The organism is Streptomyces sp. NPDC051105 (assembly GCF_040682795.1).
In the GTDB taxonomy this organism is placed as follows: domain Bacteria; phylum Actinomycetota; class Actinomycetes; order Streptomycetales; family Streptomycetaceae; genus Streptomyces.
Genome location: NZ_JBFBBR010000011.1, coordinates 227254 through 283769, shown reverse-complemented (window position 1 = coordinate 283769; position 56516 = coordinate 227254). Strand labels below are relative to the sequence as shown.

The following is a 56516-nucleotide window of genomic DNA, read 5'->3' as shown; positions in this document are numbered from 1 at the left end:
GTGGACTTCCAGATACTCGCGGTCACCAGTGACGGCCGCGAGACCCTCACCTGGGAAACACCCGCGCACGTCAGCAAGGTGGTCTCCATACCCACCTGGGGACCGACGCCGGCCGGCCGCGCACCGCGCGGCCGGCGGCTGCGGGGCTTCCTCGACACCTACGAGATGTTCCTGCTGGCACTCCTGGATCCCGGCCTCGATCCCGGCCCTGGTTCCGGCTCCGAGGCCGGCCCCAGCACCCTGGACCGCTTCGCCGAAGGGCTGTACGGCCTCGCGGCACGGGCCCGGAACGGGGAACTGACGGCGGCGCTGCGCACCGAGGCAGCGATATGCACCCTGGCCGACGTCTGGAACCGCCCGCACCTACCCACCCACGCCGCCCGGCCGACCATGCACGACGTACTGACCGCGACCGACCTGCTGGAACACGCGTTGCGCCCGCTGGCGGCCGACCCACCCAGGCACGGCATCACCCACGCCGTCAGCGGCGGACTGGCGGCCCTCCCCGGACTGCTGGCCCGGCACCTGCACGGCACGCCCCTGCTGCTCACCGAACACGGCGTCTACCTGCGTGAGCGCTACCTCGGTTACGGCGCCGGCGGTTACCACTGGCCGGTGAAGGCACTGCTGCTCGGCTTCTTCCGGCTGCTGGCACAGGAGACCTACGCCCGCGCCGCGCTCATCACGCCGGGAAGCCACTACAACCGACGCTGGGAGCAACGGGGCGGCACCGCGCCCGACAAGATCCGTACCGTCTACAACGGTGTGGACCCCGGGGCCTTTCCTCCCGCCGGTCCGGAACCGGAGACCCCCACGCTGACCTGGGCGGGGCGGGTCGATCCCATCAAGGACCTGGAAACGCTGATCCGGGCCTTCGCCCTGGTCCACCGGGAGATGCCCCAGGTGCGGTTGCGGCTGTTCGGCGGCACACCCAGCGGCGGCCAGGCCTACCGGGAACGCTGCCAGACTCTCAGCCGGGACCTGGGCATCGCCGAAGCGGTGGCCTTCGAGGGCCGGGTGGAGGACATCCGCGACGCTTACGCGGCGGGCACCGTGGTCATGCTCTCCAGCATCAGCGAGGGCTTCCCCTTCACCCTCGTCGAGGCCATGTCGTGCGGCCGGGCCACCGTCTCCACCGACGTCGGTGGGGTCCGCGAGGCAGTGGGCGACGCCGGACTCGTCGTACCGCCGCGCGAACCGGAGGCGATGGCACGGGCAGCCCTGGAACTGCTGCGCGCACCCGCCCGCCGGGCCCGGATGGGCGAGGCCGCGCGACTGAGGGTGATCGAACAGTTCACACTCCGGCACACCATCGACTCCTTCCGGGAGATCTACGGCGCGCTGGCAGCGGGCGTGGACCGGACGCACCTTTCCGAGACCCGGACGCACCTTTCCGAGGCCCGGACGCGCCTGGCCGGGGACCCGGCGCCGCACGCCCGACGGGCCGGAGGTGCGTGGTGAACCGGCCGCGCGACGACCGAACCTTGCTGCTGCGCCTGCCGACCCCGCCGCAGCGACCGACCTGGGCCGACGACCCGCTCGACGGGCTCGCCGAACGGCTGGCGGACGTGTGCGGGGCCGCCGTTCACCCGGACGAGATCGCCGCGGTGCTGGAGTCCGACGGGCTGACGCACGAACAGATCACCACCCGCTACGGGCGACGGGACCTGTTCGCCGTCGCGGAGGAGCTGTACGCCCGGGTGCCGCGCCGATACCCGGACCCCGGACCGGGGCCCGACCCGTGGCGGACCAGCCCGTGGCAGTGCCTGCTGCGCGGGATGCTGTTCGGCCTGCCGGGGCTGGCCTACCTGCTGGGCGCAGGACTGCTGCCCGGCCGGGTCACCGGGCTCGCCGCCTCGGCACTCGTGGCCTGGGCCTGGAACCAGGCACTGGCCCACCGCGCCTACGTACGGCTCGCCGCGGGAGGCCGGCGGGCAGCCGCGCGGTGCCTGCTGTTCGGGGCCCCGGCCGGGGTGACGGCAGCGGCGGCGACCGCACTGACCGTCTCGGGGGCGGGCGCCGTCCCGGCCTTCGCGGCGGGAGAGGCGCTCTATCTGGCGGCGGCCACGGTACTGCTCGTGCTGGGACGCGAACAGCACCTGCTGATCGCGCTCGTACCGACGGCGGCCGGGGCGGCCTGCGTACCGCTGTGGCGCCCCGGCCCGGTGCCGGTCGCCGTGCTGCTGCTGGCCACCGTCGCGGCTTCGGTGCTGTCGGCGGTACGGGAGATCGTACGGTCGCTGCGCACCACGAGCTCCTCGGTACCGGGCACGGCCAAGCTCACCGCCTCCGTCCCGTACGGGCTGTTCGGCCTCGCAGGCGGGGCGCTGACGCTGATGGCCCCGGCGGCGGGCAGGCCGGCCGCCGTCGTGCTGACGCTGAGCATGGGCGTGGCCGAGTGGTTGCTCTACCGCTACCGGAGCCTGACACTCACCGCCCTGCGGCACAGCCGGACCCCTCGGGGCTTCCGGCTCCGGGCGGCCGGCGTGCTCGCCCTGTGCCTCACCGAGTACCTCGCGGTGCTCGCCGCCCCGGCACTGGTCACCGGGGTGCCGCCGCTGCCGCTGCTCGCCCTCGGCGCGGCGCTCTGGGTCGCCCTGCTGCTGCAGGCGGCCGGAATCGCCTGGCCGTCCGCCGTGGCCTGCCTCGCCGCCGCCGTGGCGGAGGCCGCCCTGTCGGGCGGGACCGGCCGGGGACCGGCTCTGCTCAGCCCGGCGACCGCCGAGTTGGCGGCCTGCGGCTGCGCGACGGCGGTGCTGCTGGCGGTCGCGTGCACCCGGATGGGCCGGACCACGGCCCACCGCTGACCAGATCCCGGCAACCCGTGACCCCGTGACCTCATGACGACCCGACGCCCTGGCCCCACCGATTCAGATCCAGATTCACCTTGACATTCAGAGGAGACAGATCCGTGACCTCGTCCGCTCCCACAACCGTCGCAGTAACCGGTGCCGAGGGATTCATCGGCTCGCACCTGGTGGAGGCGCTCGTCGCGTCAGGACACCGGGTGCGCGCCATGGCCCAGTACAACTCCTTCTCGTCGTACGGCTGGCTGGAGACCCTGCCGCAGGACGTGATGGACAGTGTGGAGGTCGTACTCGGCGACGTACGCGACGCCGGGTCCGTGCAGCACCTGCTCACCGGCACCGAGGCGGTCTACCACCTGGCCGCGCTGATCGCGATCCCGTACTCCTACCAGGCACCGCACAGCTACGTGGCCACCAATGTCACCGGGACGCTCAACGTGCTGGAAGCCGTACGCCGGCTCGGCATCCCCAGGATGGTGCACACCTCCACCAGCGAGACGTACGGCACCGCGCAGACCGTCCCCATCACCGAGGACCACCCGATCAACACCCAGTCCCCTTACTCCGCCTCCAAGGCGGGCGGCGACCGGCTGGCCGACGGCTACTACGCCAGCTTCGGCATCCCGGTGGCCACCCTGCGGCCGTTCAACACCTTCGGGCCGCGCCAGTCCATGCGGGCGGTGATCCCGACCGTCATCGGGCAGGTGGCGGCCGGAGAGCGGACCATCGCCCTGGGCGACCTGCGGCCCACCCGGGACTTCATGTTCGTCAAGGACACCGCCCAGGCGTTCCTCGCGCTGGGCACCGCTCCCGCCGAGGCGGTCGTCGGCAGGACGTTCAACGCCGGCACGGGCGGCGAGATCTCGGTCGGCGACCTGGTGACGCTGGTCGGCAAGCTCATGGGGGCCGAGCTCGAGGTCCGCGAGGACGCGCAGCGCATCCGGCCCGCCGCGTCCGAGGTGATGAGGCTGGTCTGCGACGCCTCCCGGCTGCGCGCCGCGACCGGCTGGGCACCGGCCCACAGCCTCCAGGAGGGGTTGGAGCAGACCGTCCGGTTCTTCTGCGACCCGGCGAACCTGGCCCGCTACAAGACCGCCATCTACAACGTCTGACGCCTCGTCAATCCTTGACGCCTCGTCAATTCCTGACGCGTCGTCAATCTCTGACGACTCGTCTCAGGCCATCGGCCACCGACCGACCGACAACGGAGTCCGCCATGCACGCAGTCATTCTGGCCGGAGGCAAGGGTGTCCGGCTGCGCCCGTACACCACCGCCCTGCCCAAGCCGCTCGTCCCCATCGGCGACCAGCACGCCATCCTGGAAATCGTGATGCGGCAGCTGGTCAACTCGGGATTCACCAGCTGCACCATCGCCATCGGCCACCTCGGCCACATCATCCGCGCCTACGTCGGCGACGGCTCCCAATGGGGTATGCGCGTCGACTACTCGACGGAGGACAGCCCGCTGGGCACCATGGGCCCGCTGCTGACCATGCTCGACCGGCTGCCGGAGCACTTCCTGGTCATGAACGGCGACATCCTCACCGACCTGGACTTCCGCGCCGTCCTGCGCGGTCACCAGGCCGGCGGCGCGCCGCTGACGATCGCCACGTACTGCCGCAAGGTCAGGATCGACTTCGGCGTCCTCACCACCGACAGCAAGCAGGTCGTCGGCTTCACCGAGAAGCCGACCCTGGACTACCGGGTGTCCATGGGCGTCTACGGGCTCTCCCGGTCCACCCTGGACGGCTACACCCCCGGCCTGCCGCTCGGCTTCGACGAACTCGTCCTCGACCTGCTCCGCGACGGCACCCCTCCGGCCGCCCACGAGTTCGACGGCTACTGGCTGGACATCGGCCGCCCGGACGACTACGACCGCGCGAACGCCGAGTTCACCACCCACCGCGACCTGCTGCTCAAGGGAGCGTGACCTGATGCGCGTCCTCGTCCTGGGCTCCACCGGGTTCCTGGGCCGGCACATCACGGAGCAGCTGCGCGCCCTCTGCGGCGTCCGGGTGCTCCGCGCCGGCCGCTCCCCGGGCGCCGACCTGCGGGTCGACCTCACCACCGCCACCGTCCCCGCTCTCGCCGCCGACCTGCGCGCGCTGGCCCCGGACGCCGTCGTCAACTGCGCCGGCGCCGTCGGAGGCGGCCCGCTTCTGCTGGCGGAGACCAACGCCCGGGGGCCCGCCGTGCTGTGCGAGGCCCTGACCGCGGCCGACCTCCCGGTACGCCTGGTCCACCTCGGATCCGCGGGGGAGTACGGCGCGAACGCCGGGCAGCCACTCGGCGAGGACTCCGCCACCTGCCCGCAGGGCGCGTACGGGGCCACCAAACTGGCGGGTTCGCTGACCGTCGCCGAGGCCGCACTGGACGCCGTCGTCCTACGGGTGTTCAACCCCCTCGGGCCGGGCTCGCCCGGCACCAGCCTGCCCGGCCGGCTCGCCGACGAACTGCTGCGCGCCGGGCCGGACGGCGCGGTGCGGGTCGGTGACCTGTCCGCGTACCGCGACTTCGTCGACGCACGGGACGTGGCCCGTGCCGCCGTCCTCGCCATCACCGCCCCCGGCCCGCTGCCCCGCATCCTCAACATCGCCGGCGGCAGCGCCACCCGGGTCCGCAAGGTCGCGGAAGGCCTGGCCCGGATCAGCGGATTCCACGGCCGGATCGAGGAGAACGGCACCGGTTCCCAGCGCTCGTCAGCCGTCTCCTGGCAGCAGGCGGACATCACGGCCGCCGCCGCGGCTCTGGGCTGGCACCCCGAACGCACCCTCGCCACCTCGCTCGCCGACCTGTGGACCACGCGCACCGGCACGCCTCCGACCCCGCCCCCGGCATGACCCACGGCCGGCTGCTTGTTCCGCTGTACGTCCATCCCGCTGTGGACCCGGCGGCGTGGCAGGCCCTGACGCGGGTCCCGTCGCGGCTGTACGGCGTCGTCCTCAACGTCGCCGACGGCCCCGGCCCGACCCGCGACCCGGCCTTCGCCGCCGCCGCCGGGGCTCTGCGTGCGGCGGGCATACGCGTCCTCGGGTACCTCGACACCGCCTATGGCACCCGTCCCCACCAGACGGTGCTCCACGAGCTGCGCCACCACATCAGCTGGTACGGAACCGACGGCGTCTTCCTCGATCAGGCCGGCGCCGAAGCCGGCCTGCTGCCGTACTACCGCGCGCTGGCCGACGAGGCCCGCGACCACGGCGCCGGCACCGTCACGCTCAACCCCGGAATCCACCCTGACCCCGGCTACGCCTCCGTCGCCGATCTGCTGGTCACCTTCGAAGGGGACTGGCAGACCTACCTCACCTCGGCCGCGCCCTCCTGGACCGCGGCGCACCCGCCGGCCCGCTTCTGTCATCTGATCCACGGCATCCCCGACGGCCTGTGCGACCTCGCCGCCCGCACCGCACGGACCCGCCGAGCGGGCGTCCACTGCGCGGTACCGGGCGCGGGCGCGAATCCCTGGGCCGCCCTGCCCCCCGCCGTGAGGAGGGGAACCACATGAGGTTCGCGACCCGCCCGCCACTTCTGCTGTCAGCAGTGTCCCTGTTGATCACGGCAGTGCTCACGGGGCTGCTCACCGGGTGCGCCACCGTCCCGGACCGCACCCTCGACCGGATCCCTGGCGAAGACACGTCGGCCGCACGCTGGCAACCGCGCCCCGGCACGGCCTGGCAGTGGCAGCTCAGCGGCCGCGTCGACACCCGCGTAGCCGTCCCCGTCTACGACATCGACGGTTTCGAGAACAGCGCCGCCGTCGTGCGACGCCTCCACAGGAGCGGCCGTAAAGTCATCTGCTACATCAACGCCGGCGCCTGGGAGTCCTTCCGCCCCGACCGCAAGGCCTTCCCCGCCTCCGTCCTCGGCCGCTCCGACGGCTGGAGCGGCGAGCGCTGGCTCGACATCCGCCGCCGCTCGCTGCTGCGCCCCCTCCTGGCCGCACGTCTCGACATGTGCCGCGCGAAAGGCTTCGACGCCGTCGAGCCCGACCTCGTGGACGCCTACACCAACGACACCGGCTTCCCGCTGACCGCCGCCGACCAGCTCGCCTACAACCGCATGATCGCGGACCTCGTCCACGAACGGGGCATGGCGGTCGGCCTCAAGAACGACCTGGAACAGATCCCCGACCTGGTCCGTGACTTCGATTTCGCGGTCAACGAGCAATGCGCGGAGTTTCACGAATGCCCGTCGCTGAGTCCCTTCATCAAGGCGGACAAGGCCGTCTTCCACGTGGAGTACAGCGTGCCCAAGCGCACGTTCTGCCCGATCGCCAGGCGTCTCGGCCTCGACTCCATGCGCAAACAGCTCGCCCTGGGCCGCTGGCGCAGCCCCTGCTGAACCCCGCCGAAGTACCGGTTCACCCGCGCGGAGAAGGCGTCCGCGCGGAGAAGGCGTCCGAGGGAGGGTGTCCCGGTCCGCCACGCGCTCAGCCGTTTCCGGCCGCTGACCAAGGGGCACCGCTCCTCGCTGGTGCCGACCCTCTGCGTGCTTGTCGTGGTCGGGATCGGCGTCTGGGAGATCTCCCGGGACCGGATGACGGATGACCACCGGCCAACTGCTGGCCCGCGCCGCCTTCCTGGGCTCCCTGCACCCGCCCCGCCGATCCGCTCCCTCGGCCGGCTCGGCGAACCTCTCGGGCTCCCACGAACCGTCGCGCCCGGAATCCGGCCGCGTTCGGCCGCCGTTCGGCCAAGACGGATAACCAAAAGGCCTCTGACCCGCGTTTCCGCAAGCCAGAGGCCTTTCATGCAAGGGTGAGTGACGGGACTCGAACCCGCGACATCCTGGACCACAACCAGGTGCTCTACCAGCTGAGCTACACCCACCACGACCGGCAGTCGTTCTGTGGTTTCTCCGACCGGCCGAGAAAAAGTGTACAGGGTCCGAAGGGGTGCTCGCGCACGGCTTTCCGGGCGCCCCTTCGGGGACCTCCGGAACGCCTATTCCGCAGGCAGGACGTGCTTGGCCGCGATCGTCCTCGCGGTGTCCGAGTCGGGGCCGGGCTGCGGTACGAAGATGGCCTCGCGGTAGTAGCGCAGTTCGGCGATCGACTCGCGGATGTCGGCGAGGGCGCGGTGGTTGCCGTTCTTCTCCGGGCTGTTGAAGTACGCCCGCGGATACCAGCGCCGGGCCAGCTCCTTGACGCTGGACACGTCGACGATCCGGTAGTGGAGGTATCCCTCCAGGCCCGGCATGTCCCGGGACAGGAAGCCTCGGTCGGTGCCGACGGAGTTGCCGCACAGCGGGGCCTTGCCGGGTTCCTTCACGTGCTCCCGTACATAGGCCAGGACCTGCTCCTCGGCCTCGGCGAGTGTCGTGCCGCCGGCCAGCTCGTCGAGCAGGCCGGACGAGGTGTGCATCTGCCGCACCACCTCCGGCATCGTCTCCAGTGCCTTGGCCGGCGGACGGATGACGATGTCCACGCCCTCGCCGAGCACGTTCAGCTCGGAGTCGGTGACCAGTGCGGCCACCTCGATGAGCGCGTCGTCGGACAGCGAGAGGCCGGTCATCTCGCAGTCGATCCACACCATGCGATCGTTCATGCGACCACCCTAAAGCTGACGTCGGCGTTTGGGTGCCCCCGGTACGGCACAGACGTCTCCGGAGGCCGCCGCCCCCGGCCCCCACGTCATCGGCCTCCGGCCTCGCCCTCAAACGCCGGGCGGGCTGAGGGGGTGGGGGAGCGTGGTTGTCCCTCAGGCGCCGGACGGGCTGAGGGTTTCGCCTGAACCGCCGGGCGGGCTGCGTGGGTGGCTGAGCGAGGGCGGCCTGAAGCGCCGGGCGGGGTGCGTGGGGCGGCCTGAAGCGCCGGCCGGGCTGCGTGGGCGGCCTGAAGCGCCGGGCTGGGTGCACGGCAGCCTGGTGCTCTTGTTTTCTGCCTCGCCCCTTGTCCTACCGAGTCGGGTGGTGGGTGGGCGAGGGGCTTGGGCCCGCCCACCCGAGGGTGTCGGGTGGGCGGGTGGAGGCTCAGCTGCCCGTGCGGGGCCCCGGGAGGCTGGGCGACAGGCCTACCGCCGCTGACCTGCGGGTCTGCATCGGCAGTACGCCCTCGGGGTACGGCACCGACAGCGCGGCCGCCGGTGCCAGCTGCGCCGGTTCCGGCGCGTCGGCACGCTCGGACTGCGGCCGCCTCGCCCGGTACGCCGCCCGGTACGCCGCCGGCGAGGAACCCAGCTGCCGGCGGAAGTGGCCGCGCAGGGCGACGGGGGAGCGGAAGCCGCAGCGGCCCGCCACCTCGTCCACCGAGTAGTCCGACGTCTCCAGCAGACGCTGCGCCTGGAGGACCCGTTGCGTGATCAGCCACTGCAGCGGGGCGCTACCGGTCAGCGAGCGGAAGCGCCGGTCGAAGGTCCGGCGGCTCATGTAGGCGCGCGCCGCGAGCGTCTCCACGTCGAACTGCTCGTGGAGGTGCTCCAGCGCCCAGGCGACGACCTCGGCGAGCGGGTCGGCGCCGATCTCCTCTGGTAAAGATCGATCGAGGTAGCGCTCCTGACCGCCCGAGCGGCGCGGCGGGACCACCAGGCGCCGGGCGAGCGCACCGGCCGCCTCGTTGCCGTGGTCCGTCCGCACGATGTGGAGACAGAGGTCGATTCCGGCCGCCGTACCGGCGGACGTCAGGACGTCGCCGTCGTCCACGAAGAGTTCGCGTGGGTCGACGTGCACCGACGGATAGCGCTTGGCCAGCGTCGGCGCGTACATCCAGTGGGTGGTGGCCGGGCGGCCGTCCAGCAGTCCGGCGGCGGCCAGCACGAACGCGCCGGTGCACAGCCCGACTATGCGGGCCCCTTCTTCATGGGCGCGGCGCAGCGCGTCCAGCGCTTCTTCGGGCGGTGGCGCGGTGATCGAACGCCAGGCCGGTACGACGACCGTGCCGGCGCGTGAGATCGCCTCCAGCCCATGCGGCGCGGTGAGTTCCAGGCCCCCTGTGGTCCGCAGCGGGCCTTCCTCGCCACCGCACACCAGCAGTCGGTAGCGCGGCACTCCGGCGTCCTGGCGGTCTATCCCGAACACCGAAAGCGGTATGGAACTCTCGAAGATGGGACCGCCGCTGAACAGCAGCACCGCGACGATCTCCTTGCGGCGTCGCCCGGAGAGTTTCCGGGCCGCGGCTTCCGGCGCGGCAGTGGAGTCGTGGCTCATCCTGCTAAGCCCCCCTCGGTGGTCGCGGCTCCTCGGTTGTGTCGCTCCTGCACGTTTCCCCTCGGTCCTGCACGAGTCCCCCGCCGTAAGACGTCAAGATCGAATCTACTGGTTTCCGCGGTGTCGCGTTGACCAGTTCGACACGCCGTAGATTGTCGACATGACAACTTGGCGTGAAGCATTCGATCACGAAGCGTTGCACTCGGGGGCCGTGCAGGGAAGTACGCCTCGTGGCAGTGGCCAAACCGCGTAGGGTGCGAAGGGTTCCCCGGACCCTTTCCGTGCAGGTGGAACGGGGGTTGGGGGGTGGTCGGGGCGCCACTTGCACAGGGTCGGGAAGTTGGCTGAAAAGAAGCGTTCCCGTGCGCGGAAACCGGTCAGTCGACCGGTGTAGTGCCCCTAGTGTGACGTCCGCCTCCCCGGACCGCTCCGCGGGGGGCCCGGTGCGGCGCCCGGTGCGGCGCCCGATGTGGTGCCGGATGTGGTGCCCGGTGCGGCGCTCCGCGGTGTGTGCCGTGGGGTGCGCCGTGCGATGGTCCGCGCGGTGCCGTCCCGCGCTCCGAGCGGCGCAGCAGGTACCGGCAGGCGGCGGTGACGGCGGCGAGGCCGAGGGCGGTGCCGGCGGTGCCGGCCAGTGAGGTGCCGTACCAGAGCAGCACCACGGGGACGAGGACACAGGAGAACGCGGCCCAGCGGACGACGTCACCCGCGCTGTCCTGGGCGGAGTGCGGGTCGGGTTTCGGGCGCGGTCCGGACATGTGCGTATCTCCCTGGTCTCCCTGGTGGTGTCGTGCTCCTGCCGGCCCCCTGGGGGTGCTGCCGCCGGGTTCAACGCCTGTTCGAGCGGTCGGTCACTGCGCGTGGACCCTGCCCTTGTCCGAATCCTGTGCAAACCGCCTGTACGGGGCAGCAACCATTGCGTTACGGGCGCGGCTCGTGCATGCTCCCTGGAACCCCTAACCGACTCCGGGGACGGTCCCCTACGGAGAGTGCGCGGGATCTGGGCTGAGGAGGCGTGCCGCCGTACCCTTGAGGGTATGGGGTTGGGAAGATGTTTCCCGGACACAGCTCCGCCGCACACTGTCGTCCCTCCCACAAAGGATCACAACGCCGAGACAGCCATGGCCGGTCACGAATTCTTCGATCCAGCGGACCGCAAGCGGCCGGTCGCCGACCCCACGGCGGCCGATGCGCTGGCGGCGGAAGAGCCACGCCCTTCCTGCGATCCCGCCTTCCAGCACGGAGTGGTCGTCGGCTTCGACGGCTCCACCTCCAGTGAGCGCGCGCTCGCCTATGCGATCGGGATGGCACATCGCTCCCGCGCAGGGCTGATCATCGTCCACGTCGCCAACCGACTGCCGACCACCGTGTGGGCCGGCTGCGAGCCACCCGTCTTCGTCGACGTACCGGACCACCGCACCGAGGTGCTCGGTCTCGAACTCGCCTGTGCCGAGTATCTGGCGGAGGTGCCCTGGATCCTCGTCGAACGCGGCGGTGACATCTGCCACGAACTCGAAGAGGTGGGGCGGGAGTACGAGGCCGACGCGATCGTCGTGGGGTCCACCCAGGGCATCGTCGGGCGGATCTTCGGCTCCGTCGCGGGCAGACTCGCCAAGCGGGCCAAGCGGCCCGTCGTTGTCATTCCGTAACTCCACGTTCTCCCAGGTGAGATGCGCCGTGGGTACGGTCCGGCTCCCTTTGTGCCGTGCGTAAATCTACTCGTGCGTAGAGGTGTTTGTGCCCTTGTGAAGGGCATATACCGGTCACCGCGCACAACTGCACAAAGCATGAAGGGAGCCCGCCGTGGACAATGACGTCTCTGCGGGAAGTGGAACCACTACCGTGGCCGGCCGACTCGCCCTGGGGATCACCCTGTTGGCGTTCGGCCTCGGCACCACCGGCGTGATCGACGACGTCACCACATCCGACGCCGTGTCAGTCGCCCACTACGTGGGCGGAGTCGCCCTCTTCCTCGTCGGCCTGCTGGCCTTCCGTGACCGTGACACCGGGAACGGCACGGGCTATGTGGCCCTCGGTGCCCTCTGGTTCACCTGGGCCGTCTCGTCCGGCGGCAACGCCTCGGCCAACGCGGCCGGGCTCTTCCTGCTCCTCTTCGCCCTCGTGGCACTGTCGTTGACCCTCGCCGGCGGCGACCCGCTCGGACAGGCCATGCACGCGCTGCTGTTCCTGTCGATGCTGCTCCTCGCTGTCGCGAACTTCGCCGACAGCTCCTCGCTGGTCAAGGTGGGCGGCTGGGTCGCCGCGGCGGCGGGGGCGGTGGCCTGGTACGCCGCGACGGCCGCGCTCGCGCACTGGCCGACGGCACTTCCGAGGCGGGCTGCCGGTCGGGGGGTGACGGCCCACGGCTGATATGGCAGCCGACGCCGGGGGGTTGGGCGTCCCCGGCGATCCAATGAGCGGACCCCTTCGTGGCCTGACGGCACACGTGGGGGTCCGTTCGGTTGTCCGGCCAGTGCGGCCCGGTGGGGGCTGGTCGCGCAGTTCCCCGCGCCCCCAAAAGAAGGGGGGCTGCAGCAAGCGCCCCTTTAGGGGCGCGGGGAACTGCGCGACCAGCCCCCACGCGCCCGCACAGTCAAACGGTCCTACTCCACCGTCACCGACTTCGCCAGGTTCCGCGGCTTGTCGATGTCGCGGCCCAGCGCCTTCGCCGTGTGGTACGCGAGGAGTTGGAGGGGGATGCCCATCAGGATGGGGTCGAGTTCGTCCTCGTTCTTGGGGACGACGATCGTGCGGTCCGCCTTCTCCTGGTGCTGGTGGGCCACCGCCAGGATCTTGCCGCTGCGGGCCTTGATCTCCTCCAGGGCAGCGCGGTTCTTCTCCAGCAGGTCGTCGTCGGGGACGATCGCCACCGTGGGCAGCGCCGGCTCGATCAGGGCCAGCGGGCCGTGCTTCAGCTCGGACGCCGGGTAGGCCTCCGCGTGGATGTAGGAGACCTCCTTGAGCTTCAGGGAGGCCTCACGGGCCACCGGGTAGCCCCGGACGCGGCCGATGAAGAGCATCGAGCGGGCGTCGGCGTACTCCTTGGCCAGCTTCTCGATCTCCGCCTCCTGCTCGAGGATCTCGGCGATCTGGGCGGGCAGCCTGCGCAGGCCGTCGATGACCCGCTTGCCGTCCCGCACCGAGAGGTCGCGGGTGCGGCCCAGGTGCAGCGCGAGCAGGGCGAAGGCGACCGTCGTGTTGGTGAAGCACTTGGTCGAGACCACGCAGACCTCGGGGCCCGCGTGCACGTACATGCCGCCGTCCGCCTCGCGGGCGATCGCCGAGCCGACCACGTTCACCACGCCCAGCACCCGCGCGCCCTTGCGCTTCAGCTCCTGGACGGCGGCGAGCACGTCGTACGTCTCACCGGACTGGGAGACCGCGATGTAGAGGGTGTCGGGGTCGACCACCGGGTTGCGGTAGCGGAACTCGGAGGCGGGCTCGGCGTCCGCCGGGATCCGGGCCAGCTCCTCGATCATCTGGGCGCCGATCATGCCCGCGTGGTAGGAGGTGCCGCAGCCGAGGATCTTCACCCGGCGCACGGCGCGCGCGTCCCGGGCGTCCAGGTTGAGGCCGCCGAGGTGCACGGTGGAGAAGCGGTCGTCGATCCGGCCGCGCAGCACACGGTCGACCGCGTCGGGCTGCTCGAAGATCTCCTTGTGCATGTAGGTGTCGTGGCCGCCCATGTCGTACGACTCGGCCTCCCACTCCACGGTGGTCGGCTCGGCCGTCGTCCGGGTGCCCTCGGTGGTGTATGTCCGGAAGTCGTCGGCCTTGAGGGTGGCCATCTCGCCGTCGTCCAGAGTCACTATCTGGCGGGTGTGGGTGACCAGGGCCGCGATGTCGGAGGCGACGAACATCTCCTTGTCGCCGATGCCGAGGACGACCGGGGAACCGTTGCGGGCCACCACGATGCGCTCGGGGAAGTCGGCGTGCATCACCGCGATGCCGTAGGTGCCCTCGATCAGGCGCAGCGCCTGGCGGACCCGCTCCTCCAGGGTCTCCGCCTGGGAGCGGGCGATCAGGTGGACGAGGACCTCGGTGTCGGTCTCGGAGAGGAACTCGACGCCGTCCGCCTCCAGCTTGCGGCGCAGGTCGCCGGCGTTGTCGATGATGCCGTTGTGGACGACGGCGACCTTCTGGTCGGCCGACATGTGCGGGTGGGCGTTCACGTCGGAGGGGGCGCCGTGGGTGGCCCAGCGGGTGTGGGCGATACCGGTGGTGCCCTTGAAGCGCGCCGGGACCTTGGCCTCCAGGTCCCGGACCCGGCCCTTGGCCTTGACCATCTTCAGGCCGGCCGCCTTCGGGGAGGTGACGACGATGCCCGCCGAGTCGTAGCCGCGGTATTCCAGCCGCTGCAGCCCCTCCAGGAGCAGGGGAGCGACATCACGCTTACCGATGTATCCGACAATTCCGCACATATATAGGTGTTCCGTATTCCTCAGCCGTAGACCATGCGGCGCAGCTGCCGGAGGGTGAGCTCCGGCGGGGCGACCGCCCTGTACTTCAGATCCGCCTCGATCCGTTCGAAGATCTCCGCGTTCACCAGGCCTTCTGTCTGCAGTTCGCGGTGGCGGCGCCGGACGTAATCCCCGGCCGTCTCGTCGAAGTAGGCGAGCACGTCCTGTATCACCCGCAGCGCCTCGCCCCGGCTCAGAGGCGTGGACCGCGTCAGATGATCAACAAGTTCGTCGTGCACCCGTAGATCCTGGAGTACGGCACCGTGGTTTAGCAAGAATCCTGCCCGATTCCGGGCAACGGCCTGTTGAATCTCTTATGGGGTTCTGTTCGCAGCCTGTCCATCCTGTGTCTTGCGCCACGTCGCTTCTGCAGACGAGTTTCAGACGCCATGGACATTCCTCGTATGGGCGTACCCGATGAGCTCGCCGAGCGCATGAGCATGGCCGAGCAGCACGAGTACCTCCGCGCCAGATTCTCCCGGCGCTCGATGATCAGAGGCGGCGCCGTGACTGTCGGCGCCGTCACGGGCGGCTCGTTCGTGCTGGGCGGTACCGCGCAGGCGGCCGTCCCCACCCAGTCCTCCGCCCCCGCCACCCAGTACGTCGACGGTGCCTTCGTGGCGCCCTTCGGTCGTCACCTCGCCTACGGCAACGACGCCGGCACGGAGATGACGATCTCCTGGCAGGTCCCGGTCGCGGTGAAGAAGCCCTTCGTCCGCATCGGCACCCACGCCTCGCACCTGTCGGTGAAGATCGACGCCGAGATACGCACCCTGTACACCCCGGCCGGCATCGGCGCCAGCGGCGACCACACCCAGTACTACGTGCACGCCAAGCTGGCCAACCTCAAGCCGGGCCGCACCTACTTCTACGGCGTCGGCCACGACGGCTTCGACCCGGCCTCGCCGAAGTTCGCCGGCACCATCGGCACCTTCACCACCGCGCCCGCGCACAAGGAGCCGTTCACCTTCACGGCCTTCGGCGACCAGGGCGTCAGCTACCACGGCCTGGCCAACGACAGCCTCATCCTCGGCCAGAACCCCAGCTTCCACCTGCACGCCGGCGACATCGCGTACGCCGACCCGGCCGGCGCGGGCAAGACCGCCGACACCGGCTTCGACTCGCGTGTGTGGGACCAGTTCCTGGCCCAGACCGAGTCGGTCGCCAAGTCGGTGCCGTGGATGGTCTCCTACGGCAACCACGACATGGAGGCCTGGTACTCGCCGAACGGCTACGGCGGCGAGGAGGCCCGCTTCACCCTGCCCGACAACGGGCCGGACAAGAAGAACCTGCCGGGCGTCTACTCCTTCGTCCACGGCAACACGGCGATCATCTCGCTCGACCCGAACGACGTCTCCTTCGAGATCCCGGCCAACCTCGGCATCTCGGGCGGCACGCAGACCAAGTGGTTCGAGGCGCAGCTCAAGAAGTTCCGCGCCTCGAAGGACATCGACTTCATCGTCGTGTTCTTCCACCACTGCGCCTACTGCACCTCCACGGCGCACGCCTCGGAGGGGGGCGTGCGACAGGAGTGGGTGCCGCTGTTCGAGAAGTACACGGTGGACCTGGTCATCAACGGCCACAACCACCAGTACGAGCGCACCGACGTCATCAAGGGCGACAAGGTCGTCAAGAAGCTCCCGATCGGCGAGACGGCCTACTCCGAGACCGAGGGTGTCGTCTACGTCACGGCGGGCGCCGCGGGCCGCAGCCTGTACGCGTTCACCGCCCCGGACTCCTACGAGGGCCACCTGAACGAGGTCGACTCCGTCGCCTCCTTCATCAACACCAAGGACGGCAAGGTCAACGAGACCGTCACCTGGTCCCGGGTGCGCTACCTCAACTACTCGTTCCTGCGTGTGGACGTCGAACCGGCGCCGCGCGGCCAGTACGCCAAGCTGAAGGTGTCGGGCATCGCCGAGACCGGCGACCGCATCGACCACTTCACGGTGGCCCGCAAGGCCAAGTAACACCCGCCAGGAAAGGGGCGGGTGGTCCTCGGTCCGTATGAGGATCACCCGCCCCTCTCCTGCTGAGTCCCCACTACATCCTCTTCAGCACCACCTGTTTGGCCATCGCGAACTCCTCGTCCGTGAGCACGCCCTCACGACGCAGCTCGCCCAGTTCGCGCAGCCGCCGCAGCAGCGCGTCATGATCGGCCTCGGGCTCCCTGGCCGCCCGGGACGGCTCGGGCGGGGCCACCGACGGATGCGGCAACCGCGCCTGCACCGCCGCCGCGACCAGCGCCATCAGCGGATCCCGCTTGAACCCCCACAGCTCCACCGCGTGGGGGTCGTACCTGGCCCGACCCTTGGCCGGAGCGCCGCGCACCCGGAACCGCAGATGGCCGTTCTCCAGTCCGGCGGAGGGCTGCCACTCCACGGCCAGGATGTCCGCCAGGGCCAACGTCCGGGGACCGGCGGCCGCCTTCGCGTCCTCCGCCTTCCAGTTCCACTCCAGCCGCACCCGCTCGCCGTCGAAGCCGGCCGTGCCGTCCCCGGCGCAGACCGACAGCGGCAGCCGCGGACCCGGCAGCAGATACCCGGTCACCGGCGTGCCCGGGACCCGCTCGAGCAGCAGCGCGTCGCGCACCTCGTCCGTGAAGTACTCGGCGACGCCGTACCGTTCCGGCTCCACGGCCAGCTGGTAGGGGTCGTGGATCTCGGCGAGACGGCCGCCGGTGGCGTGCAGCAGTGGGTCGGCGCCGTCCCGCAGCCGCAGCCTCAGCCGCCCCGACCTACGGCCCTGCTCGAACGAGATCCCCGCCAACGCGCCCAGTGGGACGACCAGTTCACCCAGCGTCCGGCGCAGCACACTGACGTTCCTGTCCCGCCCGGGAACCAGTCGCAGGGCGTCTCCGTCGAAGGCCCAGATACCGTCTTTCTGGATGATTTCCGCCATGCGGGGATTGTTCCACCGGAAGTACGGCCGGATGGTCTCGACCAATCCCGGTCTCTGGTGAATCCTCTCTGGTGACTCCTTCGCCCAGTCACAGTCGAGAAGGGAGCGCATGTGAGACGGCACCACAGCACGACTCCCGGAACCTCCCGCACCTCCTCCACACCCCGCATGGCCCGCGTCCTGGGGTCCCTGCTGCTGGTCGCGGCGACCGGCGCCTTCACGGTCGGCGCCACCCCGGCGACACCGCAGTCCGTCCCGGCCCCGCTCGACCGGGTCGTCCCGGCGCCCGCCTCGGTCAGGGCGGGCGGAGCGCCGTACCGCATCACCCGTGACACGGCCATCCGCGTCGACGGCTCCCGGGAGGTGCGCCGGGTCGCCGAGTACCTGGCGGACCTGCTCCGCCCGTCCACCGGCTACCGGCTGCCCCTGACCACGCACGGCACCTCGGGTATCCGGCTCCGACTGGGGGCCGGGCCGTTCGGCGCCGAGGGCTACCGCCTCGACAGCGGCCGCGACGGCGTCACCCTCACCGCCGCCGAGCCCGCCGGCCTCTTCCACGGCGTCCAGACCCTGCGCCAACTGCTCCCGGCGGCCGTCGAGAAGGACACCGTGCAGCCCGGCCCCTGGCTGGTCGCGGGCGGCACCGTCACCGACCGCCCGCGCTACGCCTACCGGGGCGCGATGCTCGACGTCTCCCGGCACTTCTTCACCGTGGCCCAGGTCAAGCGGTACATCGACGAGCTGGCCCTCTACAAGATCAACGAACTGCATCTGCACCTCAGCGACGACCAGGGCTGGCGGATCGCCGTCGACTCCTGGCCCCGCCTGGCGGCCTACGGCGGCTCCACCCAGGTCGGCGGCGGCCAGGGCGGCCACTACACCAAGGCCGACTACCAGGAGATCGTCCGCTACGCGGCGTCCCGCTATCTCGAAGTCGTCCCCGAGATCGACATGCCCGGCCACACCAACGCGGCCCTAGCTTCGTACGCCGACCTCAACTGCGACGGCACCGCACCGCCGCTGTACACCGGCACGGAGGTCGGCTTCAGCTCGCTGTGCGTGGCGAAGCAGGTGACCTACGACTTCGCGGCCGACGTCATCCGCGAGCTGGCCGCCCTCACCCCGGGCCGCTATCTCCACATCGGCGGCGACGAGGCGCACTCCACCGCCCACGAGGACTATGTGGCGTTCATGGACCGGGTGCAGCCGCTCGTCGCGGAGTACGGCAAGACGGTGATCGGCTGGCACCAGCTGACCGGCGCGCATCCGGCCGAGGGCGCGATCGCCCAGTACTGGGGGCTGGACGACACGAGCGCGGACGAGAAGACCCAGGTGGTCAAGGCTGCCCAGCACGGCACCGGGCTGATCCTCTCGCCCGCCGACCGGGTCTACCTCGACATGAAGTACGACGCGGACACCCCGCTCGGCCAGGACTGGGCCGGCCTGGTGGAGGTACGGCGGTCGTACGACTGGGACCCGGGCGACTACCTGGCCGGTGCCCCGAGTTCGGCCGTCCGGGGGGTCGAGGCACCGCTGTGGACCGAGACCATCGTGACCGGCGCCGACATCGACTACATGGCCTTCCCGCGGCTGCCGGGGGTGGCCGAGCTGGGCTGGTCGCCGCCGGCCACGCACGACTGGGACGCCTACAAGGTGCGGCTCGCCGCGCAGGCGCCCCGCTGGGACGCCCTGGGCATCGGCTACTACCGCTCGCCGCAGGTGCCCTGGCCTGCGAAGTGAGCTGAGCCGGAAAGACCGACGGGCTCCCCCGAGGACCGTACTCGGGGGAGCCCGTCCGCCTGGATCAGAACCCCGTGACGGGATTTTTCAGGGTTCCGACCAGCTGGAGGGCGCCCGACGGGTCCGCCAGGTCCACCATCTGCCTGTTGTCGCGCAGCTGGAGCCGGTTGAGGCAGGACAGCGCGAACTCGGGCGCGAACATGTCGTACTGGGCGAACCTGTCGGCGAGTTCGGGCGCCGACTCCTGGTACGCACGGGTGACCTCGGCGACCGTCCGCCAGAAGTCGTCCTCCGTCAGGACCCCTTCGGCCGCGAGGTTCGCGGCGAGGAAGCGGAAGAAGCAGTCGAAGACGTCCGTGAAGATGGAGAGCAGCTTCTTGTCCTCGGGGACCTCGACGCGCAGCCGCTCGACCGCCGGCGGCAGTACCGTGTCCGGGTCCATGACGGCGATCTCCTCGGCGATGTCCTTGTAGACCGCCCGCTGCACCACGCCGTCCTTCAGGACCAGGATGACGTTCTCGCCGTGCGGCATGAACACCAGGCCGTAGGCGTAGAAGCTGTGCAGGAGCGGGGTGAAGTAGGCCTTCAGATAGGCCCGCAGCCAGTCCTTCGGGGTCAGCCCGCTCCGCTCGATCAGCGCGGCGGCGAAGGACGCGCCCTCGTGGTCCACATGGACCAGGGAGGCCATCGTGGCGAGCGACTCGCCCTCCTGGAGGGACGGCACCGGGCTCTCCCGCCAGAGCGCGGCCAGCATCTTCCGGTACGGCGAGTAACGGTCGGTCGCCCGCTCGTACTCCAGGTGCCGGTAGCCGACGGCCGCCCGCTCCCGGATGATCGACAGGCCGGTGGACTTGAGCACCGGGTCGTTGTCGATGAGCTGGGCCAGCCAGTCGTTGATCGCCGGGGTGGCCTCCATGTAGGCGGCCGAAAGACCGCGCATGAAGCCCATGTTGAGGACCGACAGGGCGGTCTTGACGTAGTGCTTCTCGGGGTGGCTGCTGTTGAAGAAGGTCCGGATGGACTGCTGGGCCAGGTACTCGTCGTCGCCCTCGCCCAGGCACACCAGGTGCCCGCGCGCCACCTCGGCGGCGAAGGTGACGGTGAGCTTGTTCCACCACTGCCAGGGGTGGACCGGGATGAAGAGGTAGTCGGCGGGGTCCAGACCCTGGTCGCGCAGGACGCCGTGGAAGCGCTCCACGGTCTCGTTGCCCAGCTCGTCGCGTACGAAGGACTCGTACTCGATGCCGACGCCCGCGGTGAACGCGGCACGCGAGGTGTGGGCCGCCAGCCAGACCAGCCGGACCGGGGTCGCGGTCTCCGGGGCGTACGACAGGTAGTCGTGGATGCCGAAGCCGAGCCGGCCGTTGTTGGCGACGAAACAGGGGTGGCCCTCGGTCATCCCGGTCTCGATCGCCTGGAAGCCGGCCCGGGCCAGCTCGGCGGCCGGGATCTGCGGCTTGGTGAGCTTGTAGCAGGTGCCGGAGAGGGTGGAGGAGATCTCCTCCAGGTAGACCGGCAGGATCTCGTCGCTCAGCCCCAGCGAGTCCTTCAGCTCGATGAAGAAGTCCAGCGCGGCGAGCGGGAGTTCGGCGCCGTCGCGGACCCGGCCGATGGAGTCGGCGTCCACCTGCCAGTGGTCCAGGGCCCGGCGGACGGCGGTGAAGCGGTACCGGGTGAGTCCGTCGTCGCTGCGGACGACATACGACTGGCCGTCCCGCTCCGGGGTGATCAGGCGCTCGTGGGCGAACTCCGCGAGCGCCTTGCGTATCAGGAGCCGGTTGGCCTTCTCCCAGCGCTCGGGGGAGAGATGGGCGACCGCGTCTGCGAGGGTCATACGGACACCGCCTTCTCGAACCGCTCCCGGGTGCAGAAACTCAGCAACGCCTTCTTCTCCGGCTTCTGGATCTCGCCCACGGGCACGAACCCGACGGCCTCGTTCAGCGCGTGCACGGCCGTGTTGCGCACGTCCGGCTCGACGACGATCCGGCGGGCCGCCGGGTCCTCGAAGAGGTGCGCGACCACGGCCGTGATGACGGCCTTGGTGAACCCGTGCACGGGCGTGTCGGCCGCCGGGGTCAGGAAGTGCATCCCGACGTCCCCCGGCTCGGGCTCGTACAGCCCGACCAGCTCGCGGTGGGCTGGGTCGTACTTCTCCATGAGGAAGGCGGGCTCACCGTCCGCGCCGAGCCCCAGCAGCGCGTGGTGGTGCTCGTCGGCCGCGATCTCCAGGTACGCCCGCTCGACGTCCTCCAGTCTCGCGTCCTGCATCATCCAGTAGGCCGCCTTGGGGTGCGTCACCCAGCGGTGCAGCAGCTCGGCGTCCTTGAGGGGGTCGAGGGGCCGGAAGGCGAAGGTCAGGGTGGCGGTGGCGCTCATATGGCGAACTCCTGGAAGGCGATCGTCTTCTCCACCGGGTAGTACTCCGAGCCGAGCAGCTCGCGGATGATGTACGCGTTCCGGTAGGGGCCCATGCCGAGGTCGGGGCTGGTGATGCTGTGGGTGTGGACACCGGCGTTCTGCAGGAACACACCCCGGCCGGTGACGTCGACGGCGTAGTTGCGGGCCACGTCGAAGTTGCCGTGCGAGTCGTAGCGCAGCCGGTCCCGGACGGGCCTGAGGAATTCGGGCTCGGCGTACCTGTAGCCCGTGGCCAGGACCAGGCCCTGGGTCTCCAGCTCGTAGTCCTTGCCCTGCTCCTCCTGGCGGAGGGAGAGGGTGTAGGTGCCGTTGTCGTAGGCGGCCGCGTTCAGGCTGGAGTTGGTGAGCAGCCGGGTGGGGACCGGGCCGCCGAGGTTCTTCTGGTAGAGCAGGTCGAAGATCTCGTTGATCAGGTCGCCGTCGATGCCCTTGAAGAGGCCCTTCTGCTCGGCGGTCAGCCGGTAGCGGGTCGCCTCGGGCAGGGCGTGGTAGTAGTCGATGTACTCGGGGCTGGTCATCTCCAGCGTGAGCTTGGTGTATTCGAGGGGGAAGAAGCGCGGGGAGCGGGTCACCCAGTTCAGGCGGTAGCCGTGGACGTCGATCTCGCTGAGCAGGTCGTGGTAGATCTCGGCGGCGGACTGGCCGCTGCCGACCAGCGTGATCGACTCCTTGGACTGGAGTTCCTGCTTGTGCCTCAGGTAGCGCGAGTTGTGGATGAAGTCGCCGCCCAGGCCCTGGCAGGCCTCCGGGAGGTACGGCGGGGTGCCGGTGCCGAGGACCAGCCGGCGGGCGCGGTAGGTGTCACCGGCGGCCGTGGCGACGACGTACAGCTCGTCCTCGTCCTCGTACCGGACCTCCGTCACCGTGGTGTCGAAGCGGACGTTGGTCAGCTTGTTCGCGGCCCAGCGGCAGTAGTCGTCGTACTCCACCCGCAGCGGATAGAAGTTCTCGCGGATGTAGAACGAGTACAGCCGGCCCTTCTCCTTCAGGTAGTTGAGGAAGGAGTACGGCGAGGTGGGGTCGGCCAGGGTGACCAGGTCCGACATGAACGGGGTCTGCAGGTGGGCGCCGTCCAGGAACATGCCGGCGTGCCACTCGAAGCCGGGCTTCGAGTCCAGGAAGACGCCGTCCAGTTCGGCGATCGGCTCGGTCAGGCAGGCGAGGCCGAGGTTGAAGGGCCCGAGCCCGATCCCTACGAAGTCATGGGTCTTGGTCGGGTTGTCAGGACGCGCGGTCAAGGGACTCTCCCAGGTACTGCTCGGCGTGGCCGGCGATCAGATCGAGGACGGCGGCGATGTCGGCCGTCGTGGTCTCGGGGTTGAGCAGGGTGAACTTGAGGTAGTGGCGGCCGCCGACCTTGGTGCCCGCGACCACCGCGTCGCCGGAGGCGAACAGGGCCTTGCGGGCGTACAGGTTGGCGCGATCGATCTCGGCCGGGTCGGTGATCGCCGCCGGGAAGTGACGGAAGACGAGGGTGGACAGGGACGGCTGGACGACGACGTCGAAGCGGGGGTCGGCGGCGAGCAGCCGCCAGCCCTCCGCGGCCAGGTCGCAGACCTCGTCGAAGAGCTGACCGATACCATCGGCGCCCATGGTGCGCAGCGTCATCCACAGCTTGAGGGCGTCGAAGCGGCGGGTGGTCTGCAGGGACTTGTCGACCTGGTTGGGGATGCGCTCCTCGACCATCCGGCGCGGGTTGAGGTACTCTGCGTGGTAGGTGGCGTGGCGCAGGGTCGCGGCGTCCCGGACCAGCACGGCGGACGAACTCACCGGCTGGAAGAAGGACTTGTGGTAGTCGACGGTGACCGAGTCGGCGCGCTCGATCCCGGCGATCCGGTCCCGGTGCTTCAGGGAGGCGAGCAGACCGCAGCCGTAGGCCGCGTCCACGTGCATCCAGACGCCGTACTGCTCGCACAGTTCGGCGATCTCCGGCAGCGGGTCGATGGAGCCGAAGTCGGTGGTGCCGGCGGTGGCGACGACCGCCATGGGCACCAGGCCATCGCTCTTGCAGCGGTCCAGTTCGCGGGCGAGGGCGACGGTCTGCATCCGCTTGTCCTGGCCGACGGGGACGGAGACCACCGCGTCCTGGCCGAGGCCGAGCAGCTTCGCCGACTTCTGCACGCTGAAGTGGCTGACCTCGGAGGCGAAGATCCGCAGTCCGGACAGGGAGTCGGTCTTCGCCTCCTCCCGGGCCAGCAGCAGCGCCTGCAGGTTTGACTGGGTGCCGCCCGAGGTGAACACGCCGTCGGCGCCCTCACCGAGGCCGATACGGGCGGTCGTCCAGTCGATCAGTTTCCGCTCGATGAGGGTGCCGCCGGCCGACTGGTCCCAGGTGTCCAGGGAGGAGTTGACGGCGGTGAGCACCGCCTCGCCGAGCACCGCCGGGATGACCACCGGGCAGTTGAGATGGGCGAGGTAGCGGGGGTGGTGGAAGTAGACGGCGTCCCGGAGGTAGACGTCCTCCAGCTCGTCCAGGACCGCGGTGGTGTCGTGCAGCGGCCGGTCGAGGTCGATGCCGTCGATGAGAGGGGAGAGGACGTCGACGGTGACACCTGTGAACGGCCGATCGGTGGTGGCGAGTTTGGCAGCCACCCGCTCTACTCCTTCGGTCACGGAGCGGCGGTAGTGCTCCGCGGTGAGGTCATTGAGCAGGTGCGAGCGCATGTGGGGGTCCTCCGGGGACGATCCGTGCGGGGAGGGGAGCAGTCCCGCTTCACTTAGGTGAGCCTAACCTAACTAAAGCGACGGAAAACCTGGCATTCCTGTGGCGGCCGTCACTTCGGCCTCGTAACTACTCGCCGGATTCCCGGAGCTGCTCCTCCGTCAGGCCCTGCCGCCAGTAGCCGACGAAGGTGACCCGGCGCCGGTCCACCCCCCGCTCCCCGACGAAGTGCCGGCGCAGCTCCCTGACCCGTCCGGCCTCACCGGCGATCCAGACGTACGGGCGCTCCGCGGCGGGCAGTTGGGCGCCCCGGATCGCCGCCTCGGCGGTGCCGCCCACCATCCAGTCGATCTCCGCGTCGGCCGCGGTCGCCACGTCCTGGATGTCCCCGGCGTGCGGCACCTCCAGCCAGGCGCGGACCCGGGTGCCGGCGGGGAGCGATTCGAGGATGGCGGTCGCCGCGGGTACGGCGGTCTCGTCGCCCCAGATCAGCACCAGATCGGTGTCCTCGGGCGGACGGAAGCGGATCGCCCGGTTGTCGGCGACCGCCGGGCCGAGCAGGAACACCCGGTCCCCGGGGGTGGCCCGGGAAGCCCACCGGGAGGCGGGCCCGGCGGGGGATGGGGGTCCCCCCGCTCGAGCGGAGCCGAGAGTGGGGGAGGCCCCCGGTTCGACCCCGTGCAGCACGAAGTCGATGTCGATCTCGTCCGGGTTCCCGCGCAGCTCCCGGAGCGTGTACGACCGCATCACGGCCCGTACGTCGTCGGGGAGTTCACGCCACCCCTGCCACCAGCCCTCGCCCAGCTCGACGGGGACGGCGGGCTCGGTGCGGCCCTCCGCCGGGATGAACAGGGAGAGGGACTGGTCGCGTCCGTGGGAGTGGAAGTGCTCCAGATCGGCGCCGGCGAAGGTGACCCGGACCAGAGACGGACCGAGCCGCCTCGTCCGCGCGACCTGGAGGGAGAAGAAACGGAACGGGGCGGCTACGGCCGTCGTCATATGAGCTCCTGAGGTTCAGGAAGTTGTGTGGACGTACTCGGGAACGGAGGTCAGCTGACCTTCTTCGCCGTCTCCAGCGCCTTGGCGAGGTTGTCCACCATCGCGACGCACTTGTCGTAGGAGAAGATCGGCTCGGGGGAGCGGGCGATGACCTGGCCGGCCTTGACCGCGGGGAGCTTCTTCCAGGTGGCCTGGGTGATGTCGGCCGGCTGGATGGTCGCCGAGCGGTCGTCCATCATGATCACATCCGCCTTGTACTTGTCGACGTTCTCCCAGCTGAGCGACTCGTACCAGCCGCCGCTCGCCTTCAGCACGGACGCCGACGGCTCGACGAAGTTGACCCCGAGGGCCTTGAAGTACTCCAGGTCCACCGAGAGGTTGGTGCCGGAGACGTAGAACAGGTCCTGGGCGGCCGAGCCGGCCAGCACCTTGATGTCGGGGTGCGCCTTGGCGGCGGCGCGCAGCCGGGTGGACGCCGCCTCGAAGCGCTTCTTGGCGTCCGTGACCTTACTGGCCGTCATGTCCGCGCCGAGCGACTCGGCGAGGGCCCAGACGCGCTGGAGCGGGACGGTCAGCTGGCGGTCGTAGGCCGAGATGCCGACGCTCGGGGCGAGCTTGGCGATCTTGTCCTTGGACTCGTCCGGGACGTACCAGAGGGTGCCGGCGCCGTCGAACAAGGTGGTGATGAGGACCTCGGGGGCGAGGGCCGCGTACTTCTCGACGTTGAACTGGCCCCAGGTGTTGCCGAGGATGGTCACCTTGCTGATGTCCATGTCGCCGGCCTGGACGTCGGCCTTGCCGTCCTTGGTCTTCGTCGGGCCGAACACGCCCTTGACGTCGATGCCGTAGTCGTACAGCGCGGCGGCGACCCCGGTGAACGCGACGATGTTCGCCGGGACCTTGTCCAGCTTCACCGTGGTCCCGCGGTCGTCCTTGAACGTCCAGGGGCCGGACTTGGCGGCCGTCGTCTCCTTGCCGGAGGAACCACCGCTTTTCGCGTCGCCGTCCCCGCAGGCGGCGAGCACGGCACCGAGACCGAGGGCGCCACCGGCGGCGAGGACGCCGCGGCGAGTGAGGTGGGCTGCTCTGACGTTGGACATAGGTGTTGGCTGCTTTCGGACGTGCGGAAACACCGCCGGACAAGTCATGGATTAGGTTAGCCTAACCTCAGAACTTGTCCAGGGCTCCGCCCCTGACGCCTTCCGCGCGAAGCGGCCTCACGTCTTCCAACTCCCGCACGAATGCGTGTCCTTGCCGTTTTTGCGACCGCCCCTTGATGCGCGTTGGCCGGCGTGCTGACCTTATGCCGTGACCTACGGCTGGAGCAGACGCTCGCTCGTGTCCCTCTTCGTGGTCTCCGCGGGAGTTCCGGTGGTGCTCGTCCTCGGAGCCGTCACGGGCTGGACCCGTTCGGCGATCGGCACGCCGGCCTGGGCGTCGTGGACGATCGCGGCTCTGGCGATCTGCGTCGGTCTGCCGCTTGCCTGGGGTTCCACCCCGCTGGGTACCAGGAGCGCCACGCACCTCCTGCTCAACGCCTATCGCCGCGAGGGACTGGAGACAGCCGAACGGGAGTACCTGTCCAGGCTGGCCCCTCGCAGGGCCGGGCTCCAGCTGTTCAACCTCGGACTCGCCCTGGAGCGGGCAGGCGACCAGGACGGCGCCCACGCGGTCTACCGGCGCGCGGCGGACCTCGGATCCCTGCCGGCCATGGTGAATCTGGCGTACGGCCTGAGCCGACGCGGTGAGGAGGCCGAGGCTCAAGTCTGGTACCGCCGCGCGGTGGAGGCGGGGTACACGCCTGGGGGTGAGCCGGGGCAGGTGGACGGCGAGTAGGGGACGCCGCGTTGCCAGGGGTGTGCCGGGCGGCCGCCGATCCGCGTCTCCCACAGTCCCGGCCTGCGAGGCCTCTGCCAAGGCCGACGAAGCGTTGTCCACATCGGGTGCACTGCTGGTGACGGCGGTGTCGTCGAGCGAGATCAGTGCCCGAACGGAATACAAATGATCTCAGCTTCCCAAGCTGAGGGCCTCCGGCCGTAGTCACGGGCCGGCCGTCTCCGCTTACTCAGGGCGTTGATCGGTGAGGCGGTCGCAGGCCACGGCCGTCGGTGATCCGTTGTCGGCTACCGATCGCGTCCGCCGCCTACGGCCCGCCGTGGAAGAAGCCTGACTTCAGGTCCCCGATGGTGGTGTCGAGTGGATGCCCACTGACGATGAACGGTCCGCTCCAGGGCGCGCTGAGTGCGAAGAGCAACGCCAGGCTCAGCCCGACCACACTCGCAACACCGACGATCAGCAGTGACGTTCGCAGGCTGCTGCGGAATACCAGGGCGCCGGAGTTCACGATCAAGGCCACTCCGCTGACCACGAGCGTGACGACGTAGAGCGCGGGAACGTCGCGCGAGGCGGCCGCGACGCGGGCGCGACGACTGGTGGTGACACCGTCCAGGGAAACCACCAGCTCCGTGCCTGTCGTGGTTCCCACCTCGGGCCGGGCCGCCTCGGTGCGCACGCTCCGCTCCAGCCGTGCGATCGCGCGAGCGGTGGCCGGGTCGTCACCGGACGCCGCTGCCGTACCCTCCCACTCCTTGGCACGCGTGGTCTGCAAGTAGTCCAGCAGTGCCACATGGATCGGCTCCGACTGGACTCGCGGACTTGTCGCCGCCCATGCCAGACGGGAGGCCGCGGCCGCCTCGTCGCTCACCAACCCCTCGGCTGCGCGCAGGTAGCCGGCCTCGCTGGCCAGTGAGAGTGCCGCAAAGATCGCGAAGGCGGCGCCCAGTGTCGGCATCAGAGGCGTGGCGATCTGCGGCACCCGATCCCGTTCCGCGACCGGCACGAGCGCCCGGACGCCGACCCGTGCCCCGGCCGCGACCAGTAAGGCAAGCGAGAGCCCGGCCACAACCAGCACCACCGCCGGCAGCGAGGTCAACCAGTCCACCACATCACCTACAGCGCGTTCCCGCGAGCGTCCCATCGGCGGCGGTACACCGGCCCCGCGACCTGGAGCTCCTCGTCGATCACTTCTAATGAACGCTCCATGATCACAGGTCGAAGACCTGTGACGCTCGCGACGCCCGGCACGGCATCTCTTTTCGTTAACCAAACAGCCGAATACGGCCAATCCGATGGCGAGCAGCCCTTGAGCGCAGTTGAACGCCCCCGTACACACCCACGCCCAACCGACACAGTTGGAAAGCGCGCACCTGCGGTCGACTTGCAGCCCTGATTGGCGCGGGGGCGGCGCTGACGGCCCAAGTGCATCATCGCTCTCTGTACTCGATGATTACTCTGTGTATGGTCTTCTCATGGCCGCTCCCAGTGCCGTCCGCCGCCTCCTGCTCGCCACCGGCTTTCTGGTGCTTGTGCAGGCGGGGGTCGGTCTGGTCATCAATCTCTACGGACTCTTTCCGGTTCACCATCGGGGCTCCCGGGCGGGGGCCCATCGCATGAGGGCCTATGAGAGCTTCGCCTGGGCGGTCGGGCACGGCACCGTCGCCCTCGCCGTGCACACCGCGCTCGGCCTCACGCTCGTCCTGCTGTCGATCGTCGCGGCGGTGCGCGCCGTGCTGCTCCGTCAGCGCGCGGTCGCGTTCTGGACCGTGCTCGGGGCGCTCCTGGTCATCGGTGCCGCTGTGTTCGGGGGGAGCTTTCTCGCCCACGGCAAGACCCTCGACTCACTGCTGATGGCCCTGTTCGCGCTGAGCGCCGAGCTGTGCTTCCACCTCGCCGTCGACCTTCTGCCTTCAGGGCGGCACGGACCTGTGGCCACACTCCGTTAGGTGCGCCGCGTGATCAGCAGCGCCTCATGCCAGGGTGACGTGCATGCCGCTCTGCGGTCTCCGCGCCGCGATCATCCGGGCTCCAGCGGCACAGGGGAGGCGGGTCCGCGCGGGCGGCGTCCAGGTCGGGCGCGGCCAGCAGGGGGCTGTCGGTAAGGACGCCGGCGTTGTTGACCAGCAAGGTCGCGTCGGAGCACGTCTCGGCCGCCGCGGCTACCTGGGCGGGATCGGTGATGTCGAGGCGGACCGGTATCACGCCGGGCTCGCGGACTGACCGCGGGTCGCGGGCTCCACCGTAGACGCGGTGTGCGCCGCGTTGCAGGAGCAGCCGGGCCATCATCTGCCCAAGTCCCCGGTTCGCGCCGGTCACCAGTGCCGTCGCCCCCTGGATCTGCATGGTTTCCCCGTCTCGCCCGGCCGGTTCGTCGACAGATTCCCGATCATGTAGTGGACCATTTGAGATGAACGGCGGTCTCGTGGAACCCCAGGGCGCGATAGAAATCGGCCGCTCTGCGGGTCGGCACGGTCACCTCGACATCTTTCGCCTCCCGGGCCTTTGCCTGTGCGGCCCGGATCAGCGCGGAACCCGCACCGCGGCCCCGCTTTGGCTCGGCCACGGTGAGTTCGAGCAGTTCGAGGATCGTTCCGCCGGCGAACAGGGTGGGTATCCGCAGCGCAAGCAGGTACCCGACCACACACGAGTCCTGCTCGGCGACCAGGAACTCGGCGCTCCCGTCCGAGGCGGCCTCGATAATCCGGGGGAACGTGGCGTCGTCGAAGACCGCTCGGTCGGGCCGGTAGCTCGTCACGAACCCGCTCAGCAGACGGTAGATGTCGTCGGCGTCCGAGGGCGTGGCCTCGCGGATGGTCGTCATGTCGGTCCGTCCGTCGGGAGGTCGACGATCGACGCCGTAGCGGCCCCTGGGACGGCAGCCATGAGCTCCGCCGCCTCGATCTCGATGCTGCTGCCGGGCCGACCGCTGCCGCAGTGGACACGTCCCAGGCTGCTGACCGTCCAGTCGAACACCACCACCGCGGCCCGGTCCGCGGACACGGGGCACACCCCGCCCGGCTGCATCCCTGCCCGCGCCAGCCGCCCGGCATCGGCGGGAGACAGGTCGCCTCGGCGGATCCCGGTCGCGCGGGCGAGGGCGCCGTACCGCAGCCGCGCATGGCCGGGCAGCACCGCCAGCAGGAGACGGTCCTCGGGGGTGACGAATGCCAAGGTCTTGACAGTTCGCTCCAACGGAACGCCCAACATGGCACAGACCTCCACCGGACTGGTCACGTCAGGGTGCTCCTGCAGCCGGAAGGACACACCGAGCGAAGCGAGGATCTCCGGTGGACCGATGGGTGCGAGACCGTTCACCTCGCCGAGATTACCGTGCGCTGTACGGGAGTTGATCGCCCTTTTGCGGAGCAGAAGCCGGCCACGCCGCTCCACCGGGACCTACCCGCGGTTGACTCTCCATCAGGTGAGGGGGGTGAGCAAGCTGGCGAAGGACCGGATCGACCGCTGACCGCATCGTTCGCCATGGCGGAGCTGCGGCAGACCCTCGCCGACCGTGCCCATGTGCTGGGAGTCATGCATCCGCACACCCTGGCCAGCCGTGACAGCCTCGGTCTCGCCCTGGACGGGATGGGCGAACATGCGGAGGCGGTCCGCCTGCACCGGCAGACCGTTGACGACCGCATCCGTGTGCTGGGCCTCAAGCACCCCGATACCCTGACTAGCCGACGCAACCTCGCCGACGCGCTGGCCAGGATGGGCGAGCAAGAAGAGGCGGTACGCCTGCTGCGACAGACCCTCGCTGACCGCGTCCGTGTGCTGGGCCCTGAGCACCTCCGCCGCCACTGCTGGCCTGCTGGATATCGCCGCGCGGCTGATCGCCCTGCCCCTGGAAGCGCGATACCTCATCGGTCTCGCTAGGAGCTGGGGCAACTGTTCACAGGGGCCAGAACAGTCAGCAGCCCAACGCAGGTGGGTCCGTTGTTTGCCAGGTTGACCAGACCGTTCTGTGCAGACCCGAGGGCCCTCGCAGTGGCGGCCCACGCCCGACTCGGCACGGTGTCAACACTGGCGGTGACCGGCGCGGGCGCGAGGCTGTCAGCACTGGCGGGCACGGCGAGGAGACCGACGAGCGCGGCGGCTCCGAGGGACGCGGCGGCGAATCGACGCATGGAAATCTCCTTGTGGATGCGAGGGGTGCCCCAGCACCCCATGTCGTTACGCTGCCTCTAACGATCATCCGTTCAGCCGGTACCGGCCTACGCCCGCGGGTGACCAACTGAAGCACTCAATGGCCAACTGGGGCGCTCAGCCACAACAGCGCCGACCTTTGACCCTCAGTGACGAAAAACAGCGATGGGCTCGCCAACTATCGCCGACCAAACTCGCCAACCACGTTCGACCACACACGCGTCACCTGCGGGATTCCTCCGGCCATCCGCCAACTACCAGCAGCCGTCACAACGCCTGCGACTGAGCGCTTCAGTTGGCCTTACGTTCCTGAGACGGGATGGCCGAGCCCTTCGTACGGAGAACCGGACCTGGGTCGGCATCGACAGCGGCAAGACTCACCACCACCGCGTAGTGCTCAACGAGAGCGGTGAGAGGCGATCCAACTCCCGGACTTCTACTACCGAAGTGCGCCGAGGGGGAGGAATTGTCAAGACTTGTGGATGAGGAGTGGTTGCCTGCTGGCAGGCGAAGGGACTTGAGTCTCCAGTAGGGGGAGACACAAAGGTGGGGGCATGGACGGCGACACGCTCTACTCGATCGGCGAACTCGCTCGACGGACCGGTCTCACGGTCAAGACCATTCGGTTCTACTCCGATCGCGGAATCGTGGCGCCGACGGACCGCAGCCCGGCCGGCTACCGCCTCTACGGCATCGACGCCGCCGCACGCCTGGACCTCGTGCGGACCCTGCGCGAGCTGGGACTGGACCTTCCCACGATCCGCAAGGTCGTGGACCGCGAGCTCTCGCTTCCCGAGGTCGCTGCGGCGCACGGCGAAGCACTGGCAGCGCAGATCCGCGTCCTGCGCCTGCGGCGCGCGGTGCTGATGACGGTGGCCGAGCGCGGGTCCACACCTGAGGAGACGGAACTCATGCACCGGCTGGCCCAGCTTTCCGAGGACGAACGCCGACGTCTGATCGGCGACTTCCTCGACGCCGTCTTCGGCGGTTTTGACGCCGCCCCCGCATTCGCGGGGGTCATGCGCTCGATGACCCCCGAGTTGCCCGACAACTCGGAGGCAGAGCAGGTCCAGGCGTGGGTGGAGTTGGCCGAAATGTCCCTGGACCCGGGTTTCCGCGCCGTCATGCGGCGGATGGCCGAGGACCAGGCAGCCGAGCAAACCCGAAGCGACATGATGGGCCCGCGACGCGACCTTGCCGCAGTCGTCCGTGACCAGGTCGGCCCGGCCCTGGCCGCCGGCGTCGACCCGGCCTCGTCCCAGGCCGATCCGATCGTCGCGGCGTTCACGGCGCACTGCGCGCACCTCCTCGGCCGCCCCGACGACGTTGAGCTTCGCCGCCGGCTGGCGACTCGGCTGGAGAGCGTGAATGACCCCCGCAGGGAGCGGTACCTCCAACTGCTCGCAGCGGTCAACGGCTGGCAGGCCCCGGAGAGTCTGGCTCCAGTGCTCGATTGGTCCGTCCAGGCTCTGCGCGTCCGGACACAGCAATGACGGGGCGGTCGCAAGGCGGCATGGGGCGGACGCGGCCGGCGCCGGGTGAAAACGCCACCGCATATGATCGGTTGATGAGTGCCCCGGTCGTACTTCAGGTGGCCGCCTCGCCGGTCTCTCCCGCTCTCGTTCTTCGCCCCTGGCGCATGGAGGACGTTGCCGCATTGGTCGAGGTGAGCCGGGATCCCGCACTGCGCCAGTGGGCGAGCTCTGCCGTGGACAACGATGCCGACGGGGCACGCTGGGTGCAGGCTCAGCAGCAGGGCTGGGCAGCGGGGGACCGGTTCGGCTTCGCCGTCCTTGAGACACAACCCGGTTCAGTTCGCGAACAGTTGGTGGGCAACGTGGTCCTCAAGGAAGTCACCTCCGGCAAACCGGCGGCCGAAGTGGGCTACTGGACCGCGGCGCACGCTCGCGGGCGGGGAGTGGCCTCCCGTGCTCTGGAGGCACTCACCAGCTGGGCCTTCGACACCTTCGAAGCCGACGGGCTGGAGCGTCTCGAACTCCTGCACCAGGTGGACAACCTGGCATCGTGCCGGGTTGCACAGAAGAGCCGCTACGACTTCGACAGCATCCTGCCCGCGGCACCGCCCTCCTTCCCCCGCGACGGCCACCTGCACATACGGCGCCCGAGTGCCTGAGATCTCCCGGCTTCCGCGGATCGGCTGAGGCTGCTCACGCCGAGAGGGTCTCGGAGCGTTCGACGAGGTGGCCGCGTTCGAAGCGGACCCCGGCACGGACCAGCGCGACGAGGTGGGGTGCGTTCACAGCCCGCCAGCGGGCGCGCTTGGCTATCGGCGAAGGTACGGGCCTACCGGCGCGCGTCGTGAAGCGCTCCGGGTGGCCGCCATGACGGGGCTTCCGGCGTCAAAACCCAGCTGCCTCCGGTGACGGCGTCAGGCCGGGCGACCTTCCGGCCGCCACAACCAGCGCAAGGCATCGGGAAGCAGGACACCGCCGTGGTTGGGACTGTGGCCGCCGTCGCCCAGGACGAGGCGGAAGTCGTATCCGGCTTCCGCGAGCGCGGCCGCGACGCGCAGATTGTTCGCGAGCCAGTTCCCCTCGGGCTCGTTCCAGCGCAGGTCGCGATGGCCCGCTTGCAGGAAGATACGCAGCGGCTTGCGGGGAACGCCGGGGATCAGATCGGGGTACGGGTTGCCGCCTGGCATCTGTGTGAAGCTGGACAGGTACCCGATGACGCGGCGGAACTTGTCCGGGCGCAGCCATGCCGCGGTGAAGGCGCAGTTGCCGCCGCTGCTGCCACCGCAGATGCCTCGCTGATCAGGGTCCTCGGCGATCGAGTAGCGCTTGCTGACCTCGGGGATGATCTCGGTCAGGAGGAAGTTGACGTACCGGTCGTCGAATGCGTCGTACTCGGTGTTGCGGTTCTTCCGGCCTTCGGCATCGGCGAAGACGCCGGGGTCGACGAACACGCCGATGGTGACCGGGATGTCGCCGCGGTGTACGAGGTTGTCCAGGACGACCGCACCGCGGACCTCCCCTGCGGGGTCCAAATACCACCATCCGTCCAGGAACACCATCAGCGACGCCGGCCGCGCGGCGTCGTACTGGGCAGGCACATGGACCCAGAACTTCCGAGACGTGCCCGGGTAGACCACGCTGTCGTGCCGGCCGAACTCGATGGTCTCGCCGGCAGGCACGCCAGGCTGGACAGTCGAGTCGGGGCCGTGGGCGTAGCGGACGTCCGACTGGTCGACCGGAAGCGGCCGGTAGGGCACCTCGATCGTCACGCCGGCCAACATAGGAGAGATCACGAGCCCTTTTCAAAGGGGTTTGGCGCCCATGGCCCACGACTAGACCTCGGGAATCCACAACGGTGTCAGCCGAGCACCGCGGTGCATGGCTCGGCCTTCTTGATCGTGGTCTGCCCCGCTCGCCACCCGTGCGGCCTGGCGCCGCGCGTCCTCCTCGGGCGCGATTACCCCCAGGGTGTGCTGGGGAGCGGACGCCACGGACCCTGGCCCGGTACCACGGTCAGTACCGGCGGTGCGGCGCTCGGCTGTTCCGCGGGCTGGTTCGCCGTGCCCGGGGCCTGCGCGACTCCGGTGGCCCACAGCTGGTCGACGCGCGAGCGCTCGGTGGCGTTCGGGTAGCGGTTGGTGCAGGACGGGCCGGCGGTGCCGCCGGACATCAGCTCGCTGCACGGCCCGCCGTAGTCGTCCGGCAGGCCCAGCACGTGCCCGGTCTCGTGCGTGGCGACGCGGACCGAGTCGTACTGCCGGCTCTGGGTGTAGTCAAGGAAGATGTAGCCGCTGCCGTGGCCGTTGGTGGAGGCGTAGGACCCGCGCTGGTCGTTGCCCTCGTAGTAGGAGAAGTCGGCGCCGGCGCCGCTCGACGCCTCCTGGAGCTTGACGTGGGACTCGGAGCTGTTCCATATCGAGGCCGCGCTCGCTATCTGCGAACGGAAGCTCGGTGCCCGGGAGGCGTCGTAGTAGATGGTCACCGCCTGCGCGTCGGGCTGGGCGGCGCGCTTCTCGGCGACCGACTTGAGCACGGCCTCGAAGAACGCCTTGTTGTTCGCGGCCTCCTCGGACGACCCGTCGTACCGCGCCACGGAGGTACCGGCGGAAGCGGGCGGGGTGGCGGCCGTCTGGGCGCTCGCCGGCACCGCCGCGCCCAGCGCGCTGGTGGCCAGACCCAGGCCGAGAGCGAGGAGTCTCGCGGACGTTCGGGACGACTTCATGTGGGGGGCTCCTACTCACTCGGTGACGCCGAGCGCCCGGTGCGCGGTCGAATCTGCGGGAAACACCGGTTCCGAACTGCGGCGACGTCCTGTGAGTCGTCATTCTTAGAACGGCTTCACAGGGAGCGCAAAGGGCCCCGTCGACTAGGCCGCCTAGTAGGTGCCGGGACCTCGCCGGGGCAGCGCACCGGTCTCCCGTCCGCACATGGCCGCGGGCGAGAGAGCTGGCGCGACGTCAGAAAGCTTGCGCCAGAGGGGGGCAGGCGTACGGGTCGGCCGGGCGGAATGCCGGGATGCGCGTCGGGATCCGCATCCGGGCCAAGACGGACAAATCCTTAGATGTCCGCCACGTCGTGTCTACTAAGCACGCCGGTGGATTGGTGGAGGGCTGTGACCGACGTCATAGAACATGCACTTCCGTCACTTTTGTGCTTCGCCGGTCCCGAGCCGCCCCAGGGAGTCACCCTCGGTGCTGGTCGGCGTCCTTCCCGCGCACAGAAGCGCCCGCCCGTGTCACCGGGCGGGCGCATTCGTGGTGGGCCGGACGTTGTCGGCAGGGTCAGCCGACCAGCCCCAGCTCCCTCGCGATCAGCATCCGCTGCACCTCGCTCGTGCCCTCGCCGATCTCCAGGATCTTGGAGTCGCGCCACATCCGGGCCACCGGGTACTCGTTCATGAAGCCGTAGCCGCCGTGCACCTGGGTGGCGTCGCGGGCGTTGTCCACGGCGACGGTGGAGGAGTAGAGCTTGGCGAGGGCCGCCTCCTTCTTGAAGGGTTCCCCGGCGACCAGGCGGGAGGCCGCGTCGCGCCAGGCCAGGCGGGACGTGTGGGCCTTCATCTCCATGTCGGCGATCTTGAACTGGATGGCCTGGTTGGCGCCGATCGGGCGGCCGAAGGCGTGCCGCTCCTTCGCGTACTTCACCGACTCGTCCACGCAGCCCTGGGCCAGGCCGGTGGCGAGGGCCGCGATGGCGATGCGGCCCTCGTCGAGGATGCGGAGGAACTGGGCGTAGCCGCGGCCCTCCGCGCCGAGGAGGTTGGCGGCGGGGACCCGGACGTCGGCGAAGGACAGCTCACGGGTGTCGGAGGCGTTCCAGCCGACCTTGGAGTAGGGCGCGGCGACCGTGAAGCCGGGGGTGCCCGACGGGACGATGATCGCGGAGATCAGCGGCTTGCCGTCGGGCTTGCGGCCGGTGACGGCGGTGACGGTGACCAGCCCCGTGATGTCCGTACCGGAGTTGGTGATGAAGCACTTGGTGCCGTTGATCACCCATTCGCCGGTGGCCTCGTCCAGCCGGGCCGTCGTACGGGTCGCGCCCGCGTCGCTGCCGCCGTCGGGTTCCGTGAGACCGAAGGCGCCCAGGAGCTCGCCGGAGCAGAGGCGGGGGAGCCACTCCTGCTTCTGCTCGTCCGTGCCGAAGAGGTGGATCGGCATGGCGCCCAGGGAGACGCCGGCCTCCAGGGTGATCGCCACCGACGAGTCGACGCGGGCCAGTTCCTCCAAGGCGATGCCGAGGGCCAGGTAGTCGCCGCCCATTCCGCCGTACTCCTCAGGGAACGGCAGTCCGAACAGGCCCATGCGGCCCATCTCGCGGACGATCTCGTACGGGAACTCGTGCCGTTCGTAGAAGTCGCCGATCTTCGGCGCCACGACGTCGTGGGCGAACTCCTCCACCGTGCGGCGGAGTTCGTCCAGTTCGGGGGAGAGGCGGTGGTCCATGGTCGTCACTCCTGGTGGGAGAGGGCGCGGACGGTACGGGACGGGCTGGGTCGGCCCAGTTGTTCGGCCATCCACACGCTGGTGGCGGTGAGTTTGCCGAGGTCGACTCCGGTCTCGATGCCGAGGCCCTGGAGCATCCAGACCAGGTCCTCGGTGGCGAGGTTGCCGGTGGCGGACTTGGCGTACGGGCAGCCGCCGAGCCCGCCGGCGGACGCGTCGACCGTCGTCACGCCGTGTTCCAGGGCCGCGTAGGTGTTCGCGAGCGCCTGACCGTAGGTGTCGTGGAAGTGCACGCCGATGACGTTCGTCGGCACGCCTTCCTCGTTGAGCAGGGACAACAACTCCAGAACATGGCCCGGGGTCGCCACCCCGATCGTGTCGCCGAGGCTCAGCTCGTCGCAGCCCATGTCGCGCAGTGCCGTGCAGACCCTGACCACCTGGTGGAGCGGCACCGCGCCCTCCCAGGGGTCGCCGAAGCACATCGAGACGTAGCCGCGGACATGGGCGCCGGCGTCCTTCGCCTGCCGGACGACCGGGTCGAAGACGGCCAGGGACTCGTCCACCGTGCGGTTGAGGTTGGCCTTGGCGAAGGACTCGGTGGCGCTGGCGAAGACGGCGACCCGCCGGGCGCCGAGGGCCAGGGCGCGGTCCAGGCCCCGCCGGTTGGGGACGAGGACGGGGAGCGCGACCTCCCGAAGGTCCGCGAGCTGGGGGAACAGGTCCTCCGCGTCGGCCAGTTGGGGCACCCACTTCGGGTGTACGAAGCTGGTCGCCTCGATCGTCGTCAGTCCCGAGTCGGCCAGCCGGTGGACGAACTCGGCCTTCACCGACGTCGGTACGGCCGTCTTCTCGTTCTGCAGGCCGTCGCGCGCGCCGACCTCGTGGATCCGGACGCGGGCGGGCAGGTCGGTGGCCGGTACGACCATGGGGAGTGTCACTGGTCCTCCTCTGCCGGGGCGATCACGGCCAGCACCTGGTCCATGGCGACCGTGGTGCCCGGTTTCACGTCGAGTTCGGCGACCGTGCCGGCGTGCGGGGCGGAGATGACGTGCTCCATCTTCATCGCCTCCACCACCAACAGGCTCTGACCGGCGATCACTTGATCCCCGACGGCGACCTTCACGACCGTCACCGTGCCGGGCATGGGCGCGGTGAGGGAGTCGGCGCCGGCGTGCGCGGCCCGGTTCAGGGACGCGGCGACCGGGTCGTGGTCGCGGACCTGCCAGGCGTCACCGTCGCGGCCGATCCAGTCGGCGGTGTGGAGGAAGGTGTGGCGGACGCCGTCCAGGGTGACCGACACGCGGTCGGCGGCGACGGAGTGTGTGCCGCGCGGGACGTACTCCACCGGGTCCTGCACCCGCAGGTGGAAGCCGACCGGCCTGGGCGTGCCGCCGAGCCGCCAGCCGCTGGGCACCGAGAAGGGGTCCGTCCAGCCCGCGCCGGCGACGGGCTTCAGCGCCTCAAGGCGTACGGCCGCCGCCGCCTCGTACACCTCGTCCGGTACGTCGGTGGAGACCAGCTCGTCCACCACCCGCTCCACCAGGCCCGTGTCCAACTCGCCCGCCACCACCGCCGGATGGGCGAGGAGCCGGCGCAGGAACCCGGCGTTGGTCCCCACGCCGAGGGTGACCGTCTCCGCGAGGGCCCCGCGCAGCTTCCGCAGCGCGGTCTGCCGGTCCGGGCCGTACGCGATCACCTTGGACAGCATCGGGTCGTAGAGGCTGCCGACCTCGGTGCCCTCGCTGAGCCCGGAGTCGGTGCGGACGCCGTCGCCCGAGGGCTCGTCCAGCAGCAGCACCGTGCCGCCGGTGGGCAGGAACCCGCGCGCCGGGTCCTCGGCGCAGATCCGGGCCTCCACCGCGTGCCCGGTCAGCCGGACGTCCTGCTGCGCGAACCCGAGCCGCTCCCCGGCCGCCACCCGCAGCTGCCACTCCACCAGGTCCAGGCCCGTGACCAGCTCGGTCACGGGGTGCTCCACCTGGAGGCGGGTGTTCATCTCCATGAAGTAGTACGAGGAGGGGTCGCCGCCCGGCACGATGAACTCCACGGTCCCCGCGCCCCGGTACCCGCACGAGCGCGCCGCCTGTACCGCCGCCTCGCCCATCGCGGCCCGTGTCTCCTCGTCCAGCAGGACCGACGGCGCCTCCTCGATGACCTTCTGGTGCCGGCGCTGGAGCGAGCACTCGCGCTCGCCCAGGTGCACCACGTTCCCGTGGCCGTCGGCCAGTACCTGGATCTCGATGTGCCGGGGGCGGTCGACCCACCGCTCGACGAGGAGCGTGTCGTCGCCGAAGGAGGTGCGGGCCTCGCGGCGGGCCGCGGCGATCTCCTCGTCCAGGAGGGTCAGGTCCCGCACCAGCCGCATGCCCTTGCCGCCGCCGCCCGCGGACGGCTTGAGCAGCACGGGTGCGCCCAACGCGCGGGCGGCGTCCGCGAGTTCGGGGTCACGGCCACCCGGTACCACCGGCACCCCGGCCGCGCTCACCGTCTCCTTCGCGCGGATCTTGTCGCCCATCAGCGCGATCGCGTCCGCCGGCGGGCCGATGAACACCAGCCCCGCCGCCTCGCAGGCACGCGCGAAGGCGGCGTTCTCGGCGAGGAAGCCGTACCCGGGGTGGACCGCCTGGGCGCCGCTCACGGTGGCCGCCGCCAGCAACCGTTCCACGGACAGATAGCTCTCGCCGGCCGGCGCCGGACCGAGCCGTACCGCTGTGTCGGCCTCCCGGACGTGCCGGGCGTCCGCGTCGGCGTCGGAGTACACCGCCACCGAGCGCACGCCCAGCGACCGGAGTGTACGGATGACCCGGACGGCGATCTCGCCCCGGTTGGCCACGAGTACGGTGTCGAACACGAGTCCCCTCCTCACATCCGGAAGACGCCGAACTGGGGCTCACCCAGCGGCGCGTTGCCACAGGCCGTCAGGGCGAGGCCCAGCACCTGGCGGGTTTCGAGGGGGTCGATGACCCCGTCGTCCCAGAGCCGGGCGGTCGCGTAATAGGCGTTCCCCTGGCGCTCGTACTGCGCGCGGACGGGTGCCTTGAAGGCCTCTTCGTCCTCGGCCGGCCAGGATTCTCCCCGCGCCTCCAGCTGGTCCCGCTTCACCGTGGCGAGGACCGACGCGGCCTGTTCGCCGCCCATCACCGAGATCTTGGCGTTCGGCCACATCCACAGGAAGCGGGGGGAGTAGGCCCGGCCGCACATCGAGTAGTTCCCGGCGCCGTACGAGCCGCCGACGACGACGGTCAGCTTCGGGACGCGGGTGCAGGCCACCGCTGTGACCATCTTGGCGCCGTGCTTGGCGATGCCGCCGGCCTCGTAGTCCTTGCCCACCATGAAGCCGGAGATGTTCTGCAGGAACACCAGCGGGATGCCGCGCTGGTCGCACAGCTCGATGAAGTGGGCGCCCTTCTGCGCGGACTCGGAGAAGAGGATGCCGTTGTTGCCGATGATCCCGACCGGATGGCCGTGGATGCGGGCGAAGCCGGTGACCAGGGTCTGCCCGAACTCGCTCTTGAACTCGGCGAACCGGGAGCCGTCGACGATCCGGGCGATGATCTCGCGGACGTCGTAGGGGGTGCGGGAGTCGACCGGGACGGCGCCGTAGAGGCCGTAGGGGTCGACCTTCGGCTCGATGACCGGGGCGGTCTCCCAGGGCAGGTCGCGGCGGGCGGGGAGGGTGGCGACGATGTTCCGGACGATCCTGAGCGCGTGCGCGTCGTCCTCGGCGAGGTGGTCGGTGACGCCGGAGACACGGGAGTGCACCTCGCCGCCGCCCAGCTCCTCCGCCGTGACGACCTCCCCGGTGGCGGCCTTCACCAGCGGGGGACCGCCGAGGAAGATCGTGCCCTGGTTGCGGACGATCACCGCCTCGTCGCTCATCGCCGGGACGTACGCGCCGCCGGCGGTGCACGACCCGAGGACGGCCGCGATCTGCGGGATCCCCGCGCCCGACATCCGGGCCTGGTTGTAGAAGATCCGCCCGAAGTGGTCGCGGTCCGGGAAGACGTCGTCCTGCATGGGCAGGAAGGCACCGCCGGAGTCCACCAGGTAGAGGCAGGGGAGCCGGTTGTCGAGGGCCACCTCCTGCGCCCGCAGGTGCTTCTTCACGGTCATCGGGTAGTACGTGCCGCCCTTGACCGTGGCGTCATTGGCGACGATCACGCACTCGCGGCCGCTGACCCGCCCGATCCCGGCGATCACACCGGCCGCCGGGGCCGCCCCCTCGTACATTCCCTCCGCGGCCAGCGGCGCCAGCTCCAGGAACGGCGAGCCGGGGTCCAGCAGTGCGTCCACCCGGTCCCTGGGCAGCAGCTTGCCGCGCGCGGTGTGCCGGGCCCGCGCCTTCTCGCCGCCGCCCAGCGCGGCCGCGGCGAGCTTGCCGCGCAGCTCCTCGACGAGGACGCGGTGCGCCTCCTCGTTGGCCCGCCAGGCCTCCGAGGCGGGGTCCCCCGCGCTCGTCAGCTCCGGTGCCTGGTCCATGCCCGCGATCCCCTCACCTTGTTAATGAGCGTTAACGCATTTCCTCCAGGTTAACGACCGCTAACCTCCCTGTCTAGAATTGCCCTCATGGTCACGAGAACCGATGCCCCGACCCGTCGCGAGCAGATCCTCAAGGAGGCCGCCCGGCTCTTCGCCGAGCGCGGCTTCCACGGTGTCGGCGTGGACGAGATAGGCGCCGCGGTCGGCATCAGCGGGCCCGGCCTCTACCGGCACTTCCCGGGCAAGGACGCGATGCTCGCGGAGCTGCTGGTGGGGATCAGCGGGCAGCTGCTGACGGGCGCGAAGCGGCGGCTGGCGGAGGCCGACGGGGAGACCGCGCCGTCGGCGGTCCTCGACTCCCTCATCGAGGGCCACATCGACTTCGCCCTCGACGACCGCCCGCTGATCACCCTGCACGACAGGGAGCTGGACCGCCTGCGCGACAGCGACCGCAAGCTGGTGCGCCAGCTCCAGCGCCAGTACGTCGAACTGTGGGTGGAGGTCCTCCGTGAGGTCTACCCCGCCCTGCCGGAACCCGCGGCCCGCTCGGCGGTCCACTCGGTCTTCGGCCTGCTGAACTCGACCCCGCACCTGGGCCGGCCGGGTTCCCTGCCGGGGCGCGGAACGACGGCGGTACTCCTGCACCGGATGGCGAGGGGTGCCTTCGAGGCCGCGGCGGCGTGATGAGCGTTACCCCCATCCCCCCGGGTTCTGCCCTGGACCCATCCGCCTACCCACCGGTACGGTGAAGTCTGAGCAAGCGCTTAGACAGATGAACCGTGCCTGGAGGTGGCGGCCGTGCGCCGTACGTTGTTCAACGAGGATCACGAGGCGTTCCGGGAGACCCTCCGCGCCTTCATCGAGGCCGAGGTCGTACCCGTGTACGACGAGTGGTTCGCGGCCGGTCAGGCGCCCCGCGACTTCTACTACAAGCTCGCCGAGCTGGGCGTCTTCGGTATCCGCGTCGACGAGGAGTTCGGCGGCGCCGGCATCGACTCCTACAAGTTCGAGGCCGTCCTGTACGAGGAGACCGCCCGGGCCGGCGTCTCCTTCGGCGGTTCCGGTGTGCACGTGCTGCTCGGCCTGCCGTACATAAAGCTGCTCGCCACCGAGGAGCAGAAGAAGCGCTACCTGCCGAAGTTCGTCTCCGGCGAGGAGATGTGGGCCATCGCGATGACCGAGCCGGGCACCGGCTCCGACCTCGCGGGCATGAAGACCACCGCCAAGCTCAGCGAGGACGGCACCCACTACGTCCTCAACGGCGCCAAGACCTTCATCACCGGCGGCGTGCACGCCGACCGCATGATCGTCTGCGCGCGTACCTCCGCGCCCACCAAGGAGGACCGCCGCCACGGCATCTCCCTGTTCGTGGTGGACACCAAGGCCGAGGGCTACTCGGTCGGCCGCAAGCTCGACAAGCTGGGCCTGAAGACCTCCGACACCGCCGAGCTGGCGTTCGTCGACGTCAAGGTCCCCGTCGAGGACCTCCTCGGCGAGGAGAACAAGGGCTTCTACTACCTCGGCCACAACCTCGCCTCCGAGCGCTGGGGCATCGCCTTCGGCGCCTACGCGCAGGCCAAGGCCGCCGTCCGGTTCGCCAAGCAGTACGTGCAGGAGCGGGTGGTCTTCGGCCAGCCCGTCGCCGCCTTCCAGAACACCAAGTTCGAGCTGGCCGCCTGCCAGGCCGAGGTGGACGCGGCCGAGGCCGTCGTCGACCGTGCCACGGAGGCCCTGGACGCCGGTGAGCTGACGCCGGCCGAGGCCGCCAGCGCCAAGCTGTTCACCACCGAGGTCGCCCACCGCGTGATCGACCGCTGCCTCCAGCTGCACGGCGGCTACGGCTTCATGAACGAGTACCCGATCGCCCGCCTGTACGCGGACAACCGCGTCAACCGCATCTACGGTGGCACCAGCGAGATCATGAAGACGATCATCGCGAAGGACATGGGCCTGTAAGGTCCCCGCAATTACCGGCCAGTAGAAAAGGTGCCATGAACGAGGCACTGAACGATCTCCTCGATCTGCTCGACCTGGAGCAGATCGAGGAGAACATCTTCCGCGGCCAGTCCCGGTCCGCCGTGGTCCCGCGCGTGTTCGGCGGGCAGGTCGCGGCCCAGGCGCTGGTCGCCGCCGGGCGCACCGTCCCGGCGGACCGGCACGCCCACTCGCTGCACGCGTACTTCCTGCGTGCCGGCGACCCGGGCGCGCCCATCGTCTACAACGTGGAGCGGATCCGCGACGGCCGCTCCTTCACCACCCGGCGCGCGGTCGCCGTCCAGCACGGCAGGCCGATCTTCGCCCTCTCCGCGTCCTTCCAGACCTACGAGGACGGCCTCGACCACCAGACCCCGATGCCACCCGCGCCCGACCCGGAGACCCTGCCCACCTCGGCGGAACGGCTGCGCGGCTACGACCACCTGGACCCGGCCGTCGTGGAGAAGTTCCTGGAGGCCCGCGAGGCGATCGACCTGCGCTACGTCGAGGAGCCGCCGTTCGGGAAGTTCGGCGAACCGCGTGAGCCGCACAGCCAGGTGTGGTTCCGGACCAACGGCAAGCTGGACGACGACCCCCTGCTGCACGTCGTGCTCGCGACGTACGTCTCCGACATGACCCTGCTGGACTCCGTGCTGCTCGCGCACGGCCGCGGCGGCTGGGCCGTCGGGGACGTGGTGGGCGCCTCGCTGGACCACGCCATGTGGTTCCACCGGCCGTTCCGTGCCGACGAATGGCTGCTGTACGACCAGGAGTCCCCGTCGGCGTACGGCGGCCGCGGGCTCGGCCAGGCCCGGATCTACACCCAGGACGGTTCACTGGCTATTTCCGTGATCCAGGAGGGTGTGGTCCGCGTCCCCAGGTAGAACTGGGGGCATGTCCCAAGCCGAACAGAGTGGCGGAGCCGAGCAGGGCACCGGTGCCGAACAGAGTGGCGGAGCCGAGCAGGGCACCGGAGCCGAACAGAGCGTCGGAGCCGAGAGGAGTGGCGGCGAGAGCACCGTCACGGTGATCGTCGCCGCCGTCGCCAACCTCGGGATCGCCCTCGCCAAGGCGGTCGCCGGGGTGATCAGCGGGTCCAGCGCGATGCTCTCCGAGGCGGCGCACTCGGTCGCCGACACGGTCACCGAGCTGCTGCTGCTCACCGCACTCAAACGCAGCGAGAAACCCGCCGACGAGGAACATCCGTTCGGCTACGGCCCCGAGCGGTACATCTGGGCCATGCTGGCCGCCGTCGCCACCTTCGTCGGGGGCGCGGTCTTCTCCCTCTACGACGGCATCCACACCCTGACCGCGGGCGAGGAGCTGGGCAACCCGCTGGTGTCGTACATCGTCCTCGCCGTCGCCTTCGTCCTGGAGGGGTTCTCGCTGCGCACGGGGCTCAAGCAGGCGTACGGGGAGGCGGCCCGGCGCCGGGTGTCGTTCAAGCGGTATCTCCGGCGCACCCCCGACACGGCCGTGAAGGCCGTGGTGATGGAGGACTCGGCGGCGCTCGTCGGCCTGGTGCTCGCGGCCGGCGGCCTGCTCGGCGGGCAGCTCACCGGCTCCGGCGTCTGGGACGGCCTCGCCTCCCTCCTCATCGGCGTGCTCCTGCTGTACGTCGCCTGGGTGCTCGGCCGCTCGAACGCCGAGTTCCTCATCGGCCGGCCGCTGCCGAGGCCGGTGCGGGAGCGGATCCGGGCGAAGCTGCTGGAGTCCGAGCACATCGTGGCCGTACTGGAGCTGACCACCCTGGTGCAGGGCCCGAACGAGGCGCTGGTCGCGGCCAAGGTGGACTTCCGGGACGTGTCCACGGCGGCCCAGATCGAGTGGGCCTGCGAACGCGCCGAACAGCGGCTGCGGGCCGCGTTCCCCATGATCGGCCGGGTCTACCTGGACCCCACTCCGGGGCCCGCGACCTCGGTCGATCACGAGCGGTGACCGCCCGAAGTGCCGGGCGACTTGTCGGAGATTAAGCTCTATGAGTGAAATGCCGCACAGTGCATGTGCCGCATAGCGGACGTGCCGCGTAGCGGACGTAAGTCCGGCAGAAAGGTATTTCCCATGCGAGTACAGCGCGCGAGGCGCATCGCCGCCATGTCCGCCGCCGGCCTGCTGCTGGCCGGTGGAGCCGCGATCGGCGCCGCGGGCACCGCCTCGGCGGCCCCCGCCTCCACTCACCAGAGCGTGGTCACCGGCGGCTTCGGCTGCAACAACTCCCGCTTCGGTGGCGGGTTCTACAACAACTGCCGCTTCAGCGGCTACGGCTTCGGCTACGCCCCCGTCGCGGTCGTCCCCGTCGTGGTCGTCCCCACCGTCGGGTACGGCGTCAGTGGCTTCGGCGGCTTCGGCTACGGCGGCTTCGGCTACGGCGGGCTCGGGTTCTGAGCCGACCGGCGCGAACAGACCAAATTGAGGGTCTAGGCCAGGCCATGAGGTGCGGTTCCCGTCCGCGGGGGCCGCACCTCGCCCGGTCCGGCCCGGTTACGCCAGTCCCGCCTCCGACAGCAGGTACGCGGTCATCGGGTCGTAGTACCGCGGGCTGAGTACGTGGTCGTCGAGCGGAACGGCCACCTGGAGGGTGCCCTCCGCCTCGGCGAGGAACAACGCCGGGTCGTTGCAGTCGGCGTAACCGACGGAGTCGAGGCCCACCTGTGCCGCGTACCCCGCCCAGCCGTGGTCGGCGACGACCAGGTCGGGCCGCGGGCGTCCCTCGCGCTCGAGGCCGCCCAGGATGGCCTTCATCGGCTCACCGGAGTGGGTGTGCCACAGCGTCGCCCCGTGCTCCAGGACGGCCACGTCGGCGAACTGCATGACGTATCCCTCGTCCGTCTGCAGGCCGTCCGGGATGACGACGATCTCGCAGCCGGCGGCGCGCAGGGCGGCCGCCGTCGCCCGGTGCACGTCCAGCAGGCCGCCCGGGTGCCCGGTCGCGAACAGCACCCGCTGCCGCCCCTCGGCCGCCTTGCGCAGCCGCGCCGCCAGCCGGTCCAGGCCGTCCACGGTCAGCTCGGGGTCGATGGTGTCCTGGCCGTACCGGTACTCGGGATCGTCGTTCACCCCGACCCGCTCGGCCATCACGGCCAGCACGTCCTGCTCGTCGGTCCAGCGGTCGCCGAGTTCCAGTCCGAGCCACCAGTTGCGCTCGCCGTTGGCCAGCTTGCGGTAGTGGAGCAGGTTGTTCTCGCGGGGCGTGGCGACATCGCCCGCGATACGGGTCTTCACAAGGTGTTCGACGAGCTGGGCGCGGCTGGGTGTCCCGGGTATCGGCATAACTCCATTGTGGGGCAGGGCGGTGCGCGATTTCCCTGCGTATCGCCCGCTGGGACGTGCGTCACTCACTCCTGTCGGAGGGCGAACCACAGCTCCATCCGTACGTCCGGGTCGTCGAGTTCGGCACCGAGCAGAGCCGCGCAGCGGGCGATGCGCTGGCGCACGGTGTTGCGGTGGACGGAGAGTGCCACCGCTGTGCGGTCCCAACTGCCGTGCAGGGAGAGCCAGGTGCGGAGGGTGTCGACGAGGGCGGGGTGCTCGGCGAGGGGGCCGAGGAGGGCGCGGGCGTGGGCGTGGGCCTCCGCTGTCGGGATCAGGTCGTCCAGTGCGGGGCGGGTGCCGTGCCGGACCAGGGGGGTGCGGGTCGCTCGGGCGCGGGCCAGTGCGCGGGCCGCTTGCGCGGCGGCGGCCGAGAGTTGGTGTGCGGGGACGGGGGCGCTGACGCCCAGCGTCCAGCCGGGTTGTGGTTCGGGTTGCCGGTCGGCGGGGACCAGGAGCTGGACGAGGTCCCCTACAGGGTCGATGAGGGGCGAGCCGAGTGTGGCGCCCAGTGCGGTGGCGGTGAGGAGGTCGGGCGGGTGCGGGTGTGTGGGGGCTTGTCGCGCCCCGCGGCGGAGCCGCATATCGGCAGGGTCCCGCGCCCCCAAGCGGTTGGTGAGATCCCGTTGGTCATTCCTGCAGGCATGTACGACGAACCAGTTGTCCCCCTTGCCGAGCAACGGCGCCACCTCCTCCGCCGTACCGCCCAGCAGGAGTCGTACGAGTGCGGAGTTTCGGGCTGCGCCCGAGCCGCTGTGCTGTTCGCCGGTGAGGAGGGTGAGCAGGACCGTGGCCACCGAGGCGATGGTGTGGTCGCCCGGTTCGCGGGCCGGGGTGGCCACCCCGAGGACGAAGCCGGTGCTGAGGGTGTAGGCCGCGAGGTGGACGCCCGCCGTGGCGTGGGTCGCCGAGGTCGGGGTGCCCGGGCCTGACGGTCGTACCACCTCCGTCAGCTCGGCCAGCGAGCCGCGTACCGGTGCGTCCGGCTCGCGTCCCGCCGAGGCGAGCTCCGCTCCCTCCGGGCCGTACAGGGCCGTCCAGCCGCCCACCCGCTGGGCCAGCTGCCGCAGCACCGACGGCACCGGGTCGGGGCGGGCGGCGGCGGCCGCGAGGCTCTGCTGGGCCTCGGTGACCCGGCGCAGCTCGGCCAGGCGGGCCTGGGCCATCAGCTGCCAGAGCGCGCGGGCGACGGCGGAGAAGGTGGTCTGCGGGGGGACCTCGACGAGCGGGAGGTCGTACGCCTCGCAGGCGGCGACGAGCGCGCGCGGGACCGTGTCGTGGACGGGGGCCACCCCGAAGCCGAGGGCGGCACCGCCCGCCGCCACGATCCGTGACACGTAGTCGTCGAAGTAGGTGCCCGAACCCGCCGCGTCCGGGATGTGCACCCCGGCGGTCAGCAGCAGCTCCCCGCCGAGCAGGTAGGGGTACGGGTCGGCCATCTCCGAGGTGTGCGCCCAGTGGACCACCAGGGACGGGTCGGACGGCCCGGCGATCTGGCGCAGGGCGAGGTCCTCACGGGCCAGCAGGGCCGCGAGGGGAACCGGGGGTGTGGGCGGAACGGCGGGGTCCGGCATGGTGTGCGTTCTCTCCATCCGGCGGGGCTCGAATGGATGAAACGTACACTTCGCAGCCGCTTTCCGGCCACCTAATGTCGGTGACCGTCACCCGCCGGCGAGACCCCCAGTGAAGGAGGGCCCTGTGGCCGTCGACTACGCAGTGATCGTGATCTATCTGGCCGGGATGCTGGCCATGGGCTGGTGGGGCATGCGCCGTGCCAGGTCCAAGAGCGACTTCCTGGTGGCGGGCCGCCGCCTGGGCCCCGCCATGTACTCCGGGACCATGGCCGCGATCGTCCTGGGCGGTGCGTCCACCATCGGCGGTGTGGGCCTCGGCTACCAGTACGGCCTGTCCGGCGCCTGGATGGTCTTCACCATCGGCCTCGGGCTGCTGGCCCTGTCGGTCTTCTTCTCGGCCCGGATCGCCCGCCTCAAGGTGTACACGGTCTCCGAGATGCTGGACCTGCGGTACGGCGGCCGGGCCGGCGTGATCTCGGGCGTCGTGATGTGGGCGTACACCCTGATGCTCGCCGTCACCTCGACCATCGCGTACGCCACGATCTTCGACGTCCTCTTCGACATGAACCGGACGCTCGCGATCGTCCTCGGCGGCTCGATCGTGGTCGCCTACTCGACGCTCGGCGGCATGTGGTCGATCACCCTGACGGACATGGTGCAGTTCGTCGTCAAGACCATCGGCGTACTGCTCCTGCTGCTGCCGATCGCGGTGGTCAAGGCCGGCGGCTTCGCCGAGATGAAGGCCAAGCTGCCGACGGCGTACTTCGACCCGCTGGGCATCGGCGGCGAGACGATCTTCACCTACGTGCTGATCTACACGTTCGGGATGCTCATCGGCCAGGACATCTGGCAGCGCGTGTTCACGGCCCGGGGCGACCGGACGGCGAAGTGGGGCGGCACGGTCGCCGGCACCTACTGCCTGGTGTACGCCCTCGCCGGTGCCGTGATCGGTACGGCCGCCAAGGTGCTGTACCCGAAGCTGGGCAGCCCGGACGACGCCTTCGCGACCATCGTCAAGGACGAACTCCCCGTCGGGGTGCGGGGGCTGGTGCTGGCCGCCGCCCTGGCCGCGGTCATGTCGACCTCCTCCGGCGCGCTGATCGCCTGCGCGACCGTGGCCAACAACGACATCTGGTCGCGGATCCGGGGGAAGGCGAGGTCCGGTGACCATGACGAGGTGCGGGGCAACCGCGTCTTCATCCTGATCATGGGCGTCGGGGTGATCGGCACGGCCATCGCGCTCAACAACGTCGTGGAGGCGCTGACCGTGGCTTACAACCTGCTGGTCGGCGGCCTCCTGGTGCCGATTCTCGGCGGACTGCTGTGGAAGCGCGGCACGGTCCAGGGCGCCCTCGCCGCCGTGACCGTCGGCGGCCTCGCGGTGATCGGCCTGATGGCGGGTTACGGCATCCTCGCCAACGAGCCCGTCTACTACGGCCTCCTCTCCTCCCTGGCCGCGTATGTCGCCGTCTCCCTGGCGACCAGGCCGACCGACGCGGCCGTGCTGGCCAACTGGCGGGAACGGCTCGCGGGCCGCGCGACTCCCGAACTCGCGTCCGAACCGGTCCCGGCCGCCCAGTAAAGTCGTAGACAGAAGCAGTACATACGCGACGAAGCGTAGGAAAGAAGGCATGACCTCATGAGCAGCAACGAGACACCCCGCGGACCCGTCGACTCCTCCCGCATCCCGCGGTACGCCGGTCCCGCGACCTTCGCCCGGCTGCCCCGCCTCGACGAGGTCGGCACCGCCGACGTCGCGGTGGTGGGCGTGCCGTTCGACTCCGGTGTCTCGTACCGGCCGGGCGCCCGCTTCGGCGGCAACGCCATCCGCGAGGCGTCCCGGCTGCTGCGCCCCTACAACCCGGCCCAGGACGCGTCCCCCTTCGCCCTGGCACAGGTCGCGGACGGCGGGGACATCGCGGTGAACCCGTTCAACATCAACGAGGCCGTCGAGACCATCGAGGCCGCCGCCGACCAGCTGCTCGGCACCGGCGCCCGGCTGATGACCCTGGGCGGCGACCACACCATCGCCCTGCCGCTGCTGCGCTCGGTGGCCAGGAAGCACGGCCCGGTCGCCCTCCTCCACTTCGACGCCCATCTCGACACCTGGGACACCTACTTCGGCGCCGAGTACACCCACGGCACCCCGTTCCGCCGGGCGGTCGAGGAGGGCATCCTCGACACCTCGGCCCTCTCCCACGTCGGCACCCGCGGCCCGCTGTACGGCAAGCAGGACCTGACCGACGACGAGAAGATGGGCTTCGGCATCGTGACCTCGGCGGACATCTACCGCCGGGGCGCCGACGAGGTGGCCGACCAGCTCCGCCAGCGCATCGGCGACCGCCCCCTGTACATCTCCATCGACATCGACTGCCTGGACCCCGCCCACGCCCCCGGCACCGGCACGCCGGAAGCGGGTGGTATGACTTCCAGGGAGCTGCTGGAGATCCTGCGCGGACTCTCCTCCTGCAACCTCGTCTCGGCGGACGTCGTCGAGGTGGCCCCCGCGTACGACCACGCGGAGATCACGTCGGTGGCGGCCTCGCACACCGCCTACGAACTGACCACGATCATGACCCGTCAGATTGCCGAGGCTCGTTCGAAGTGACCCACGACCACGACCTGGTACTCCGCCCGACGCAGGCGCAGACGGCCGCAGCCCTCAACCCGCCCGCCGGCCGCAACGGCGGGGACCTGGTCGTGGAGACGCTGGCCGGGCTCGGCGCGACGACCGTCTTCGGACTGCCCGGCCAGCACGCCCTCGGCATGTTCGACGCCCTGCGCCGCTCCTGCCTCCGCTATGTCGGACTGCGGGTGGAGAACAACGCGGGCTTCGCGGCGGACGCGTACGGCAGGATCACCGGCGAGGCGGCCCCGCTGCTGCTGTCCACCGGCCCCGGCGCGCTGACCTCGCTGGCCGCGCTCCAGGAGGCGGCCTCGGCCTCCGCGCCCGTGCTGGCGATCAGCAGCCAGATCCCCACCGCCGGCCTCGGCGGCGGCCGGCACGGCTACCTCCACGAACTCCCGGACCAGTCGGCCTCCTTCCGGGGCGTGGTGAAGTCGGTGCACACCGTCCGCACCCAGTCGCAGATCCCCTCCGCGCTCGCGGCGGCCTGGCAGTCGGCCCTCTCCGCCCCGCACGGCCCGGTGTGGGTGGAGATCCCGCAGGACGTGCTGCTGGCTCCGACATCGCTCCCGGTGGTGACGGCGATGGACGCCACCCCGGACGAGCTGCCGCCGCGCCCCGAACTGACCGCGGTGGCGGCCGACCTGCTGTCCCGCGCGGCCCGCCCGGCGATCATCGCGGGCGGGGGAGTGGTACGGGCGGACGCGTCGGGCAAGCTCCGGCAGCTGGCCGAGACGCTGAACGCGCCGGTGGTCACCACCTTCGGCGGCAAGGGCGCCTTCCCCTGGAACCACCCGCTCTCCCTCCAGTCCTGGCTGGAGGACCGCCACACCACGGACTTCCTGGAGGACGCGGACGTCCTGCTGGTCGTGGGCTCGGGCCTGGGCGAACTCTCCTCGAACTACCACACGTTCAAGCCTCGCGGCCGGGTCGTCCAGATCGAGGCGGACCTCGGCAAGCTGGAGTCCAACCACCCGGCCCTCGGCATCCACGCGGACGCCCGGCTCGGGCTCCAGGCCCTGCTGGAGACGGTGTCGCCCCGCGCGGACGACACGGCGGCCGACCGGGTACGGGACCTGCTGTCCCGGGTCTCGGAGCGCATCGTCGCCCAGGAACTCACCCTGGAACAGGACGTGTTGGCGGCGGTCCGCCGGGCCCTCCCGCGGACGTCCCCCTCCTTCTGGGACATGACGATCCTGGCCTACTGGGCGTGGTCGGCGTTCGACCCGCAGGGCACCAACCTCATGCACTCGGCCCAGGGCGCCGGCGGTCTCGGCTACGGCTTCCCGGCGGCGCTCGGCGCGGCCGCCGCCGACCCGACCCGCCCGGTCCTCGCGGTGTCCGGCGACGGCGGTGCCCTCTACTCCATCGCGGAACTGGCGACGGCGAGGCAGCACGACCTCCCGGTCACCTGGCTCATCGTGGACGACGGCGGCTACGGCATCCTGCGCGAGTACATGACGGACTCGTTCGGCGAGGCCACGGCGACGGAACTGGCCCGCCCCGACTACGTGGCGCTCGCCGAGTCCTTCGGCGTCCCCGGCGTCCGCACCACCCCGGAGACCCTGGAGACGGACCTGGCGAAGGCCCTGGCCGCTCCGGGGCCCTCGGTGGTCGTGCTCCCGGCCCTGCTGCGGATGTTCGCGCCGACGCACCTGGGCTGAGCGCGAAGTACCCCGGGCAGGGCCCCCTACCGGCCGGCCCGGTGGGGCGGTGACCGGTTCAGCAGGCGCCGGCGCCCACCCCGTCGATCCGCCCGCCGAAGTCGCCGCGGTACTGGGAGCGCCAGTCGCCGTTGAAGACGTCGCGCTTCTCGGTCGGCGACCAGTTGACGAAGCAGGCGCGGGTGGAGGCGACGAAGGAGCCGACGTGGTCGTGGAGGCCCGGCGGCATGTCGCGGTAGCCGCTGCGGGCCGTCCACTCCCAGTAGTCGCCGCCGAAGCCCTCCCCGCTCCAGAAGCACACCGAGCCGTCGGGACAGGAGGGGGCGGCGGCCGCCTGTGCGGAGGCACTCTGGGCGGGCACCACCAGCGCGGTCAGCGCGAGCGCGGCAGCGAGGGACCAGCTACGAAACTTCACGGGACGCTCCGAAAAAGGGAGTTGGGGACGCCCCGGCGGAACCACCGGGGCGCCCCCATGCTCCTGGGCGATCACCCGGACACGCCCGAGTCCAAGATCGGCTTCACCTGTGTGAGCGAACTAGTCGTTCAACATCACCGGAGGTGTGGGGCGAGCGACATAGTGCAGGGAGGAGGTGAGCTGCCGTGTCCATCATGAGCGACCTGATCGAGCGAGGCGGAATCCCCGAAGGCTTCAAGGTCGAGGTCTTCGACGGAAGGGTGATCATGACCCCGCAGAGCCCCGAGCAGGATTGGACCGTTTCCGATGTGAAGGATGCGGTCAAGGCCGCGGGTATCGCTCGCGAGCGGGTCTTCGGGGACGTGCTCATCACGGACAGGCCGTCGAGGTTCCGTACGGTGAGACGGTCAGTTTCACACTGGCCACGGGAGAACGCGTGAAGATCGATACCAGCACGTTTCCCACTCGCGACGCACGCGAACGGTGACCTGCGACGACGGCCGTACAGGCGCACCTGTACGGCCGTCGTTTCTCCCGGCTCCTACCAGATCGCCTCGACCCACTCCGGGTGGTCGATGAACGGGTTCCGGTTGTGCTGGTAGGTGCTGTAGATGACGTCGTTGCGGTTCTCCTCGAAGGAGTCCGGCGGGTCCTCGTCGTTCCACTGCTTGAGGACCGAGAGCTTGCCGATGTACGGGTTGCTGCCGTTGGCGACCTTGTCGTCGGGCTCCAGGTTCGCGAAGCCGTCGTCGCCCTCGTAGCGGACGGCCATGTAGAGGATCATGCGGGCCACATCGCCCTTGACGGCGTCGCGCGGCTCGAAGGAGTCCGAGTCGACCTTGCTGCCGCCGCTGTTGGTGAAGGTGGAGCCGCCCTCGTCGAAGTCGAGGTTGCCGCGCTTGCCGTTGACCGCCACGTCCTCGGGCCGGATGTGGTGCAGGTCCGTGCCGGGGCCGGTGGAGGTGGTGAGGTCGCCGTGCGAGATCGCCCACACGTGCTCACGGTTCCAGTCGCCGCTGTCACCGCCGTTGAGGGTCTTGCTGCGCGAGATACCCGAGTACAGCAGGATCACGTTGCTGCTGTTGTTCGGGTCCTGGTCGGTCTTCTTCAGGGCGTCCCACAGGGCCGAGTACGACAGCTTGGTGACGTTCGCGCTGATGATCGTGTGCAGGGACGACTTGAGGGTCGTCCCCGTCTTGCCGATCGCGTTCTTGTAGTACGTCGAGTCGTACGCGGTGGTCGTCGCGGCGGCCGGAGTCGCCGTCAGCGCCGGGGCGGTCAGGCCGACCAGGACGGCGGCGGTCGTCAGCGCCACCGACTTCCAGTGCCGTATGCGTGTCGCCAGCATAAAGAGTTTCCCATCTACGCGGGTTGATGAGGCGGCAAGAAGGAGGGTGACATGAACATGAGGACGCGGAGGTGAACGGGACGTAAAAAAAGACCCCCGACCGTGTGGTCGGGGGTCTCTTCGGTGTCGGGACTACGTCAGCTGACGTCCGACGGGTCGAGCCGGTAGAGCGTCGATGTAGCGGACGAAGAGGACGAAGACGTCGAGGACTTGGAGTTCGAGGTCGAGCTCTCCGTCGTGCTCGTGCTCTTGCTGTACGCGCTCTCCTTCACCGCCGTCCCGTTCTTCTGCACCCAGCTGGTCACCTCGGAGCTGAGCGTGTTGTTGCCGCCCATGCCCATACCGCCGCCGCCGACCTGGATGTAGTGCAGCTTGCCCGCCTTCACCAGTTCCTTCAGCTTGGCGACGGTCATCGCCTTGTCGGATCCGGTGAAGCCCCACATGGAGATCACGGGCTCCTCGGCGCTCAGCTCGATCTGGGACGCGGTCTGGGAGTTGGAGACCGCGAGCAGCCAGGTGGCGCCGTCCATGTGCTTCTTCAGGTAGGCGATCAGGTCGCTGCTCACGCCGCCGCCCATGCCACCGCCCATGCCACCGCCGCCGAAGCCGCCGCGCTGACCGGTGCCGCCGGCTGTCTCGCCGGTGCCACCGGTACCGCCGGCCGCGCCGCCCGGCATTTCACCGTTCGTGCCGCCGGGGAAGCCGCCGCCCTGCTGGGTGCCGCCGGGCGCCTGACCGTTGGTACCGCCAGGACCGCCGGTGCCGCCGGTCGCGCCCGTACCGCCGCCCGGCGCCTCGCCGTTCGTGCCGCCGGGGAAGCCGCCGCCCATCTCGCCGCGGGCCTCGGCGTTCTGCCCGCCCGGGAAGCCGCCCCGGTTGCCGCCGCCACCGCCGGGACCGCCGCCGAAGCCGCCGCTGCCCGTCGAGGGGCCGGCCGTCGGGTTCGTACCGCCCATGCCGCCGCCGACGGAGCCGCCGAACGGGTCCGCCGCCGCGTAGGCCGTCGGACCGGCCAGCGCCGCGATCACGGCCGCCGCCACCGAGGCGGTGAAGAGGCGGGACCGGTTGCCGATGGGGGTCCCCCCGCTCGAGCGAAGCCGAGCGTGGGGGAGGAAGAGGATCATGCCCACGATGCCGGCCACCGTCAGGACGCCGATCGTCGGCCACAGCCAGGTGTTCCAGCCGGAGGCACGGCGGAGCAGGACGATCGCCCAGATGCCGGTGACGCCGAAGGCGGCGGGGAGGACCCAGATCCAGCGCTTGTCGTTCCTGAACGCGTCCAGCAGCATCACGCCACCGCCGCCGCACAGCGCCGCGATGCCGGGGGCCAGCGCGGTCGTGTAGTACGGGTGCATGGTGCCCTGCGCGGTCGCGAAGATCACGTAGTGCAGGAGGGTCCAGCCGCCCCACAGGACCAGCGCCATCCGGCGGAGGTCGGTGCGGGGAGCGCGGCCGCACAGCACCAGGCCGCCGATCAGGGCGATCGCGGAGAAGGGCAGCAGCCAGGAGATCTGGCCGCCGAGGATGTCGTTGAACATCCGGCCGAGACCGGCGGAGCCGGAGAAGCCGCCGCCCCCACCTCCGCCCCCGGCGCCGTTGCCCTCGCCGCCGAAGACGCGGCCGAGACCGTCGTACCCCATGATCAGGTCCCAGGCCGAGCCGTCCGTGGAGCCGCCGATGTACGGGCGGTCGGAGGCCGGGACGAGGGAGACGGCGATCGCCCACCAGAAGCTGGAGACGGCCAGCACCACCGCGGCGAGCGCCAGGTTGACGATCCGCTTCACCCAGGGGGCCTTCGACGCGTACAGGTAGAGCGCGAAGACGGCCGGGAGTGCGATCCAGCCCGCGAGCAGCTTGGTGTTGAAGGCGAGGCCGAAGCAGGCCGCCGAGCCGAGCAGTGGGAGCAGCTTCTCGTCACGGGTGGCGCGGAACGCGAGCGCCGCGCCCGCGACCATCAGGAAGACCAGGATCGTGTCGGGGTTGTTGTCGCGGTTGATCGCGACGGTGATCGGGGTCAGCGCGAGCACCAGCGCGGCGACGGTCGCCGCGCCGTACCCCCAGATCCGCTTCACGTTCGCGTGCAGGATCCAGATCGCGC

52 protein-coding genes and 1 tRNA gene (2 of these 53 only partly in view) are annotated in these 56516 nt (G+C 70.3%); 25 read left to right on the top strand and 28 right to left on the bottom strand.

The annotated features are described in order from the left end of the window. The 7 genes from pelF to AB0N16_RS27410 all read left to right on the top strand — a co-directional run. Positions 1-1461, top strand: the 3' portion of a protein-coding gene (pelF, locus tag AB0N16_RS27440) for a GT4 family glycosyltransferase PelF (protein ID WP_365801108.1). 144 nt of this gene lie to the left of the window's left edge; 1461 of the gene's 1605 nt are visible here — the last part of the coding sequence; the start codon falls outside the window, past its left edge; its stop codon occupies positions 1459-1461. Beyond that, entirely contained in the window at positions 1458-2807 is a 1350-nt protein-coding gene (locus AB0N16_RS27435) for a hypothetical protein (RefSeq protein ID WP_365801106.1), read from the top strand. The genes pelF and AB0N16_RS27435 overlap by 4 nt, the downstream gene beginning before the upstream one ends. 104 nt (positions 2808-2911) lie before the next feature. Then, on the top strand, positions 2912-3919 hold the full coding sequence (locus AB0N16_RS27430; protein ID WP_365801104.1) for an SDR family NAD(P)-dependent oxidoreductase: 1008 nt from the start codon (positions 2912-2914) through the stop codon (positions 3917-3919). A 104-nt stretch (positions 3920-4023) separates the two neighbouring features. Continuing rightward, positions 4024-4737, top strand: a complete 714-nt coding sequence (locus AB0N16_RS27425) for a nucleotidyltransferase family protein (RefSeq protein WP_351700834.1) — start codon at positions 4024-4026, stop codon at positions 4735-4737. A gap of 4 nt (positions 4738-4741) precedes the next feature. Continuing rightward, a complete protein-coding gene (locus AB0N16_RS27420) occupies positions 4742-5647 on the top strand; it encodes an NAD(P)-dependent oxidoreductase (protein WP_365801102.1) in 906 nt (301 codons plus the stop codon). Continuing rightward, the gene (locus tag AB0N16_RS27415; RefSeq protein ID WP_365801100.1) at positions 5644-6312 is read left to right on the top strand and encodes a spherulation-specific family 4 protein; all 669 of its coding nucleotides are present in this window, start codon (positions 5644-5646) and stop codon (positions 6310-6312) included. Before AB0N16_RS27420 ends, AB0N16_RS27415 begins: the two co-directional genes overlap by 4 nt. After that, positions 6309-7148, top strand: coding sequence for an endo alpha-1,4 polygalactosaminidase (locus AB0N16_RS27410; RefSeq protein WP_365801098.1), 840 nt, complete (start codon positions 6309-6311; stop codon positions 7146-7148). The genes AB0N16_RS27415 and AB0N16_RS27410 overlap by 4 nt, the downstream gene beginning before the upstream one ends. Before the next feature lie 415 nt (positions 7149-7563). Here the strand turns inward: AB0N16_RS27410 and AB0N16_RS27405 are convergent. The 4 genes from AB0N16_RS27405 to AB0N16_RS27390 all read right to left on the bottom strand — a co-directional run bounded on the left by AB0N16_RS27405 (position 7564) and on the right by AB0N16_RS27390 (position 10708). Then, a tRNA-His gene (locus AB0N16_RS27405) sits at positions 7564-7636 on the bottom strand. Between the two features lie 114 nt (positions 7637-7750). Further along, the gene (gene orn / locus AB0N16_RS27400) at positions 7751-8353 is read right to left on the bottom strand and encodes an oligoribonuclease (protein WP_365801096.1); all 603 of its coding nucleotides are present in this window, start codon (positions 8351-8353) and stop codon (positions 7751-7753) included. 424 nt (positions 8354-8777) lie between these two features. Beyond that, positions 8778-9950: a helix-turn-helix domain-containing protein gene (locus AB0N16_RS27395; protein WP_365801094.1), complete on the bottom strand. Its 1173-nt coding sequence runs from the start codon at positions 9948-9950 to the stop codon at positions 8778-8780. A gap of 377 nt (positions 9951-10327) precedes the next feature. Next, positions 10328-10708: a hypothetical protein gene (locus AB0N16_RS27390; protein WP_365801092.1), complete on the bottom strand. Its 381-nt coding sequence runs from the start codon at positions 10706-10708 to the stop codon at positions 10328-10330. Between the two features lie 363 nt (positions 10709-11071). Here AB0N16_RS27390 and AB0N16_RS27385 point away from each other — a divergent pair, with 363 nt between their 5' ends. Together AB0N16_RS27385 and AB0N16_RS27380 are read left to right on the top strand one after the other, a co-directional pair. Next, on the top strand, positions 11072-11599 hold the full coding sequence (locus AB0N16_RS27385; protein ID WP_365801090.1) for a universal stress protein: 528 nt from the start codon (positions 11072-11074) through the stop codon (positions 11597-11599). A gap of 154 nt (positions 11600-11753) precedes the next feature. Then, positions 11754-12320 (top strand): GPR1/FUN34/YaaH family transporter, encoded by a 567-nt coding sequence (locus tag AB0N16_RS27380; protein WP_365801088.1) that lies wholly within the window; start codon positions 11754-11756, stop codon positions 12318-12320. Between the two features lie 233 nt (positions 12321-12553). On the opposite strand, the gene glmS is transcribed toward AB0N16_RS27380, so the two are convergent. After that, complete coding sequence (gene glmS / locus AB0N16_RS27375; protein WP_365801086.1) at positions 12554-14371, bottom strand: glutamine--fructose-6-phosphate transaminase (isomerizing); 1818 nt, start codon at positions 14369-14371, stop codon at positions 12554-12556. A gap of 20 nt (positions 14372-14391) precedes the next feature. Continuing rightward, positions 14392-14649, bottom strand: a complete 258-nt coding sequence (locus AB0N16_RS27370) for a hypothetical protein (protein ID WP_365801084.1) — start codon at positions 14647-14649, stop codon at positions 14392-14394. A gap of 165 nt (positions 14650-14814) precedes the next feature. On the opposite strand from AB0N16_RS27370, the gene AB0N16_RS27365 reads away from it, so the two are divergent. After that, entirely contained in the window at positions 14815-16380 is a 1566-nt protein-coding gene (locus AB0N16_RS27365) for a metallophosphoesterase family protein (RefSeq protein WP_365801082.1), read from the top strand. 73 nt (positions 16381-16453) lie between these two features. Here the strand turns inward: AB0N16_RS27365 and AB0N16_RS27360 are convergent, their stop codons facing one another. Further along, a complete protein-coding gene (locus AB0N16_RS27360) occupies positions 16454-17311 on the bottom strand; it encodes a DUF4429 domain-containing protein (RefSeq protein ID WP_365801080.1) in 858 nt (285 codons plus the stop codon). A gap of 168 nt (positions 17312-17479) precedes the next feature. Here AB0N16_RS27360 and AB0N16_RS27355 point away from each other — a divergent pair, with 168 nt between their 5' ends. Continuing rightward, on the top strand, positions 17480-19051 hold the full coding sequence (locus AB0N16_RS27355; RefSeq protein WP_365801195.1) for a beta-N-acetylhexosaminidase: 1572 nt from the start codon (positions 17480-17482) through the stop codon (positions 19049-19051). A gap of 64 nt (positions 19052-19115) precedes the next feature. Here AB0N16_RS27355 and AB0N16_RS27350 read toward each other — a convergent pair whose 3' ends face one another. The 6 genes from AB0N16_RS27350 to AB0N16_RS27325 form a co-directional block, all read right to left on the bottom strand. Further along, positions 19116-20885 carry an IucA/IucC family siderophore biosynthesis protein gene (locus AB0N16_RS27350; protein ID WP_365801078.1) on the bottom strand — a complete coding sequence of 590 codons (1770 nt, stop codon included), beginning with the start codon at positions 20883-20885 and terminating at the stop codon, positions 19116-19118. Next, positions 20882-21427: a GNAT family N-acetyltransferase gene (locus AB0N16_RS27345; protein ID WP_365801076.1), complete on the bottom strand. Its 546-nt coding sequence runs from the start codon at positions 21425-21427 to the stop codon at positions 20882-20884. Before AB0N16_RS27345 ends, AB0N16_RS27350 begins: the two co-directional genes overlap by 4 nt. Next, a complete protein-coding gene (locus AB0N16_RS27340) occupies positions 21424-22707 on the bottom strand; it encodes a SidA/IucD/PvdA family monooxygenase (RefSeq protein ID WP_365801074.1) in 1284 nt (427 codons plus the stop codon). The genes AB0N16_RS27345 and AB0N16_RS27340 overlap by 4 nt, the downstream gene beginning before the upstream one ends. Continuing rightward, positions 22691-24133, bottom strand: coding sequence for a lysine decarboxylase DesA (gene desA / locus AB0N16_RS27335; RefSeq protein WP_365801072.1), 1443 nt, complete (start codon positions 24131-24133; stop codon positions 22691-22693). The genes AB0N16_RS27340 and desA overlap by 17 nt, the downstream gene beginning before the upstream one ends. A gap of 127 nt (positions 24134-24260) precedes the next feature. After that, on the bottom strand, positions 24261-25130 hold the full coding sequence (locus tag AB0N16_RS27330) for a siderophore-interacting protein (protein WP_365801070.1): 870 nt from the start codon (positions 25128-25130) through the stop codon (positions 24261-24263). A gap of 50 nt (positions 25131-25180) precedes the next feature. Beyond that, on the bottom strand, positions 25181-26230 hold the full coding sequence (locus tag AB0N16_RS27325; RefSeq protein ID WP_365801068.1) for an ABC transporter substrate-binding protein: 1050 nt from the start codon (positions 26228-26230) through the stop codon (positions 25181-25183). Positions 26231-26438: 208 nt separating this feature from the next. On the opposite strand from AB0N16_RS27325, the gene AB0N16_RS27320 reads away from it, so the two are divergent. Continuing rightward, positions 26439-26966 carry a hypothetical protein gene (locus AB0N16_RS27320; RefSeq protein WP_365801066.1) on the top strand — a complete coding sequence of 176 codons (528 nt, stop codon included), beginning with the start codon at positions 26439-26441 and terminating at the stop codon, positions 26964-26966. 307 nt (positions 26967-27273) lie between these two features. Here the strand turns inward: AB0N16_RS27320 and AB0N16_RS27315 are convergent, their stop codons facing one another. Then, on the bottom strand, positions 27274-28071 hold the full coding sequence (locus AB0N16_RS27315; RefSeq protein ID WP_365801064.1) for a hypothetical protein: 798 nt from the start codon (positions 28069-28071) through the stop codon (positions 27274-27276). Positions 28072-28438: 367 nt separating this feature from the next. Here AB0N16_RS27315 and AB0N16_RS27310 point away from each other — a divergent pair, with 367 nt between their 5' ends. Next, positions 28439-28912: a hypothetical protein gene (locus AB0N16_RS27310; protein WP_365801062.1), complete on the top strand. Its 474-nt coding sequence runs from the start codon at positions 28439-28441 to the stop codon at positions 28910-28912. Between the two features lie 13 nt (positions 28913-28925). On the opposite strand, the gene AB0N16_RS27305 is transcribed toward AB0N16_RS27310, so the two are convergent. From AB0N16_RS27305 to AB0N16_RS27295, 3 genes are read right to left on the bottom strand one after another with little or no spacing between them, the layout of a single operon-like run. Further along, positions 28926-29309 carry an SDR family NAD(P)-dependent oxidoreductase gene (locus AB0N16_RS27305; RefSeq protein ID WP_365801060.1) on the bottom strand — a complete coding sequence of 128 codons (384 nt, stop codon included), beginning with the start codon at positions 29307-29309 and terminating at the stop codon, positions 28926-28928. A 43-nt stretch (positions 29310-29352) separates the two neighbouring features. After that, a complete protein-coding gene (locus tag AB0N16_RS27300; RefSeq protein WP_365801058.1) occupies positions 29353-29787 on the bottom strand; it encodes a GNAT family N-acetyltransferase in 435 nt (144 codons plus the stop codon). Next, the gene (locus tag AB0N16_RS27295) at positions 29784-30200 is read right to left on the bottom strand and encodes a YbaK/EbsC family protein (protein ID WP_365801056.1); all 417 of its coding nucleotides are present in this window, start codon (positions 30198-30200) and stop codon (positions 29784-29786) included. The genes AB0N16_RS27300 and AB0N16_RS27295 overlap by 4 nt, the downstream gene beginning before the upstream one ends. Between AB0N16_RS27295 and AB0N16_RS27290 the strand changes: the two genes are divergently transcribed. From AB0N16_RS27290 to AB0N16_RS27280, 3 genes are all read left to right on the top strand, one after another. After that, entirely contained in the window at positions 30084-30842 is a 759-nt protein-coding gene (locus AB0N16_RS27290) for a tetratricopeptide repeat protein (RefSeq protein ID WP_365801054.1), read from the top strand. The genes AB0N16_RS27295 and AB0N16_RS27290 overlap by 117 nt on opposite strands. 824 nt (positions 30843-31666) lie before the next feature. Continuing rightward, positions 31667-32605 carry a MerR family transcriptional regulator gene (locus AB0N16_RS27285; RefSeq protein WP_365801052.1) on the top strand — a complete coding sequence of 313 codons (939 nt, stop codon included), beginning with the start codon at positions 31667-31669 and terminating at the stop codon, positions 32603-32605. Between the two features lie 74 nt (positions 32606-32679). After that, on the top strand, positions 32680-33246 hold the full coding sequence (locus tag AB0N16_RS27280; protein ID WP_365801050.1) for a GNAT family N-acetyltransferase: 567 nt from the start codon (positions 32680-32682) through the stop codon (positions 33244-33246). Between the two features lie 255 nt (positions 33247-33501). Here AB0N16_RS27280 and AB0N16_RS27275 read toward each other — a convergent pair whose 3' ends face one another. From AB0N16_RS27275 to AB0N16_RS27250, 6 genes are all read right to left on the bottom strand, one after another. Beyond that, entirely contained in the window at positions 33502-34356 is an 855-nt protein-coding gene (locus AB0N16_RS27275) for an alpha/beta hydrolase-fold protein (protein ID WP_365801048.1), read from the bottom strand. Positions 34357-34544: 188 nt separating this feature from the next. Beyond that, on the bottom strand, positions 34545-35309 hold the full coding sequence (snpA, locus tag AB0N16_RS27270; protein WP_365801046.1) for a snapalysin: 765 nt from the start codon (positions 35307-35309) through the stop codon (positions 34545-34547). A 559-nt stretch (positions 35310-35868) separates the two neighbouring features. Further along, entirely contained in the window at positions 35869-37029 is a 1161-nt protein-coding gene (locus AB0N16_RS27265) for an acyl-CoA dehydrogenase family protein (protein ID WP_365801044.1), read from the bottom strand. Between the two features lie 5 nt (positions 37030-37034). Then, positions 37035-37955: a hydroxymethylglutaryl-CoA lyase gene (locus AB0N16_RS27260; RefSeq protein ID WP_365801193.1), complete on the bottom strand. Its 921-nt coding sequence runs from the start codon at positions 37953-37955 to the stop codon at positions 37035-37037. An 8-nt stretch (positions 37956-37963) separates the two neighbouring features. Next, positions 37964-39880, bottom strand: coding sequence for a biotin carboxylase N-terminal domain-containing protein (locus AB0N16_RS27255; RefSeq protein ID WP_365801042.1), 1917 nt, complete (start codon positions 39878-39880; stop codon positions 37964-37966). Positions 39881-39891: 11 nt separating this feature from the next. Next, positions 39892-41508, bottom strand: a complete 1617-nt coding sequence (locus tag AB0N16_RS27250) for a carboxyl transferase domain-containing protein (RefSeq protein WP_365801040.1) — start codon at positions 41506-41508, stop codon at positions 39892-39894. Between the two features lie 87 nt (positions 41509-41595). Here AB0N16_RS27250 and AB0N16_RS27245 point away from each other — a divergent pair, with 87 nt between their 5' ends. The 5 genes from AB0N16_RS27245 to AB0N16_RS27225 all read left to right on the top strand — a co-directional run bounded on the left by AB0N16_RS27245 (position 41596) and on the right by AB0N16_RS27225 (position 45867). Then, entirely contained in the window at positions 41596-42192 is a 597-nt protein-coding gene (locus AB0N16_RS27245) for a TetR/AcrR family transcriptional regulator (protein ID WP_365801038.1), read from the top strand. A 114-nt stretch (positions 42193-42306) separates the two neighbouring features. Further along, complete coding sequence (locus AB0N16_RS27240) at positions 42307-43464, top strand: acyl-CoA dehydrogenase family protein (RefSeq protein ID WP_365801035.1); 1158 nt, start codon at positions 42307-42309, stop codon at positions 43462-43464. Between the two features lie 35 nt (positions 43465-43499). After that, the gene (locus AB0N16_RS27235) at positions 43500-44366 is read left to right on the top strand and encodes an acyl-CoA thioesterase II (protein WP_365801033.1); all 867 of its coding nucleotides are present in this window, start codon (positions 43500-43502) and stop codon (positions 44364-44366) included. 10 nt (positions 44367-44376) lie between these two features. Then, complete coding sequence (locus AB0N16_RS27230) at positions 44377-45420, top strand: cation diffusion facilitator family transporter (RefSeq protein ID WP_365801031.1); 1044 nt, start codon at positions 44377-44379, stop codon at positions 45418-45420. A 123-nt stretch (positions 45421-45543) separates the two neighbouring features. Further along, positions 45544-45867, top strand: a complete 324-nt coding sequence (locus AB0N16_RS27225) for a hypothetical protein (protein ID WP_365801029.1) — start codon at positions 45544-45546, stop codon at positions 45865-45867. A 96-nt stretch (positions 45868-45963) separates the two neighbouring features. Here AB0N16_RS27225 and AB0N16_RS27220 read toward each other — a convergent pair whose 3' ends face one another. Next, positions 45964-46752, bottom strand: coding sequence for a phosphatase (locus AB0N16_RS27220; protein WP_365801027.1), 789 nt, complete (start codon positions 46750-46752; stop codon positions 45964-45966). Positions 46753-46817: 65 nt separating this feature from the next. Continuing rightward, positions 46818-48365, bottom strand: a complete 1548-nt coding sequence (locus AB0N16_RS27215; RefSeq protein ID WP_365801025.1) for a helix-turn-helix domain-containing protein — start codon at positions 48363-48365, stop codon at positions 46818-46820. 124 nt (positions 48366-48489) lie between these two features. Here AB0N16_RS27215 and AB0N16_RS27210 point away from each other — a divergent pair, with 124 nt between their 5' ends. The 3 genes from AB0N16_RS27210 to AB0N16_RS27200 are packed head-to-tail and all read left to right on the top strand — an operon-like array spanning position 48490 to position 52655. Next, complete coding sequence (locus AB0N16_RS27210) at positions 48490-49947, top strand: sodium:solute symporter (protein ID WP_365801023.1); 1458 nt, start codon at positions 48490-48492, stop codon at positions 49945-49947. 57 nt (positions 49948-50004) lie between these two features. Next, positions 50005-50973, top strand: a complete 969-nt coding sequence (gene speB / locus AB0N16_RS27205) for an agmatinase (RefSeq protein WP_351734961.1) — start codon at positions 50005-50007, stop codon at positions 50971-50973. Next, complete coding sequence (locus AB0N16_RS27200; protein ID WP_365801021.1) at positions 50970-52655, top strand: thiamine pyrophosphate-binding protein; 1686 nt, start codon at positions 50970-50972, stop codon at positions 52653-52655. Before speB ends, AB0N16_RS27200 begins: the two co-directional genes overlap by 4 nt. A 58-nt stretch (positions 52656-52713) precedes the next feature. Here AB0N16_RS27200 and AB0N16_RS27195 read toward each other — a convergent pair whose 3' ends face one another. Further along, the gene (locus AB0N16_RS27195; RefSeq protein ID WP_365801019.1) at positions 52714-53070 is read right to left on the bottom strand and encodes a peptidase inhibitor family I36 protein; all 357 of its coding nucleotides are present in this window, start codon (positions 53068-53070) and stop codon (positions 52714-52716) included. 194 nt (positions 53071-53264) lie between these two features. On the opposite strand from AB0N16_RS27195, the gene AB0N16_RS27190 reads away from it, so the two are divergent. Further along, positions 53265-53510 (top strand): hypothetical protein, encoded by a 246-nt coding sequence (locus tag AB0N16_RS27190; RefSeq protein WP_365801017.1) that lies wholly within the window; start codon positions 53265-53267, stop codon positions 53508-53510. 101 nt (positions 53511-53611) lie between these two features. Here the strand turns inward: AB0N16_RS27190 and AB0N16_RS27185 are convergent, their stop codons facing one another. Both AB0N16_RS27185 and AB0N16_RS27180 read right to left on the bottom strand, forming a co-directional pair. Further along, positions 53612-54418 carry an endonuclease gene (locus tag AB0N16_RS27185; RefSeq protein ID WP_365801015.1) on the bottom strand — a complete coding sequence of 269 codons (807 nt, stop codon included), beginning with the start codon at positions 54416-54418 and terminating at the stop codon, positions 53612-53614. A 137-nt stretch (positions 54419-54555) separates the two neighbouring features. Beyond that, on the bottom strand, positions 54556-56516 hold the 3' portion of the coding sequence (locus AB0N16_RS27180; RefSeq protein ID WP_365801013.1) for a glycosyltransferase family 39 protein. It continues 373 nt past the right edge of the window; 1961 of the gene's 2334 nt are visible here — the last part of the coding sequence; the start codon falls outside the window, past its right edge; the stop codon is at positions 54556-54558.

What these genes read in the sequence shown, in the direction of transcription:
- AB0N16_RS27425 (WP_351700834.1), top strand. Translation starts at nt 4,024, where the DNA reads ATGCACGCAGTCATTCTGGCCGGAGGCAAGGGTGTCCGGCTGCGCCCG.
- AB0N16_RS27420 (WP_365801102.1), top strand. Translation starts at nt 4,742, where the DNA reads ATGCGCGTCCTCGTCCTGGGCTCCACCGGGTTCCTGGGCCGGCACATC.
- AB0N16_RS27415 (WP_365801100.1), top strand. Translation starts at nt 5,644, where the DNA reads ATGACCCACGGCCGGCTGCTTGTTCCGCTGTACGTCCATCCCGCTGTG.
- AB0N16_RS27410 (WP_365801098.1), top strand. Translation starts at nt 6,309, where the DNA reads ATGAGGTTCGCGACCCGCCCGCCACTTCTGCTGTCAGCAGTGTCCCTG.
- orn (WP_365801096.1), bottom strand. Translation starts at nt 8,353, where the DNA reads ATGAACGATCGCATGGTGTGGATCGACTGCGAGATGACCGGCCTCTCG.
- AB0N16_RS27395 (WP_365801094.1), bottom strand. Translation starts at nt 9,950, where the DNA reads ATGAGCCACGACTCCACTGCCGCGCCGGAAGCCGCGGCCCGGAAACTC.
- AB0N16_RS27390 (WP_365801092.1), bottom strand. Translation starts at nt 10,708, where the DNA reads ATGTCCGGACCGCGCCCGAAACCCGACCCGCACTCCGCCCAGGACAGC.
- AB0N16_RS27385 (WP_365801090.1), top strand. Translation starts at nt 11,072, where the DNA reads ATGGCCGGTCACGAATTCTTCGATCCAGCGGACCGCAAGCGGCCGGTC.
- glmS (WP_365801086.1), bottom strand. Translation starts at nt 14,371, where the DNA reads ATGTGCGGAATTGTCGGATACATCGGTAAGCGTGATGTCGCTCCCCTG.
- AB0N16_RS27365 (WP_365801082.1), top strand. Translation starts at nt 14,815, where the DNA reads ATGGGCGTACCCGATGAGCTCGCCGAGCGCATGAGCATGGCCGAGCAG.
- AB0N16_RS27360 (WP_365801080.1), bottom strand. Translation starts at nt 17,311, where the DNA reads ATGGCGGAAATCATCCAGAAAGACGGTATCTGGGCCTTCGACGGAGAC.
- AB0N16_RS27355 (WP_365801195.1), top strand. Translation starts at nt 17,480, where the DNA reads ATGGCCCGCGTCCTGGGGTCCCTGCTGCTGGTCGCGGCGACCGGCGCC.
- AB0N16_RS27350 (WP_365801078.1), bottom strand. Translation starts at nt 20,885, where the DNA reads ATGACCCTCGCAGACGCGGTCGCCCATCTCTCCCCCGAGCGCTGGGAG.
- AB0N16_RS27345 (WP_365801076.1), bottom strand. Translation starts at nt 21,427, where the DNA reads ATGAGCGCCACCGCCACCCTGACCTTCGCCTTCCGGCCCCTCGACCCC.
- desA (WP_365801072.1), bottom strand. Translation starts at nt 24,133, where the DNA reads ATGCGCTCGCACCTGCTCAATGACCTCACCGCGGAGCACTACCGCCGC.
- AB0N16_RS27330 (WP_365801070.1), bottom strand. Translation starts at nt 25,130, where the DNA reads ATGACGACGGCCGTAGCCGCCCCGTTCCGTTTCTTCTCCCTCCAGGTC.
- AB0N16_RS27325 (WP_365801068.1), bottom strand. Translation starts at nt 26,230, where the DNA reads ATGTCCAACGTCAGAGCAGCCCACCTCACTCGCCGCGGCGTCCTCGCC.
- AB0N16_RS27310 (WP_365801062.1), top strand. Translation starts at nt 28,439, where the DNA reads ATGGCCGCTCCCAGTGCCGTCCGCCGCCTCCTGCTCGCCACCGGCTTT.
- AB0N16_RS27305 (WP_365801060.1), bottom strand. Translation starts at nt 29,309, where the DNA reads ATGCAGATCCAGGGGGCGACGGCACTGGTGACCGGCGCGAACCGGGGA.
- AB0N16_RS27300 (WP_365801058.1), bottom strand. Translation starts at nt 29,787, where the DNA reads ATGACGACCATCCGCGAGGCCACGCCCTCGGACGCCGACGACATCTAC.
- AB0N16_RS27290 (WP_365801054.1), top strand. Translation starts at nt 30,084, where the DNA reads ATGGCCGGGCAGCACCGCCAGCAGGAGACGGTCCTCGGGGGTGACGAA.
- AB0N16_RS27285 (WP_365801052.1), top strand. Translation starts at nt 31,667, where the DNA reads ATGGACGGCGACACGCTCTACTCGATCGGCGAACTCGCTCGACGGACC.
- AB0N16_RS27280 (WP_365801050.1), top strand. Translation starts at nt 32,680, where the DNA reads ATGAGTGCCCCGGTCGTACTTCAGGTGGCCGCCTCGCCGGTCTCTCCC.
- snpA (WP_365801046.1), bottom strand. Translation starts at nt 35,309, where the DNA reads ATGAAGTCGTCCCGAACGTCCGCGAGACTCCTCGCTCTCGGCCTGGGT.
- AB0N16_RS27265 (WP_365801044.1), bottom strand. Translation starts at nt 37,029, where the DNA reads ATGGACCACCGCCTCTCCCCCGAACTGGACGAACTCCGCCGCACGGTG.
- AB0N16_RS27260 (WP_365801193.1), bottom strand. Translation starts at nt 37,955, where the DNA reads ATGGTCGTACCGGCCACCGACCTGCCCGCCCGCGTCCGGATCCACGAG.
- AB0N16_RS27250 (WP_365801040.1), bottom strand. Translation starts at nt 41,508, where the DNA reads ATGGACCAGGCACCGGAGCTGACGAGCGCGGGGGACCCCGCCTCGGAG.
- AB0N16_RS27245 (WP_365801038.1), top strand. Translation starts at nt 41,596, where the DNA reads ATGGTCACGAGAACCGATGCCCCGACCCGTCGCGAGCAGATCCTCAAG.
- AB0N16_RS27235 (WP_365801033.1), top strand. Translation starts at nt 43,500, where the DNA reads ATGAACGAGGCACTGAACGATCTCCTCGATCTGCTCGACCTGGAGCAG.
- AB0N16_RS27230 (WP_365801031.1), top strand. Translation starts at nt 44,377, where the DNA reads ATGTCCCAAGCCGAACAGAGTGGCGGAGCCGAGCAGGGCACCGGTGCC.
- AB0N16_RS27225 (WP_365801029.1), top strand. Translation starts at nt 45,544, where the DNA reads ATGCGAGTACAGCGCGCGAGGCGCATCGCCGCCATGTCCGCCGCCGGC.
- AB0N16_RS27220 (WP_365801027.1), bottom strand. Translation starts at nt 46,752, where the DNA reads ATGCCGATACCCGGGACACCCAGCCGCGCCCAGCTCGTCGAACACCTT.
- AB0N16_RS27215 (WP_365801025.1), bottom strand. Translation starts at nt 48,365, where the DNA reads ATGCCGGACCCCGCCGTTCCGCCCACACCCCCGGTTCCCCTCGCGGCC.
- speB (WP_351734961.1), top strand. Translation starts at nt 50,005, where the DNA reads ATGAGCAGCAACGAGACACCCCGCGGACCCGTCGACTCCTCCCGCATC.
- AB0N16_RS27190 (WP_365801017.1), top strand. Translation starts at nt 53,265, where the DNA reads ATGAGCGACCTGATCGAGCGAGGCGGAATCCCCGAAGGCTTCAAGGTC.
- AB0N16_RS27185 (WP_365801015.1), bottom strand. Translation starts at nt 54,418, where the DNA reads ATGCTGGCGACACGCATACGGCACTGGAAGTCGGTGGCGCTGACGACC.